The 55,757-nt window shown below is 74.2% G+C and carries 56 protein-coding genes (2 of these 56 only partly in view); 26 read left to right on the top strand and 30 right to left on the bottom strand.

Annotation, left to right across the window (positions count from 1 at the left end; all coding sequences use genetic code 11):
• On the bottom strand, positions 1 to 1,187 hold the 5' portion of the coding sequence (locus IPM45_05745; protein ID MBK9179068.1) for an amidase. 208 nt of this gene lie to the left of the window's left edge; the window shows 1,187 of its 1,395 coding nt (coding positions 1-1,187); it begins with the start codon at positions 1,185 to 1,187; the stop codon falls past the left edge of the window.
• A gap of 39 nt (positions 1,188 to 1,226) precedes the next feature.
• Between IPM45_05745 and IPM45_05740 the strand changes: the two genes are divergently transcribed.
• Positions 1,227 to 2,021 (top strand): thioesterase family protein, encoded by a 795-nt coding sequence (locus IPM45_05740; protein ID MBK9179067.1) that lies wholly within the window; start codon positions 1,227 to 1,229, stop codon positions 2,019 to 2,021.
• 728 nt (positions 2,022 to 2,749) lie between these two features.
• On the opposite strand, the gene IPM45_05735 is transcribed toward IPM45_05740, so the two are convergent.
• Positions 2,750 to 3,259: a pyridoxamine 5'-phosphate oxidase family protein gene (locus IPM45_05735; protein ID MBK9179066.1), complete on the bottom strand. Its 510-nt coding sequence runs from the start codon at positions 3,257 to 3,259 to the stop codon at positions 2,750 to 2,752.
• Positions 3,247 to 3,621, bottom strand: a complete 375-nt coding sequence (locus IPM45_05730) for a DUF3995 domain-containing protein (GenBank protein ID MBK9179065.1) — start codon at positions 3,619 to 3,621, stop codon at positions 3,247 to 3,249. Before IPM45_05730 ends, IPM45_05735 begins: the two co-directional genes overlap by 13 nt.
• 71 nt (positions 3,622 to 3,692) lie before the next feature.
• Between IPM45_05730 and IPM45_05725 the strand changes: the two genes are divergently transcribed.
• The 5 genes from IPM45_05725 (at position 3,693) to IPM45_05705 (ending at position 8,098) form a co-directional block, all read left to right on the top strand.
• A complete protein-coding gene (locus IPM45_05725; GenBank protein MBK9179064.1) occupies positions 3,693 to 3,875 on the top strand; it encodes a hypothetical protein in 183 nt (60 codons plus the stop codon).
• A 369-nt stretch (positions 3,876 to 4,244) separates the two neighbouring features.
• Positions 4,245 to 5,216: an LLM class F420-dependent oxidoreductase gene (locus IPM45_05720; GenBank protein ID MBK9179063.1), complete on the top strand. Its 972-nt coding sequence runs from the start codon at positions 4,245 to 4,247 to the stop codon at positions 5,214 to 5,216.
• A 52-nt stretch (positions 5,217 to 5,268) separates the two neighbouring features.
• Positions 5,269 to 5,724, top strand: a complete 456-nt coding sequence (locus IPM45_05715; GenBank protein MBK9179062.1) for a hypothetical protein — start codon at positions 5,269 to 5,271, stop codon at positions 5,722 to 5,724.
• A 25-nt stretch (positions 5,725 to 5,749) separates the two neighbouring features.
• Positions 5,750 to 6,709, top strand: coding sequence for a GGDEF domain-containing protein (locus tag IPM45_05710; protein ID MBK9179061.1), 960 nt, complete (start codon positions 5,750 to 5,752; stop codon positions 6,707 to 6,709).
• A 114-nt stretch (positions 6,710 to 6,823) separates the two neighbouring features.
• Positions 6,824 to 8,098, top strand: coding sequence for a hypothetical protein (locus tag IPM45_05705; GenBank protein MBK9179060.1), 1,275 nt, complete (start codon positions 6,824 to 6,826; stop codon positions 8,096 to 8,098).
• Between the two features lie 154 nt (positions 8,099 to 8,252).
• Here the strand turns inward: IPM45_05705 and IPM45_05700 are convergent, their stop codons facing one another.
• Together IPM45_05700 and IPM45_05695 are read right to left on the bottom strand one after the other, a co-directional pair.
• Entirely contained in the window at positions 8,253 to 10,553 is a 2,301-nt protein-coding gene (locus IPM45_05700) for an ABC transporter permease (protein ID MBK9179059.1), read from the bottom strand.
• Positions 10,554 to 10,556: 3 nt separating this feature from the next.
• A complete protein-coding gene (locus IPM45_05695; protein MBK9179058.1) occupies positions 10,557 to 11,294 on the bottom strand; it encodes an ABC transporter ATP-binding protein in 738 nt (245 codons plus the stop codon).
• Positions 11,295 to 11,509: 215 nt separating this feature from the next.
• On the opposite strand from IPM45_05695, the gene IPM45_05690 reads away from it, so the two are divergent.
• Both IPM45_05690 and IPM45_05685 read left to right on the top strand, forming a co-directional pair.
• The gene (locus IPM45_05690) at positions 11,510 to 13,162 is read left to right on the top strand and encodes an ABC transporter substrate-binding protein (protein ID MBK9179057.1); all 1,653 of its coding nucleotides are present in this window, start codon (positions 11,510 to 11,512) and stop codon (positions 13,160 to 13,162) included.
• A 40-nt stretch (positions 13,163 to 13,202) separates the two neighbouring features.
• Entirely contained in the window at positions 13,203 to 14,192 is a 990-nt protein-coding gene (locus IPM45_05685) for a phosphatase PAP2 family protein (protein ID MBK9179056.1), read from the top strand.
• Positions 14,193 to 14,201: 9 nt separating this feature from the next.
• On the opposite strand, the gene IPM45_05680 is transcribed toward IPM45_05685, so the two are convergent.
• From IPM45_05680 to IPM45_05660, 5 genes are read right to left on the bottom strand one after another with little or no spacing between them, the layout of a single operon-like run.
• Positions 14,202 to 15,215 (bottom strand): hypothetical protein, encoded by a 1,014-nt coding sequence (locus IPM45_05680; GenBank protein ID MBK9179055.1) that lies wholly within the window; start codon positions 15,213 to 15,215, stop codon positions 14,202 to 14,204.
• A 59-nt stretch (positions 15,216 to 15,274) separates the two neighbouring features.
• Entirely contained in the window at positions 15,275 to 17,077 is a 1,803-nt protein-coding gene (locus IPM45_05675) for a DUF2207 domain-containing protein (GenBank protein ID MBK9179054.1), read from the bottom strand.
• On the bottom strand, positions 17,074 to 17,328 hold the full coding sequence (locus IPM45_05670; GenBank protein MBK9179053.1) for a hypothetical protein: 255 nt from the start codon (positions 17,326 to 17,328) through the stop codon (positions 17,074 to 17,076). The genes IPM45_05675 and IPM45_05670 overlap by 4 nt, the downstream gene beginning before the upstream one ends.
• Complete coding sequence (locus IPM45_05665; GenBank protein MBK9179052.1) at positions 17,325 to 18,134, bottom strand: SDR family oxidoreductase; 810 nt, start codon at positions 18,132 to 18,134, stop codon at positions 17,325 to 17,327. Before IPM45_05665 ends, IPM45_05670 begins: the two co-directional genes overlap by 4 nt.
• A gap of 51 nt (positions 18,135 to 18,185) precedes the next feature.
• Positions 18,186 to 19,181, bottom strand: a complete 996-nt coding sequence (locus tag IPM45_05660; GenBank protein MBK9179051.1) for an LLM class F420-dependent oxidoreductase — start codon at positions 19,179 to 19,181, stop codon at positions 18,186 to 18,188.
• A 157-nt stretch (positions 19,182 to 19,338) separates the two neighbouring features.
• On the opposite strand from IPM45_05660, the gene IPM45_05655 reads away from it, so the two are divergent.
• Positions 19,339 to 19,521: a hypothetical protein gene (locus tag IPM45_05655; GenBank protein ID MBK9179050.1), complete on the top strand. Its 183-nt coding sequence runs from the start codon at positions 19,339 to 19,341 to the stop codon at positions 19,519 to 19,521.
• 34 nt (positions 19,522 to 19,555) lie between these two features.
• Here the strand turns inward: IPM45_05655 and IPM45_05650 are convergent, their stop codons facing one another.
• From IPM45_05650 to IPM45_05630, 5 genes are all read right to left on the bottom strand, one after another.
• Positions 19,556 to 20,941: a DUF1298 domain-containing protein gene (locus tag IPM45_05650; GenBank protein ID MBK9179049.1), complete on the bottom strand. Its 1,386-nt coding sequence runs from the start codon at positions 20,939 to 20,941 to the stop codon at positions 19,556 to 19,558.
• A 61-nt stretch (positions 20,942 to 21,002) separates the two neighbouring features.
• The gene (locus IPM45_05645) at positions 21,003 to 21,605 is read right to left on the bottom strand and encodes a DsbA family protein (protein MBK9179048.1); all 603 of its coding nucleotides are present in this window, start codon (positions 21,603 to 21,605) and stop codon (positions 21,003 to 21,005) included.
• A gap of 53 nt (positions 21,606 to 21,658) precedes the next feature.
• Positions 21,659 to 22,249, bottom strand: coding sequence for a phosphatase PAP2 family protein (locus IPM45_05640; GenBank protein ID MBK9179047.1), 591 nt, complete (start codon positions 22,247 to 22,249; stop codon positions 21,659 to 21,661).
• On the bottom strand, positions 22,242 to 23,048 hold the full coding sequence (locus IPM45_05635; protein ID MBK9179046.1) for a PD-(D/E)XK nuclease family protein: 807 nt from the start codon (positions 23,046 to 23,048) through the stop codon (positions 22,242 to 22,244). The genes IPM45_05640 and IPM45_05635 overlap by 8 nt, the downstream gene beginning before the upstream one ends.
• A gap of 68 nt (positions 23,049 to 23,116) precedes the next feature.
• Positions 23,117 to 23,962 (bottom strand): alpha/beta hydrolase, encoded by an 846-nt coding sequence (locus tag IPM45_05630; protein MBK9179045.1) that lies wholly within the window; start codon positions 23,960 to 23,962, stop codon positions 23,117 to 23,119.
• A gap of 484 nt (positions 23,963 to 24,446) precedes the next feature.
• On the opposite strand from IPM45_05630, the gene IPM45_05625 reads away from it, so the two are divergent.
• Entirely contained in the window at positions 24,447 to 24,845 is a 399-nt protein-coding gene (locus tag IPM45_05625) for a nuclear transport factor 2 family protein (GenBank protein MBK9179044.1), read from the top strand.
• A gap of 13 nt (positions 24,846 to 24,858) precedes the next feature.
• Here the strand turns inward: IPM45_05625 and IPM45_05620 are convergent, their stop codons facing one another.
• Positions 24,859 to 25,041 carry a hypothetical protein gene (locus tag IPM45_05620; protein MBK9179043.1) on the bottom strand — a complete coding sequence of 61 codons (183 nt, stop codon included), beginning with the start codon at positions 25,039 to 25,041 and terminating at the stop codon, positions 24,859 to 24,861.
• 168 nt (positions 25,042 to 25,209) lie between these two features.
• On the opposite strand from IPM45_05620, the gene IPM45_05615 reads away from it, so the two are divergent.
• Positions 25,210 to 26,442, top strand: a complete 1,233-nt coding sequence (locus IPM45_05615; protein ID MBK9179042.1) for a prolyl oligopeptidase family serine peptidase — start codon at positions 25,210 to 25,212, stop codon at positions 26,440 to 26,442.
• A 12-nt stretch (positions 26,443 to 26,454) separates the two neighbouring features.
• Here the strand turns inward: IPM45_05615 and IPM45_05610 are convergent, their stop codons facing one another.
• Complete coding sequence (locus IPM45_05610) at positions 26,455 to 27,570, bottom strand: acyl-CoA dehydrogenase family protein (GenBank protein ID MBK9179041.1); 1,116 nt, start codon at positions 27,568 to 27,570, stop codon at positions 26,455 to 26,457.
• A gap of 158 nt (positions 27,571 to 27,728) precedes the next feature.
• Here IPM45_05610 and IPM45_05605 point away from each other — a divergent pair, with 158 nt between their 5' ends.
• Positions 27,729 to 28,802 (top strand): MBL fold metallo-hydrolase, encoded by a 1,074-nt coding sequence (locus tag IPM45_05605; protein ID MBK9179040.1) that lies wholly within the window; start codon positions 27,729 to 27,731, stop codon positions 28,800 to 28,802.
• A gap of 27 nt (positions 28,803 to 28,829) precedes the next feature.
• On the opposite strand, the gene IPM45_05600 is transcribed toward IPM45_05605, so the two are convergent.
• Together IPM45_05600 and IPM45_05595 are read right to left on the bottom strand one after the other, a co-directional pair.
• Complete coding sequence (locus IPM45_05600) at positions 28,830 to 29,726, bottom strand: SDR family oxidoreductase (GenBank protein MBK9179039.1); 897 nt, start codon at positions 29,724 to 29,726, stop codon at positions 28,830 to 28,832.
• Positions 29,727 to 29,846: 120 nt separating this feature from the next.
• Entirely contained in the window at positions 29,847 to 30,788 is a 942-nt protein-coding gene (locus tag IPM45_05595) for an SDR family oxidoreductase (protein MBK9179038.1), read from the bottom strand.
• 57 nt (positions 30,789 to 30,845) lie between these two features.
• On the opposite strand from IPM45_05595, the gene IPM45_05590 reads away from it, so the two are divergent.
• Together IPM45_05590 and IPM45_05585 are read left to right on the top strand one after the other, a co-directional pair.
• Positions 30,846 to 31,799, top strand: a complete 954-nt coding sequence (locus tag IPM45_05590) for an ATP-binding cassette domain-containing protein (protein MBK9179037.1) — start codon at positions 30,846 to 30,848, stop codon at positions 31,797 to 31,799.
• Positions 31,799 to 32,629 (top strand): ABC transporter permease, encoded by an 831-nt coding sequence (locus IPM45_05585; GenBank protein ID MBK9179036.1) that lies wholly within the window; start codon positions 31,799 to 31,801, stop codon positions 32,627 to 32,629. Before IPM45_05590 ends, IPM45_05585 begins: the two co-directional genes overlap by 1 nt.
• A 67-nt stretch (positions 32,630 to 32,696) precedes the next feature.
• Here IPM45_05585 and IPM45_05580 read toward each other — a convergent pair whose 3' ends face one another.
• Entirely contained in the window at positions 32,697 to 34,319 is a 1,623-nt protein-coding gene (locus IPM45_05580; GenBank protein ID MBK9179035.1) for an acyl-CoA synthetase, read from the bottom strand.
• Between the two features lie 40 nt (positions 34,320 to 34,359).
• Positions 34,360 to 35,982, bottom strand: a complete 1,623-nt coding sequence (locus IPM45_05575; protein ID MBK9179034.1) for an acyl-CoA synthetase — start codon at positions 35,980 to 35,982, stop codon at positions 34,360 to 34,362.
• Between the two features lie 118 nt (positions 35,983 to 36,100).
• Here IPM45_05575 and IPM45_05570 point away from each other — a divergent pair, with 118 nt between their 5' ends.
• From IPM45_05570 to IPM45_05540, 7 genes are all read left to right on the top strand, one after another.
• Positions 36,101 to 37,270: an acyl-CoA dehydrogenase family protein gene (locus tag IPM45_05570; GenBank protein MBK9179033.1), complete on the top strand. Its 1,170-nt coding sequence runs from the start codon at positions 36,101 to 36,103 to the stop codon at positions 37,268 to 37,270.
• 69 nt (positions 37,271 to 37,339) lie between these two features.
• A complete protein-coding gene (locus IPM45_05565) occupies positions 37,340 to 38,482 on the top strand; it encodes an acyl-CoA dehydrogenase family protein (GenBank protein MBK9179032.1) in 1,143 nt (380 codons plus the stop codon).
• A 35-nt stretch (positions 38,483 to 38,517) separates the two neighbouring features.
• Positions 38,518 to 39,288, top strand: a complete 771-nt coding sequence (locus tag IPM45_05560) for an enoyl-CoA hydratase/isomerase family protein (GenBank protein MBK9179031.1) — start codon at positions 38,518 to 38,520, stop codon at positions 39,286 to 39,288.
• Positions 39,289 to 39,333: 45 nt separating this feature from the next.
• Positions 39,334 to 39,996, top strand: a complete 663-nt coding sequence (locus IPM45_05555) for a nitroreductase family protein (protein ID MBK9179030.1) — start codon at positions 39,334 to 39,336, stop codon at positions 39,994 to 39,996.
• A gap of 22 nt (positions 39,997 to 40,018) precedes the next feature.
• Complete coding sequence (locus tag IPM45_05550) at positions 40,019 to 40,726, top strand: hypothetical protein (protein MBK9179029.1); 708 nt, start codon at positions 40,019 to 40,021, stop codon at positions 40,724 to 40,726.
• A 107-nt stretch (positions 40,727 to 40,833) separates the two neighbouring features.
• Complete coding sequence (locus tag IPM45_05545; protein MBK9179028.1) at positions 40,834 to 42,393, top strand: fatty acid--CoA ligase; 1,560 nt, start codon at positions 40,834 to 40,836, stop codon at positions 42,391 to 42,393.
• A 144-nt stretch (positions 42,394 to 42,537) separates the two neighbouring features.
• The gene (locus IPM45_05540; GenBank protein ID MBK9179027.1) at positions 42,538 to 43,338 is read left to right on the top strand and encodes a hypothetical protein; all 801 of its coding nucleotides are present in this window, start codon (positions 42,538 to 42,540) and stop codon (positions 43,336 to 43,338) included.
• Positions 43,339 to 43,359: 21 nt separating this feature from the next.
• Here the strand turns inward: IPM45_05540 and IPM45_05535 are convergent, their stop codons facing one another.
• On the bottom strand, positions 43,360 to 44,025 hold the full coding sequence (locus IPM45_05535; protein ID MBK9179026.1) for a DUF2461 domain-containing protein: 666 nt from the start codon (positions 44,023 to 44,025) through the stop codon (positions 43,360 to 43,362).
• A gap of 106 nt (positions 44,026 to 44,131) precedes the next feature.
• On the opposite strand from IPM45_05535, the gene IPM45_05530 reads away from it, so the two are divergent.
• Positions 44,132 to 45,244 (top strand): acyl-CoA dehydrogenase family protein, encoded by a 1,113-nt coding sequence (locus tag IPM45_05530; GenBank protein MBK9179025.1) that lies wholly within the window; start codon positions 44,132 to 44,134, stop codon positions 45,242 to 45,244.
• A 40-nt stretch (positions 45,245 to 45,284) separates the two neighbouring features.
• Positions 45,285 to 45,596 (top strand): hypothetical protein, encoded by a 312-nt coding sequence (locus tag IPM45_05525; protein MBK9179024.1) that lies wholly within the window; start codon positions 45,285 to 45,287, stop codon positions 45,594 to 45,596.
• Between the two features lie 33 nt (positions 45,597 to 45,629).
• Here IPM45_05525 and IPM45_05520 read toward each other — a convergent pair whose 3' ends face one another.
• The 3 genes from IPM45_05520 to IPM45_05510 form a co-directional block, all read right to left on the bottom strand.
• Positions 45,630 to 46,679, bottom strand: coding sequence for an extracellular solute-binding protein (locus tag IPM45_05520; protein ID MBK9179023.1), 1,050 nt, complete (start codon positions 46,677 to 46,679; stop codon positions 45,630 to 45,632).
• Positions 46,680 to 46,712: 33 nt separating this feature from the next.
• The gene (locus IPM45_05515; GenBank protein ID MBK9179022.1) at positions 46,713 to 47,546 is read right to left on the bottom strand and encodes an enoyl-CoA hydratase/isomerase family protein; all 834 of its coding nucleotides are present in this window, start codon (positions 47,544 to 47,546) and stop codon (positions 46,713 to 46,715) included.
• An 87-nt stretch (positions 47,547 to 47,633) separates the two neighbouring features.
• Positions 47,634 to 48,614, bottom strand: a complete 981-nt coding sequence (locus tag IPM45_05510; GenBank protein MBK9179021.1) for a hypothetical protein — start codon at positions 48,612 to 48,614, stop codon at positions 47,634 to 47,636.
• 89 nt (positions 48,615 to 48,703) lie between these two features.
• Between IPM45_05510 and IPM45_05505 the strand changes: the two genes are divergently transcribed.
• On the top strand, positions 48,704 to 49,744 hold the full coding sequence (locus tag IPM45_05505; GenBank protein MBK9179020.1) for an LLM class F420-dependent oxidoreductase: 1,041 nt from the start codon (positions 48,704 to 48,706) through the stop codon (positions 49,742 to 49,744).
• A 21-nt stretch (positions 49,745 to 49,765) separates the two neighbouring features.
• Here IPM45_05505 and IPM45_05500 read toward each other — a convergent pair whose 3' ends face one another.
• The 5 genes from IPM45_05500 to IPM45_05480 all read right to left on the bottom strand — a co-directional run bounded on the left by IPM45_05500 (position 49,766) and on the right by IPM45_05480 (position 54,032).
• On the bottom strand, positions 49,766 to 50,374 hold the full coding sequence (locus tag IPM45_05500) for a hypothetical protein (GenBank protein ID MBK9179019.1): 609 nt from the start codon (positions 50,372 to 50,374) through the stop codon (positions 49,766 to 49,768).
• A 14-nt stretch (positions 50,375 to 50,388) separates the two neighbouring features.
• Positions 50,389 to 51,360: a nitronate monooxygenase gene (locus IPM45_05495; protein ID MBK9179018.1), complete on the bottom strand. Its 972-nt coding sequence runs from the start codon at positions 51,358 to 51,360 to the stop codon at positions 50,389 to 50,391.
• Positions 51,361 to 51,578: 218 nt separating this feature from the next.
• On the bottom strand, positions 51,579 to 52,793 hold the full coding sequence (locus tag IPM45_05490; GenBank protein MBK9179017.1) for a geranylgeranyl reductase family protein: 1,215 nt from the start codon (positions 52,791 to 52,793) through the stop codon (positions 51,579 to 51,581).
• Positions 52,794 to 52,803: 10 nt separating this feature from the next.
• Positions 52,804 to 53,355: a hypothetical protein gene (locus IPM45_05485; protein MBK9179016.1), complete on the bottom strand. Its 552-nt coding sequence runs from the start codon at positions 53,353 to 53,355 to the stop codon at positions 52,804 to 52,806.
• Complete coding sequence (locus IPM45_05480) at positions 53,352 to 54,032, bottom strand: hypothetical protein (GenBank protein MBK9179015.1); 681 nt, start codon at positions 54,030 to 54,032, stop codon at positions 53,352 to 53,354. The genes IPM45_05485 and IPM45_05480 overlap by 4 nt, the downstream gene beginning before the upstream one ends.
• A 194-nt stretch (positions 54,033 to 54,226) precedes the next feature.
• Between IPM45_05480 and IPM45_05475 the strand changes: the two genes are divergently transcribed.
• The gene (locus IPM45_05475) at positions 54,227 to 55,129 is read left to right on the top strand and encodes an SDR family NAD(P)-dependent oxidoreductase (protein MBK9179014.1); all 903 of its coding nucleotides are present in this window, start codon (positions 54,227 to 54,229) and stop codon (positions 55,127 to 55,129) included.
• A 14-nt stretch (positions 55,130 to 55,143) separates the two neighbouring features.
• Positions 55,144 to 55,757, top strand: the 5' portion of a protein-coding gene (locus IPM45_05470; protein ID MBK9179013.1) for a MaoC family dehydratase N-terminal domain-containing protein. 247 nt of this gene lie beyond the right edge of the window; only the first 614 of its 861 coding nucleotides appear in the window; the start codon lies at positions 55,144 to 55,146; its stop codon lies off the right edge, out of view.

Here is a 55,757-nt window from a genome sequence, read left to right as displayed (position 1 = left end):
GCCTCCACGCCGTCGACCACGCTCGGCAGGGGGCCCTCGGCGGCGAAGGCGACGTCGGGGTTGCTGGCCGCGACGACGAGGTCGACCTCGTCGAACAGGTCGGCCATGGCCTCGTTGAGCGCGGTGCGGCGCCGCTCCACCTTGGCCGCCGCCTCGAGATCGAACCGCTCCTCCGCGAACGACACGCCGAACCGCATCTCGGGCGTGAGGTCGTCGGCGCACGCCGGCCACCGGTCGCCCAGCGACGCGCGCACGCCGACGAGCCCCGACAGCGACCACGCCGCGCCGAGCGACGGGAGGCGCAGCTCCACGTCCACCCGGTCGAGGCCGAACGCCGCCACCAGCGCCTCGGCCCCGTCCTCGACCAGGGCCGCCACGTCGGGGTGCACCACCGCCCCCCCGAGCGCGGGGACGACGGCGATCCGCAGGCCCCGCACGTCGTCGAGGTGGGAGCCCAGACCGGCCTCCCAGCCGTCGACCCGCGGGAGGCTCAGCGGATCGCGGGGGTGGTGACCGTTGCACACGTCGAGCCAGCGGGCGGTGTCGCGGACCGACCGGGAGAGGCACCCGAGCACCGCCGTCAGCGACCCCACCTCCATGAACGGGCCCTTGGGGATGCGACCGTAGGTGCACTTCAGGCCGAGCAGGCCGCAGAAGCCGGCCGGGATGCGGATCGAGCCACCGCCGTCACCGCCGCTGGCCAGGGTGACGAGGCCACCGGCGACGGCCGCGGCGGTGCCACCCGAGGAGCCCCCCGGGGTGCGGGCCAGGTCCCAGGGGTTGCGGGTGATCCCGTTCAGGTGGGTCCGCGTCAGGTTCACGCCGCCGAACTCGCTCGACGTCGTCAGCCCGACGACCACCCCGCCCGCCCTCCGGACCCGGGTGACCAGGGTGGAGTCGACCGGGGACACCTCGCCGCGCAGCACCACCGACGCCTCGGTGTGGGGCCAGCCGGCCACCCGGTCGAGCTCCTTGATGCCGACGGGCACACCGCCGAAGGGGAGCGACACGTCGGCCTCGGCCGCCACCGCGCGGGCGCCGTCGGGGTCGAGGTGGGAGAAGGCGTTGAGGCCCGACCGCTCGATGGCGGCCAGGGTGGCGTCGAGCTCCTCGAGCGGGGAGCGCTCCCCGGAGCGGAAGGCGTCGACCAGCGAGCAGGCGTCGCCCTGCCATGGCGTCTGGGTCATGGGCCGACACCGTACCGGCGCGCGTAACCTGCGCTGCTCGTGGACGCCCGCGCCTGGCTCGGCCTCGAGCCCAGTCACAACCCGTACCGCTGGCAGCTGCCGATCACGCCGGGGATCTCGACGGGCGGCGGCTTCCTGTTCGGTGGCTGCGGGCTGGGCGCCGCCATCGCCGCCCTCGAGGGCACCAGCGGCCGCCCGTGCGTGTGGGCCACGGCGCAGTACCTGTCGTACGCCCGCCCCGGCAGCGTCATGGACATCGACGTCGTCGTCGCCGTGGAAGGGCACCAGATCACCCAGGCCCGGGCGGTCGGGCACGTCGGCAACGCCGAGATCCTCACCGTGAACGCGGCGCTCGGCGTGCGGCCCCTCGCGGCCGAGGGCCAGTGGGAGCAGGCGCCCGAGGTCCCGCCTCCGGACCAGTGCCCGTCGCGTGAGTTCCGCTTCAGCATCGACGACTCCGTGATGCAGCGGCTCGACCTGCGGGCCGCCAGGATGCGCTCGTTCTCGGAGCTCGACGGCACGCCTGGCGACGGCCGCACCCTCATGTGGGCCCGCATGCCGGAGCTGCTCGAGATGTCGCCCGCGGCGTTGGCCATCCTCGGCGACTACATCCCGATGGGGGTCGGGCAGGCGCTCGGTGCCCGCGCCGGCGGCAACAGCCTCGACAACACGCTCCGGATGGCGCGCCTCGTGCCCACCGAGTGGGTGCTGCTCGACATCCGGGTGCACGCCGTGTGGAGCGGCTTCGGCCACGGCCTGGTGCACCTGTGGGCCGAGGACGGCACGCTGCTGGCCACCGCCAGCCAGTCGTGCATCGTCCGGTACTGGAAGTAGCGGACGACCGTTCGGGACGGCGTCGACGAGAGCCTCGACGACCTCCACGTCGAGCGGCTCGAACCCGCGCCGGCGCCGCCTTCGGGAGCCTGATCCCGTCGCACGGCGTCACCGCGGGCACGCGGTCGCGAACCGCGGCCCGGAAGATCGCGGCCCCGTGCTCGTAGGCGGTGCCGACCGTGCTGGCCGCCAGGTCGACGGAGGCGCCGCGGGCGAGGTCGCCGCGCACACGGTCGAGGAAGCGTTCCGCGTCGATCCTGCGCCCGCGGTACGCCGTCGCCACATCCCGGTAGAACGAGTCGCCGTAGGGCCGCGCCTCGGGCAACGTAGCTTTGGGTTAGGCGGCGGCTCGGGCTCGGGCTCCCTCTCGATCGGGCTCTTCGGCTTCCCTGGGTGCTCGACCCGTGAGTCGGGGTCCTGGGCTCGCGTCATGTCGGCCACCCAGTGCTTCGCCTTTGCCCCGAAGGTTGTTGCGTAGTACGACGCGGCGGTCCCCAGGTCGGGACCGTCAAGCAGGTTCTCAGCGCGGTCCGGGCCGAGGTAGGGCACCTTGGCATCGTCCTGCTCCCCGATCGCCAGCGAGTGGGGATCGCGTGGACGATGTCGTCGTCATCGATCCGTAGTGGCAGCACTCGTCGCTCTCGCCGAGCTCGTCTTGTCCACGACGCTGCTCTGGCGCAGATGGGGTTGACCCGCCAGGTGCTCGGCGCGGCTGACGGGAGCGACGCTCATTCGCCGGCGTCGTAACGATCGGGGGTGACGAGGCTCCAGTTGCCGCCGACCCGCTGGATCACCGCAGGGACCAGGCCGTAGGGATCGGGTGTGATGGCGTTCACGAAGTCGATGAGTTCGATGCGAGTCGGTACGAGGTGCACGAGCACGAAGTCGTCGCCCTCGGGGCCTGCGGGGAAGAACGCCCGAAGCTCCTCGTCCCACCGCGCCAGGCGTTCGGGCAGGTCGCTGACCACTGTGGCCTCGCACCGCATCGTCACGGTCGCGAAGGCACGGGGGTCGTCGACTGCGACGGTGGCGAGGCCGGTGTCGCGTACCTCGGCTACCTTGCGGGAACGAGGGCTGGTGCCCACCCACAGGTCGAGGTCGTCGTCGCCGCGAAGTGGTTGCACCTGCCGGGCGTTCACAACGCCCGCGCCTGCTGACGTGCACAAGAAGACGTAGGGCCGAGATCGCAGGATCTCGCACGCGCGAGCGAGCAGCACGTCAGGGGTCATCGGCGGCATCCTGTCGAGAGGAACACCGTGCCGGCAAGCGTGAGGCAAGCGGGTGAGTGCAGCGCACGGTCCCAGCGGCGGAACTCCGGCGTCGCCGATGTGTTGCAGAGCGTGCTTTCGACGAGGTCGCGTGCGCCGCGGACGGCGAGCACGGCGGCCAACATGTCGTGCGCCAGCTTGATGGGACCAGCCGGGCCCATGGGGGATGTGGCGCCAGCAATCACCGTTGCGACTGCGCCGGCGAGCAGGCCGGTCACCGCGATCGTTGCTGGCGTGCTCAGAGAGCGCGGCGAGGCGACCACGAGCCCGGCCAGCGTCTCGCGGTCGCTTGCAGGAAACGACCAACCGGCCGTCGAGACTGCATGCAGCACCGCGGCAGCCCCCAACCGGCCGCCGGCAAGCGAGGTTGCCGGCGCAATGCCTCGAAGACAGGTTCATCGACGTGGAGTGGATTCTCCAGTTCTCCTCGTTCTGGGCCGGCAACGACTACCTCGGCGGCGGCGGCGGGTTCGACCAGATCTGGGGTGGCCCCGGCACCGACTACGTCGAACAGGGCGAGGTCGACTCGGGCGAGGTGAGGGACTTCGCGCGCGGCCCGCCCGACTTCGACGTCGCCGTCCCCTGAGCGTCACGCCGCCGGCCATGAGCCACTCGGGGAGTGGTGTCCAGGTGTGACCCTGCCCAGAGCGGGCACGTCGCCCCACGCGGGCGCACAGGTACCGGAGAAGGTCGCGTAGACCAGCCCGGGTTTCCCCCCGGGTTTCGCGGCCGCGCGCGCAGCCCAACCCCCTGCCGGCTTCCGCCCCCCATGGCCGCGAGGTCGGAACTCCCTAACCCGGCTCGGTCCTCAATCGGTCCTCAGCAGCCCGGGAATCGGGTTGACCGGGCGGGAACGACCGGGAACCATCGGTGCAGGTCACGGGCGGTGTCCGTCTATGGTCGCAGGTCACAGGAGCGCCCGAATCGCTACTGGAAGGACTGACGGGGGAGACCGATGACCGAGACCCGCACTGGCATGACCATCCCGTTCGGCGGCGTGCCCCTGCACGCCCAGCGCGAGTGGATCGAGGAGCTCGTCGACCTCGGCTACACCGACGTCTGGTCGTCCGAGGCCGACGGCGCCGACGCGTTCACGCCCCTCGCGCTGGCCTCGGTGTGGGCGCCCAGCCTGCGTTTGGGCTGCGCCATCGTGCCGGCCTACACCCGTGGCCCCGCGCTGCTGGCCCAGAGCGTCGCCTCGCTGGCCGATGCCGCTCCCGGCCGCTTCGCGTTCGGCATCGGCACGTCGTCCGACGTGATCGTCGGCCGCTGGAACGGGATCCCCTTCGAGAAGCCCTACCAGCGCGTGCGCGACACGGTGCGGTTCCTCAAGGCCGCGCTCGGCGGGGAGAAGGTCACCGAGGACTACGAGACGTTCTCGGTGAAGGGCTTCCGCCTCGGCGTGCGTCCCGAGCAGCCGCCGGCGATCCTGATCGGGGCCCTGCGGCCGGGCATGCTGCGGCTCGCCGGTCGCGAGGGCGACGGCGCCATCATCAACTGGCTCTCGGCCGACGACGTGGCCACGGTCGCGCCGTACGTCCACGAGGGCGGCCCGGGCAAGGAGATCGTGGCCCGCATCTTCGTGTGCCCGTCGGACGACGCCGACACCGTGCGCCAGATGGGCCGGTTCGCGATCGCGGCCTACCTGAACGTGCCCGTCTACGCGGCGTTCCACGACTGGCTGGGGCGCGGCGAGGTGCTGCGGCCGATGTGGGAGGCGTGGCGGGCCGGCGACCGCAAGGCGGCGCTGGCCGCGATCCCCGACGAGGTCGTCGACGAGCTGATCGTGCACGGCTCGCCGGCGGCGTGCCGGGCCCACGTGCAGCGCTACTTCGACAACGGCGTCACCACCGCCGCGCTCGCGGTCATGCCCTTCGGGGTCGACCTGCGCCAGGCGGTGCGCGACCTGGCGCCCGCCGCGGGCTGACGGGCGGCCCCGGAGCCTTCCCCGGCGGGCCGCCGGCGGGCACACTGGGGCGGTGCCGACGATCCTGCGGGGCCGCATCGCCCTGGTGCTCGCGTTCGCAGTGCTGTTGATCCCCGTCTTCCAGTCGTCGCTCCGCGGGCTCACCCACGTGCTCACCTGCTCCGAGCAGGTCGCCCAGCCGTTCACCGTGCAGATCGCGGCCGACGGCTCGGCCACGATCCTGAGCTCCGCCACCATCACCCCCGGCCAGGACGAGGGCGTGTGCGGCGGCCTGGTGCTCACCATGGGGGTCCAGGCCGACGATCCCGGCGCCGTCGAGGTGATCCTGCCGATCACCAACACCACCGACGACACGTGGCGGGGCACCGTGGGGCTCGACATCGGCGCCACGTCCCTGCCGGTGTCCATCGGCGAGATCGGCCCCGGGGAGACCAGGGAGGACCGCATCCGCGTCCGCTTCGACGAGGGCACCCACGAGCTGCAGGGCTCGGTGCTCATCGGCCCGTGACGGGCCGGCGCCTACGCTGACCCCCGTGCCCGACGGCCCGCCCGACCGCAAGCCCCTGAGCTACGAGGCCACCCGCCGGCTCCTGCTGGCCGCGGGCCTGCTCGTGCTGGGCGTGGTCGTGCTCGTCACGTGGGCCCGCCGGGTGGAGCCGGCCGAGGTGCTGGCGGTCGTGCTGTTCGTCCCGATCTTCATCGCGTTCGTGTTCGGCGGCCTGACCGGTGGGCTCGTCTCCGCCGCGATCGCCAGCGTCGTCTACCTCCTGGCTCGTCGGAGCGCCATCGATGCCGTCGGCTTCGCCACCTTCGCCTCGTTGATCCTCTCCCGCACCGCTGCCTTCTTCACGTTCGGCGCCGTCGGGGGCTGGGCTGTGAGCACCCTCCGGCACTCGATCGTCAAGCTCGACCTCTACGACGACGTCGACGACGTCACCGGCCTGGGCAACGCCCGCTTCCTCGTGGAGGAGCTCGACCTGGAGGCGGCCAGGGCCCAGCGCTACGAGTCGGTGTTCTCGGTGGCGGTCGTCACCGTGCCCGGCGCGGCACTGGCGTCGCTCTCCCGGCGGCACCGGCGGAGCGTGCTCGGCGAGACGGGGGCGCTCATCCGGGCCAACGTCCGCGCCGTCGATCGGCCCGTCCACGGGGTCGACGGCGACGACCACCTGTTCGCGGTCGTCCTCCCCGAGACGGCCGCCGACGGTGCGCGGGTCTTCACGAGCCGGTTCGCGCAGGCCCTCGGCGACGTGCTGGCCGAGCGCGGGGTGCATCTCGCGGTGGCCGACCTGGCGGCCCGCTTCGTCACCGTCCCCGGCAACGAGGGCGGGTTGTCGGCGCTCCGCGAGGCCTTCGCGGCCATCGACGCGCGGGAGCACCCCGAGGCGCCGCCGACCACGGCGCAGCCGCTCCGGGCGCGCGCCGAGGGCTCTCCCCCGGCGGCGCCCGGAACCGGAACCGGAACCGGAACCGGTCCCGGAACCGACGCCACGTAGCGGACGATCCCGACAGTCGCGCTGCTACGGTGCCGGCTTCGGCCGCGTGGCGGGCGACGGGGGAGGCGTCGAGCCAGTGGCGAGCCCGACCCACCCAGCAACCGGGGAGGCAGCATGCTCAACCGACGCAGCGTCTTGGTGCGGACGACTGTCCTGGGGTTGGCCGCTGGCCCGGTGGTGCTGATCGGGCTGCCGGCCGTGGCGACCGCGACCTCCGGCCCCACCGCGGTGGCCAGGGCGGAGGCACCTGCACCGCCCTCAGGGGCCAGCGCGGTGCTCCTGGGCTCGGACGTGCTCGTGCGCTGGGACCCGAGCCCGTCCGACGACGTGGTCGCCTACGACGTGTTCCGCGACGGCGTGCTCATCGCCACCGTCCAGGGCACCAGCTACCTCGACGTGGATCCACCCGAGGGCCTGAAGCACGTCTACGAGATCGTCGCCGTCACTGGCGACGGCCAGCGATCGGCGCCCGTCGTGGCCGTGGTCTCGGGGCCCTTCGGCGGTGACGGCGGACCGGCCCTGCTCGGGCCGACGTCCCTGCCGCCCTTCGTGAACGACGTGCCGCCCACGCCGCCGCCCTACCCACCGCCTCCCGTGGCCCTCGTGCCGCCCACGCCGCCGGCGCCCGGGGGCGGGTGCAGCCTCGTGATCTTCGGGTCGGGCACCGTCAACGGGCAGAACTGCGGTCAGGCCATCACCGGTGGCCTCTTCAGCAGCGACACGATCTTCGGCCAGGGCGGGAACGACGTGATCCTGGGGCTCGGGGGCAACGACACGATCCTCGGGCAGGACGGGAACGACACCATCCTCGGCGGGGTCGGCAACGACAAGGTCTTCGGCGGCCCCGACAACGACGACCTCGAGGGCGATCTGCTGGTGGGTGTGTTCATCCCCGGCGACGACTACCTCGACGGCGGTGACGGCAACGACGACCTGAACGGCCAGGGCGGCAACGACGTCCTGCTCGGCGGGCCTGGCGACGACGTGATCGACGGTGCCGCCGGCAACGACCAGGCCACCGGCGGTGACGGCAACGACACCCTCAACGGCGGGTCGGGCAGCGACAACCTCTACGGCGATGCCGGCAACGACACGCTGAACGGCGGGTCGGGCAACGACAACCTCGTCGGCGGCGACGGCGACGACGCCATGAACGGCGGCACCGGCAACGACACCGGCTGGGGCGGTGAGGGCAACGACACGATGGTCGGCGGCGGGGCCACCGCCGGCGACACCTTCTACGGCGAGAACGGCGATGACACCTTCGTCGGGAACGTCGGCATCCCGGACGTGTTCTGGGGCGGTGGCGGCTACGACACGTTCGTGAACTGGGAGTCCACCCTGGACATGACCGACGGGTTCGTGGAGAACTTCATCCCGGCCCCCTGAGACCAGGAATGCGGTCCCGGGCCCCGGTCGCCGTCGTGACCGGGCCCCGGTCGCGTCCTGGCCGGGCTCGGTGCGCAGATGGTCGCTGGGCGACCACGGGCGCACCAGGCTCCCCGGCCGGGCCGGGATCCCCGCGGTGCCGGCGCCTGATCGCTCACTCCGAGCGCAGCACCTCGGCCACGTCGACGCTCACGCTCCGACGGGCGGCCAGCACGCCGAGCACGGCGCTGACGCCGATCAGGCCCACCGCCACCGCCAGCAGCGAGAGCGGGCTGGGTCCCGGCGCGAAGCCCGGTCCCTGGCCCACGTCCTCGCTCACGGTGTCGAGCAGCGAGCCGGACAGCGCCGTGCCGACCGGGATGCCCACCAGCGCAGCGAGGAGGGCGAGCAGGCCTGCCCCGACGGCCACGCCCACGAGCAGCTGGCCCGGGGTGAACCCCACCGTCTTGAGCACGCCCAGCTCCCGGGTGCGCTCCCGGAGGCCGAGCAGGGTGACGGACACCAGGTTCACCAGACCGACGGCGCCCACCAGCAGGCTGAGGAGCGCGACCGTCGCCCGGAAGGCGTCGAGGTCGCCCAGGTCGGTCTCCTGCACCTCGACGCGGACCCGATCGCCGAACCGGTCGGTGAGGGCGTCAGCCACCGTCACCGGGTCAACGCCGTCCTCGACCCGGACGAGCACCCCGCCGGGGGCGGCGCCCGGCTCGGCCAGCCGCAGCGCGTCGAGGGTGATCTGGGCGATCTCGCCGCTGTCCTCGGTCTCGGCGTACCAGCCGACCACGGTCAGATCGAGGGTGGTGCCACCGACCTCGAGGGGCAGGGGATCGCCCACCTCGAGGCCGAGCCGCTCGAGCAGGCCGTAGCCCACGATCGCCTCGTCGGGAGCGGCGATCATCCGGCCGTCGCCGATCACGAAGCCGGAACCGGCCAGATCACCGGCGAGGGCGCGGGCCTGGAAGGTCTGGTCACCCAGCGAGCTCCGGCGTGAGGTCGCGGTGAACCAGGTGGCCACGCCCGGCACGTCGTCGAGCGCGGCGGAGACCTCCTCGGCCGTGACCTGCTCGGGCGCCACCTCGATGTCGACGGGGTCGCCCAGCAGCGCCGGGTCGGCCGCGAAGGCGTCGGCGGTGCGCTCGAGGCCGACGGTGAACACGAGCGAGATCACCGTGACGGCGAGGGCGGCCACGGTGAGCGTGGTGCGCAGCGGGCGAGCCAGCGTGTCCTTCACCCCCATCGCCACCGACGGGCCGAGCCGGAGGCGGCCGGCGAGGGCGGCGAGGCGAGACGCCCCCGCCCGCCGGGGGGCGGTGCCCCGCACGATGGCCTGGGCTGCGGGGATCCGCCCGGCCCGGATCGCCGGGACGAGCGTGGCCGCGACCACCAGAGCGAGCACCAGGACCAGGGTCGTCACCAGCGTGTCGAGGGGGAACGAGGGATCGCCCCCGCCGAGCACGGTGGCGATCCGGAGCTGCAACCGGGGGGCGAGCAGCCCACCGGCCGTGAAGCCGAGGAGCACGCCGACGAGCGCCATGGCCAGGTGCTCGCCCAGCACTAGGCCGGCGAGCGCGCGGGGTGTGAACCCGACCGCCTTCAGCATGCCCAGCTCGCGGGTGCGGGCCAGCACGCGGCTGCTCACCGACGTGGCCACCACCAGGCCGGCGGCGATCAGGAGGAAGGTGCCGGCGACGGCGAGGAACGCGGCGAAGAACGCGTTGGTGGTGAGGGCGTCGTCGCGGGTGTCGAAGCGGTCGAGCACGTTCAGCACGTCGTCGCCGAGCCTGGCCTGGGTGGCGGCCTCGTAGGCGCCCACCTGGGACGGGTCGACGAGCCGGAGGTTCAGCAGCGTGGCGGTCCGCTCACCGCCGGGGTCCAACGTCGCCAGATCGGCAGGCGCGACCCACATCGTCGACGAACCGCACTGGGGGTAGAAGCAGTCGAGCAGGTCGACGGCGGTGCCCACCACCGTGAGGTCGAGGCTCCCGCCGGCGGGTCCGTCGACCAGGACGACGTCGCCGTCGCCGATCCCCAGGTCGAGCGCGGTGGCCCGGTCGAGCACCGCTTCGTCGGTGGCGCCGCCGGCGAGCCAGCGACCCGAGGCGAGCAGTGGCGTCGCGACCTCCGGCGGCTCGCCGCCGGCGGCGCGAACGTCGAGCTCGAGGGGGTCGGAGCCGGGGATCACGAGCAGGCCGGTGGTGATCGCGATCGGCTCGCCGGCCTCGGCCACGGCCGGGTCGGCGGCCACGTCGTCGAGCGGCGCCCCGGCCCGCAGGAACCACGAGACGTCGGCGCCGTTGGCCCGGGCGACGGCGCCGTCCCACTGGGCCTCGGCACCGCGCTGCTGACCCAGGCCGGCCACCACGGCGGTGGCGGCCACGGCCACCACCAGCACGAACAGCACGCTGGCGAGGGGACGGCCGGCCACGTCGCGCCGGGCCAGGCGCCACAGGGACCGCACCGCTCAACCTCCCGGTGGGGCCGGGGTGAGCAGCCCGGCCAGCGCCCGCCCCAGGTCGTCGCCGGCCGCCGGCCGCAGCTCGCGCTCGATGCGGCCGTCCTCCATGGCGAGCACCCGGTCGGCGGCGGCCGCCACCCGCTCGTCGTGGGTCACCAGCACGATCGTCTGGCCGCCGGCGTGCTCGTCGCGGAGCAGGGCCAGCACGTCGCGGGCCGAGGCGGTGTCGAGGTTGCCGGTGGGCTCGTCGGCGAGGAGCAGGGGAGGGTGGTTGGCGAGGGCACGGGCCAGGGCGACCCGCTGCTGCTGGCCGCCGGAGAGCTGGCTCGGCACCTTGCGGTGCTGATCGCCCAGGCCGAGGCGCTCGAGCAGGGCGGCGCGCCGTTCCCGCGCCTCGGCCGGCGCTGCGCCCACCAGCAGCATCGGCAGCTCGATGTTGTCGGCGACCGTCAGGTTCGCGACCAGGTTGAAGAACTGGAACACGTAGCCCACCGAGCGGCGCCGCAGCACCGCCCGCCTGGCCTCGGAGAGGCGGTCCATGCGCTGGCCGGTCACCTCCACCTCGCCTGCCGTCGGGGTGTCGAGGCCGCCGATCAGGTGGAGCAGGGTCGACTTGCCGCACCCGCTCGGGCCCATGATCGCGACCAGCTCTCCGGGCGCCACCGTCAGGTCGACCCCGGCCAGGGCGAGGGTGCCGTCCTCGGCGCCCTCGTAGCGCTTGGTCACACCCCGGCAGACGACCATCGCCTCGGGCGGCCCGCTCATGGCTCGACCGTACGCCCGTGATCCTCGATGGTCACGGGCCGAAGGACCCGCCGGCGGGCCCGGCCGACGCAGCGCCGCGCCGCCCGCGGCGCTAGCGTGCGCGCAGGCCGGGGGGTGCCGCCGGCGCCCGCGACGGGGGTCACGGGCGACGTGCCGCCAGGCGGCGGCACCGGGCCCCGGGCGAGGGGGAGAGCATGCGCGATCACCGGCGGGGGCGTCACTGGGCGCGGCGCGTGGTACCGGTCCTGCTCGCGCTCGGCCTGGTGGCCGCGGCGTGCGGTGGCGACGACGACGATGCCGCTCCCCCCACCACCGCGGGGGGCGAGGAGACCACCGTCACCGAGCTCGAACCCCGGCAGGGGGGCAGCATCGTGGTGGGGATCGAGGCCGACACGGCCACGCCCTGGACGCCCGCCGAGTCGACGTGCGCGGTGTCGTGCACCGTGGTGATGCGAGCCGTCTACGACCCCCTCCTGGCGCTGGGCGAGGACGGGAAGATGCACCCGATGCTCGCCGAGTCGGCGACGCCGAACGACGACTTCACGGTCTGGACGATCACGGTGCGCGAGGGCGTGCAGTTCCACGACGGCACGCCCCTCGACGGGGCCGCGGTGGTCGAGAACCTCCAGCGCTACCGGAACAGCTTCCTCACCGGCAAGGGTCTGCTCGACGTGCAGGACGTGGCCGTGTCGTCCGACGACCCCATGACGGTGGTCGTCACCCTGAAGCGCCCGTGGGTCACCTTCGACTACTACCTGGGTGGCTACGTGGCCTCGCCCACCTGGCTGGCCGCGACCGACGCCGACCCCACCCTCGAGACGAAGCCGGTCGGCACGGGGCCCTTCGTGTACGAGGACTACCGCGTCGGCCAGTACTTCCGTGCCACGCGCAACCCGGGCTACTGGCGGGAGGGCCTGCCCTACCTCGACGCCATCGAGTACCGGATCATCCCCGATGCCCTCACCCGTGCCCGCGCCCTGGCCGGCGGCGACATCGACATGTTCCACACCACGAACGGCGAGACCATCGCCGATCTCCGCGAGTCCGGCGACACGCCCTTCGTGGAGCAGACGAGGTACGCCGAGACGAGCTACCTGCTGCTGAACGTCACCCAGCCGCCCCTCGACGACGCGAGCGTGCGCTGCGCCCTCGGTGCCGCCATCGACAACGCCTCGATCCGGGAGTCGATCGGGGCAGGCGTCGGCGAGCTGGCCAACGGGCCGTTCTCCCCCGATCAGCTCGGCTACCTGGAGGACTCCGGCTACCCCGCCTTCGACCCAGAGGCGGCCCGGGCGGCGATCGAGGCCTACGAGGCCGCGAACGGCCCGGTCGTCGTCGATTACACCACGACCAACGACGCCACGAACCTGCTCATCGCCCAAGCGGTGCAGCAGATGTGGGCCGACATCGGCGTCGACACCACCATCGCCCAGCTGGAGCAGGGGCAGTTCATCGTGGCCGCCCTCAACGGCAACTTCCAGGTGTTCTCGTGGCGCAGCCACGGGGGCCCCGATCCCGACCAGCAACGGGTGTGGTGGAACTCGGAGACCGCCCTGCCGGTCGGCCAGCTGGCCCTGAACTTCGGTCGCATCACCGACCCGGTCATCGACGAGAACCTGGACATCCTCCGGGAGGACCCGGATCCCGAGGCCCGCCAGGCCGCCGCCGAGGCCGTCAACCGGCAGTTCGGCGAGCAGTGCTACGACCTCTGGGGCTCGTGGACCGTGTGGGCGATCCCGCACGGCGAGCAGGTGCAGGGCATCGAGACCTACGAGCTGCCCGACGGCTCGCTGGCCCAGCCGGGCAGCGGGTCGTTCTGGCCGGCCGGCATCTGGCTGTCGTCGTAGCGGCGCAGACGCACCTGAACCGCCGGTAGGGTCCGCCGTGGTGAGCGGCAGGCCGGTGGTCGACCCGTGGCGCCCCGTGCGTTGGGCGCTGCTCGGCGGGCTCGGGGTCGTCTTCGTGTGGTCGTTCTGGCGCAACGGCCTGCCTGTCGCCCGCCTGGCCGTGCTCGGGTGGGTGGCGGCGGCCTTCGTGGTCGGCAACGTCGGGCGGCCGCTCCGGCGCCAGCTGGTGATGGCCGGCGACCTGGCGCTGTACGCGGCCATGTGGCTGGCCTACGACCTGAGCCGGGGGATGGCCGATGTGGCCGGCTTCCCCCTGCAGGTCGAGGCGCCCCGCAACATCGACCGCGCCCTGCTGCTCGGCATCGACCCCAACGTGTGGTTGCAGGAGCGCTTCTACGACGCCGCGCACGTCCGCTGGTACGACGTCGTCGGCTCGCTCGTGTACATGAGCCACTTCTTCCTGCCCGTGGCCGCGTCGGTCTACCTGTGGATCCGCTACCGGGCGGAGTGGGTGCGGTTCATGCGCCGGTTCGCGACGGTGCTCGCCCTGGGCGTGGCGCTGTACGTGATCGTGCCGACCGCGCCGCCGTGGATGGCGTCGAGCCCCCGCTACCCCTACCGCATCCTCGAGCCCCTGGCCCGTCCCACCGGGCGGGGCTGGGGCGAGCTCGGCCTGTCCACGGTGAGCCGGTCGCTGCTGCACGGCCAGCAGTGGGCGAACCCCACCGCGGCCATGCCGTCCCTCCACGCCGCCCTCGCGCTGTTCGTCGTGGTCTTCTTCTGGCCCAAGGTGCACTCTCGGTGGCTCCACGCCCTGATGGCGGCGTTCCCCGTGGCCATGGCGCTCACGCTGGTGTACTTCGCCGAGCACTACGTGATCGACATCCTCGTCGGCTGGCTGTGCGTGGCGCTGTCGTTCTGGGGATGGGGGTGGTGGGAGCGGCGTCGAGCGCTCCGGGCGGTCGCTCGGGCCGACGAGGCGGCCGGGCCGGGCGAGCGGGATGCCGTCGCCGAGCCCTCCACCGCCTGAGCGTCGGGGCTACTCGGCCAGGCCCACCGGCTCGCCGTCGAGGATCTGGTCGAGGTACTCCGAGAGGCCGTAGCCCACCCGCTCGTCGTCGATGGTCCAACGGGTCATGCCCTCGCTGATCCGGGTGACGAGCTGGTTGCCCTCGGGGTCCTGGCGGCGGTTGCGGAGCGGGATGAGGTTGAGCACGTCGCCGGTGAAGCGCCACTCCTTGCCCGAACGCGACGACCGCAGCACGCCGACGATGCTCTGGTGGTACTTGTCGTCGCCCTCGTAGGTGGTGCGGACCTCGACGTCGTCGCACAGGTGGAGCCGGCCGTCCTCCCACACGAACCCGCCTCGCGTCCCGGGTCCGTCGCGGCGGGCGACCCGGCTGGCCATGAACCCGAAGTCGGGCCCGGCGTTCGCGGTGAGCCACCGGTAGTACCAGGGGGCCTGCCAGTACCGCGGGCCCCAGGAGTGGTCGCGCAGCCCGAAGCCGTCGACCTGCCACTCCTCGTCACCCACGCGGATGACGCCAATCCCGGCCACGAGCTGCTCGTAGTGGCCACGGGCGAACTCCTCGCCGGGGGCCTCGTGGCGCTCCTCGGGCTCGCCGCCGAACATGGAGTCGCGGCCCTGGCCCGTGAAGGTGAGCCGCACCTCGCACTCGGCATAGGGGTTCTCGGTGAACGCCCGCTTGGGATCGGCCATGGCCTTGGGGTCGTCGAGCACGACCACCTTGCCCTGGTAGGAGACGGTGAGCTCCTCGAAGGGCCGCACGACCTCCCAGCGCATGCCGCCGGCGTCGAGGGCGTCGTTGCTGGTGATGGCGGGCCGCTTGAACATGAAGCCGACACGACCGTCGGGGAGGTAGAGGCACACCGTCATCTCCGCCGTGCCCTCGTTGGCCCGGTTGCCCATCCGGAACCAGCCGCCGAGCTGGGCGGCGGGGTCGAAGAGGTTGATGTACATGCTCTCGTTGAAGTTGGGCTCGGGGCCCAGCTCGTGCATGTACTCGTCGTGTGGTTCGAGGCGGACACCCATGGGGCGGACTGTACTGTCGGCCGCCGACCGACGCTCCGGCGACGGCGGCGCGATCCGGATCAGCGGGCGCCGATGCCCCCGCCGCCGCCGCCCCCGCCGCCACCTCCGGAGAAGCCCCCGCCTCCGAAGCCGCTGCCGCTCGACTTCGGCGTGGACGCGACGGCGACGGCGTGGCCGAACGACTGGGCGAACGAGCCGACCTCCCCGATCGACGAGAGGCGGTCGAACCCGCCGGCCGACGAGACGACGTACCAGGTGGCGAACGTCGACGCCCCCGACGCCACCTCGGGCACCCGCAGGGCGAGGCCGCGCATCAGGTCGTCCGACACGCCCAGGGCCACCGCGTAGACCAGGTACCGCTCGTACAGCACGAGGTCGCCCGCCGGCGACTCGTCGAGCCGCGAGAAGTCCTTGACGAACCGGCGGAACGCGCCCCACTGCGCGGCGCGGCGGGCGCCCGCGGGGGTGCGCTGGCGGAGCAGGGGAGAGCACAGCAGCAGGAGCACGCCTACGGCGATGGCCACCCACCCCAGCGCCGCGCCCGACGCGACGGCCCAGACCCCCAGGGCCCCCACCGCGAAGGCGCCGAGGGCGGCCAGGGCTACGAGGCCGCCGCGGCTGCGGACGTAGCCGCGGGCCTTGTAGTCGCGCGTCACCGCGCCCTTCCAGGCGGTCCAGAGGCGCTGCGCGGTCGAGACCTCCTCGCGGGCCCAGGTGGTGAGCGCGTCCTGGCTGGTCTCGGCCGATCCCCGGAAGACCAGGTCGAGGGTCTGGCGCTCGAAGTCGAGCAGCCCGGAGGTGTCGGCCTTCCCGGTTCGGCGGAAGTGCCAGTCGACCTTGTCCGGCCCGAGGCGCTCGTCGCGCTGCTCCTCGATGGTGAGGTGGCCCCGCTGGGCCAGGTCGACCACCGTGGCGCCGAACGCGGTGGCGGGGACCTGCCCCCACTCGCGCAGGGCGACCACCACCGCGGGCGGGTCGTCGAGCGGCTCCCGCCAGTACTCGCCGATGTCGTCGCCCGGCTCCGGCTCCTTGCCGTAGCGGAGCCACAGCAGCCCGAAGCCGGCGAGGGCGAGCAGGGCGACCACGGGCGCGGCCACGTTCAGCCGGTCGCGGCGGCGTGCCTCGGCCTCGGCCTGGCGCAGGGCCTCGTCGCGGAGGCGGTTGGCCTCCTCGGCGTAGGCGCCCTCCTCGGCGAGGATGTCGGGCAGGAGCGCCCCGCTGGTGGGCGGGGCCGTGAACGCGCTCGAGGGCACCGCCACCCGGCCCTCGACGAAGACCCCCGGCGGCACGTTCCGGTCGCGCCAGGTGACGACCGGGCCGTCGATGGCCACCACGCCCGTGAGCGACCCGTGCCCCCAGGCCCGCACCCCCTCGCCGGTGCCCGGGACCGTGATGGTCACGTCCACCTCGCCGATCGTCGGGTGGGTCTCGCCGACCCACTTCCAGTAGAGCTCGGCGACGTCGGTGCCGATGGGAGCGCCCAGCACCGTGTAGGTGATGTCGTAGGTGTGGGTGCCGTCGTCGACGGGGCCGAGGGCCCACTCGAACGAGCCCGGATCGGGGTCGAGCACCTCGAGCGGCTCGCCGTTGGGGAGGCTCGCCGCCATGTCGACCACCCGGTAGGGCGGCTGCGAGGGGATGGGGCGGGTGCCGACCGAGAAGGAGCCGTCGAAGTCGTAGGTGATGCGCTCGCGGACGTCGAGCGAACCGTCCGGGTTCCAGGTGGCGGTGATCTCGACCCGGTCGATGGAGAAGCTCTTGGCCCACGCCGGCCCGGCCAGCAGCAGCAGCGAGCCGATGGCGACGAGGAGCGCGACGACACCACGGGAAGCCGGCCGCGGTCGGCGGGAGCGGGCCGTCACCACAGCGTCAGCTGCTCCTCGCGGCCCGCTCGCCGCACGAGGGGCTCCCACCGCGGGGCCCCGCGGCGGCCGCGGGTGCGCACCTCGAGGCGCTCCGGGGGCAGCGACCGGGCGGCCCCGTCGAGGTCGTGCACGGTGACGCTGCCGTCCTTCTCGAGGCCGGCGACGACGCCCTCGTGCCAGTGGCCGCCGGCGCGCCGGCGGAACCGCACCACCTCGCCCGGCCGCAGCCCCAGGTCGAGCGCGGTCACGCCTCGCCCGCCTCGGCCCGCACCCGGGCCTGCAGCCGGCGCATCCCGCTCAGCCAGCGGTCGTAGTCGCCGGTCTTGCGCTGGAGGTAGGTCAGCACCTCGGGGTGGGGGAGGATCAGGAAGCGCTCCTCGGCCAGGCCGGCGACCACGACGTCGGCCACGTCGTCGGGCTCGAGCACCTGGCCGGCACCGATCACGGTGGCGCTGGCGGCCGAGCCGATGTCGCCCACGAGCATCTGGGTGCGGACCCCCTGCGGGCACAGGCACGACACCCGCAACCCTTGGTCGCCGTAGGTGATGGCCAGCCACTCGGCGAAGGCGACGGTGGCGTGCTTGGTGACGGCATAGGGCGCCGACCCGATCTGGGTCAGCAGGCCGGCGGCCGACGCCGTCGCCAGGAAGTAGCCCTCGCCCCGGGCGAGCCAGCCCGGGAGCAGGACGCGGGCGGCCCGCACGTGGGCCATCACGTTCACCTCCCAGATCCGCTGCCAGTCGTCGTCGGGGGTCTCGGGCCCTGCGCCCAGCCCGATGCCGGCGTTGGCGCAGAACAGGTCGATGGGCCCGAAGGCCGTCTCGGTGCGCTCGACCGCGCCGACGAGCTCGGCCTCGACGGCCACGTTGGCGGCCAGGGCGAGGGCCCGGCCGCCGGCCGCCGTGATGTCGGACGCCGTGGCCTCGGCGCCGACCGCGTCGCGATCGACGACGGCGACGCCGCGTGCCCCCTCGGCGGCGATGCGGCGGGCGAGGGCCCGCCCGATGCCGTTGCCCCCACCGGTGACGACCACGACCTTGTCGGCGAGCTCCATGGCCCGGATGGTAGGGCGGTGCGGCCCGTCCCGACGTGACGGCCGCCGGGCTCAGCCCTCGTCGATGGCAGCGCGGAGGGTGGCCTCGGTGACGGCGAGGCGGTCGGGCCCCCAGGGCAGGGGCATGAGGATCGGGTGCTCCACACCCGCCTCCACGTACGACCGGACGGTGGCGCGCACGTGGGCGGCGTCGCCCATCACGTCGATGGCGTCGACCATGCGGTCGGACACCGCGGCGACCGCAGCCTCCCGGTCGCCCGCACGGTGGCGCTCGCGGATCTCGGCGACCTCGTCGCCGAACCCGGCCTGCTCGAAGCTCCTGGCGTAGGCGTCGACCACCGCGTACGAGAAGAGGTCGCGGCGCGCCGCCTCGATGCCGTCGGCCCGGTCGGCCACCACGCCGGCGTGGACGTAGGCGTAGATCGTGGCCGGGCCGCCCTCGCGCACCCGCTCCACGCACCACGGCACGTGCGACGCCGGGAGGTAGTTGAGCACGACGCCGTCGGCCACCTCGCCGGCCAGGCGCAGCATGCGCTCGTTGAGGGCGCCAACCACCACCTTGGGCCGTCGCTCGCCCAGGCGGACCCCGAGCCGGAACCGGCTGACCTCGTAGAAGTCGCCCGAGAACGACACCGACTCGCCGGACAGGCACTGCTTGAGGAGGGTGACGTACTCCCGCACCCGGGCGAGGGGACGGCTTCCGTAGGGCGCGCCGTGCCACCTGCCGGTGACGACCGGCGACGAGATCCCGACGCCCAGCAGGATGTCCCGATCGGGGTGGAGGGCCTGCAGGGTGGCCCCGGCCATGGCCACGAGGGGCGGCGTGCGCAGCTGCAGGGCGATGACGCCGGTTCCGAGGTCGAGGGCCGGTGCGGCCCCGCCGACGGCGGCGAGCAGCGAGAAGGCCTCGGCGCCGACGGTCTCGGCGGTCCAGAACGAGCGGTAGCCGAGCGCCTCGGCCCGTCGAGCGAGGTCGACGGCGGCGGGCACGCCCAGCGCGCCGAGGCTGGCGACGGTCAGACCGAGGGGGGCGGTGGTGGCGTCCATGGGGCGGTCACCCTAGGGCCCCGGGGCCGGCCGGCGTCGGGCCGGAGGTCAGATCGTCGACAGCGTGCCGATGCGTCGTTGACACAGGGCGGGGGTACCGTGGTCGTTGCGGGATCCTCCCGCAGCGGCCATGCCGCCTCCGGCGCTGGGAGTGTCGATGACCGAGTCGCGTGAGCTCCAGATGATCACCGAGGCCCTCGCGGTGATCGACCGCGGGCTGGGCGAGCTGGTCCATCGCGAGCTGGTGTCGACCGACGAGGTCGCCGATCTCCTCCTCGACGTCCGGATGGTGCTCGCCGCGGCCGATCGCGAGCCCGAGGTCTCGGCCACCGCCAGCTGATCCCCCGGCGGTCCCCACCGGCCCCACCGGCCGGTCAGCCGGCGGCCGCGATCAGCTCGGCGAAGGCCCCCTCCAGGAGGTCGCGGAGCAGCTCGGGCTCGGCGACCGCCGCCGTGTCGATGTTCACCCCCAGGTCGAGTTGGCCCGCGTACGACATGAGGGTGACGTTGAAGGCGGTCCCGCCCGTGGGCCCGATCGCGTAGTTGGCCAGGATCCGGGCTCCGGCGATGTAGAGGTCGAACGGTGCGGCCCGCACGTTGGACGTGGCGAAGTCGACGGTGGAGACCTGCTGGCGAGCCAGCCCCACCAGCACCGGTGTGGGCAGCAGGTTGACCACCGCGGCCAGCGTGTCCACCGCTCCGAGCTGGCGGGACGCCCGCACCGACCCCATCCGATCGCGGATCACGTCGAAGGTGGCCCGGGGCTCCGGCAGGTCGGTGGGGACGAGCAGGCGGCCGAGGGAGAAGGCGTTGCCGCCCACCGACCTGGTCGTCCGGGTGCTCAGGGCCACCGACGCCCGGAGGTCGCGCACCGGGGCGTCGAGCCGCTGGTGGTACGCACCGGCGGCACGGGCCGCAGCCGCCACGAACAGGTCGTTGAGGGTGCCGCCCATGGCCTTCGCCGCGGCCCGGGCGTCGTCGAAGGGAACCTGGAGCACCTCGACCCGCCGCCGGAGCGAGCGGTCGGTCCACAGGGGGGAGTGGGCTCGCTCGGTCACCGCCAGCTGGCGCAGCAGGCTCTGGGCGTTGGCGACCGCGTCGATGCCCGCGGCGGGGAGGTCGCCCGGCCTGCGGAGGGCGCCCAGCGCACCGCGTGCCATGGCCAGCGGGAGCTTGACCGTGCCCGCCACGACCTCGGCCAGACCACCGAGCCGGGCGGGGGCGGGGGCGAGGTCAGGGCCGGCCTCCAGCGGCGGGGGGTCCGGGGCCTCACGGTCGAGGTCGAGGAACTCGGCCGAGATGCGGATGCCGCCTTCGCCGTCGGTGACGGTGTGGTGCATCTTCTGCACGAGGGCCGCCTGCCCGCCGACGAGCCCCTCGACCACGACGAACTCCCAGAGCGGGCGGGTGCGGTCGATCGGGTCGGCGAGCACCAGCGCGGCGTGGTCGAGCACCTCGCGGGGGCCCGCCGGGGGCGGCAGCGACACCCGGCGCACGTGGAAGTCGAGGTCGAAGTCGGGATCGTCCTCCCAGGCGGGGGGGATGAACCGCCCGAAGGCGGGGGCGACCCGCTGGCGGAGGCGGGGCACCACCGCCACCGCCCGGGCCATCCGCCGCTTGAACCGCTCGAGGTCGGGCGCGGCGTCGAGGAACGTGACGCTGGCGAACGAGGAGGACAGGAACGGGTCCTTCTCCAGGTGCCACATCAGGGCCTCGGCCTCGGTCATCCGACGCTCGAACTCGTAGGGCCGGTCCCGCACGGGCGCACCTTAGGCCGTCCCCTGCCGGTCGGCCCACGGCGCCCTCAGCGCGGCAGCGCCGTCACCGCTGCAGGGAGGTGTGCTTGAACTCGTTGAGCTCGACCCAGCCGTCGAGGAGGTCGAGCACGTGCTCGACGGACCGGCGCGCCCGCTGGGCGTCACCGGCGGGCCGGTCCATGAGCCGGACGAAGGCGGCCCGGTCACCCGACAGGAACGTCGGCACCCCCCAAACGTCGTGGCTGGCGACGACCTCCTCGTGCTCCTTGCGGATCGTCTCGAGCGGCGCGCCGGTGGCGACCTCGGCGAGGACCGCGTCGGCGTCCACCCCGCTGGCCTCGAGCACGTCACGCACCACGGCCTGGTCGCGGAGGTGGCGACCCTGGTCGTGGCGGGCCGCGAACAGCGCGGCGTGCACCGCCGGGAACCGGCCAGGGTGCTGGTCGCGGACCACCACGCCGGCCTGCAGGGCGAGCAGGCCCGTGTCGGTCTCCGGCCGCTCCCACACCGCGGGCTCCCCCTCGGCCACATGGACCTGGCCCAGCGAGAAGGGCACGAAGCGGACCTCCCACTCGGCCCCGTCGGCGAGGGCCGCGAGCACGTGCTCGTGGGCGTTGCGGGCGAACGGGCAGCGGTAGTCCCACGTCACGGCGAAGCGGAGGCTCATGACCCGCTGGAACCTCGTGCGGGCGCCGGAGATTCCCCGGCTGCGACCGGGGGCTACGGCGGGCCGTTCGTGACCCAACGGCGGGCCAGGGCGCCGAGCACCAGGCCGACGGCCGCGCCGCCCACGACGTCGGAGGCGTGGTGGATGCGGACGTACGCCCGGCTCGTGCCCACCAGCCCGGCCAGCCCGAACAGGGCCGGGGCGGTCCGGGGGCGGCCGGCGCTGAGGATCGTGGCCGCGAAGAAAGCGGCGCTGGCGTGCCCGCTGGGGAAGCTGCTGGTGCTGGGTCGGCGGAGGTGGTGGGGCCGATGGCCGTCGTGCCGGGGCCGGCCCCGCTCGAAGAGCCGCTTGACGCCCTGGTTGACCAGGAGGGACTCCGCGCCGAGGGCGATCGCGAACCGCACCGAGCGGCGGGCCGCCGGCGCCGAGCGCAACCCCTCGGCCGCGCCGATGAGGTGCCACAGGAGGCTGAAGTCGGCCAGCTCCGAGGCCGCGTACAGCACCCGGTCGGCGACCGGGTGCCCCCGCAGCGGGTCGAGGGCGGTGTCGGCCTGCCGGTCGAAGGCTGCGACCCGGGCCCGGAGGCCGCTCGCCAGCTCGAGCGAGGTGGGGCCGGCCGGGGCATCCACCAGCGGATCAGCCACCGACGACGGCGAGGTGACGAGCGGCGGCCGGATCGCCGCCCTGGGCCGGGCAGTAGGCGCGGAAGGCGCAGTAGTCGCACAGCGGCCCGGGCTTCGGGCGGAAGTCGTCGGCCGCGCAGGCCCGCTCGACCGCGGTCCACACCGCACCGACCCGCTTCACCAGGCCCGTGGTGGACTGCTCGGTGGGGGTGGCCGAGATGGTGACGCCGTCGCCGAGGTAGAGCAGCTGCACCCGCGCCGGACGCCGCCCGAGCACCCGTTCGCACAGCACGGCGTAGAACTGGACGCCGCCCAGGCGCCCCCGCTCGTGTTGCACCGACGGTGACCGCCCCGTCTTGTAGTCGGTGACGACCAGCTCGCCGGCTCCGTCGAGCTCGAGCCGGTCGATGATCCCGCGGAGGCGCACGCCCCCCACCTCGGTCTCGAGCATCAGCTCCAGCCCGATCGCCTGCACGGCCCGGGGGTCCTCGAGCGCGAAGTACCGGCGGACGAGGTCCGCGCACTCGGCCCGCAGGGCGTCCTCCCCGGCGGCGTCGAGCCCGAGGCCGGCCCACTCGTCGGTCGCGGCCACCTCCTCGACGGCGCGGTCGAGGTGGGCCAGGGCCGCGTCGACCGTGCGCGCCTCGGGCGGGCCGGCGTGGAGCAGCTCGAGGGCGCGGTGCACGAGGGTGCCGCGCACCGCGAACGGCGAGGGGGGCTCGGGCAGCCGGTCGATCACCGAGTACCGGAAGGCCAGCGCGCAGCTGGTGAACGACTCGACCTTCGACGGCGACAGCGTGCTCGGGAGGGGCAACCCCATGGACCCGACCCTACGCCCGGGGTGTGTCACCGACGGGGAGCAGCCCACCGCGGGCGATCCGGCGGCGCTCATGCCCCCGCCGCCCGCGCGAAGAAGCCGGCCACCTCGGCCGCGATGGCGGCCGGGTCCTCCAGCGGGCCGAAGTGCCCGAGGTCGTCGTGGCGGGCGAGGCGGGCGCCGGGGATCCGCTCGGCGAGCAGCGGCGCGAACGCCGCGGGGCCACCGGCGGCGTCGCTCCCCGTCGCGATCGTGACGGGGCAGCCGATCTCGGGCAATCGCGCGTAGGCGCCGTGGGCGGAACCCATCGTGTAGACGCGCGCCTCGTGCTCGCCTCGGCACTTGAGTCGGACGGTGCCGTCGGGCTGCTCGGCGAAGCCGTGGTCGACGTAGGCGCGCAGGGCGGCCGGGTGGAGCGCCGAGAGCGGCGGCTTCGAGGCGTAGTTCTCGTAGGCCGCGTCGGCGGAGGGGAACACCTCGCGGCGCCGGCGGGCACCCTGGGCGAGGGGGTTCTCGGTCATCGGCCCGGGCGGCGCGTCGCCCGGGAACACGATCGGCTCGTAGCAGTAGATCGCGCGGAACAGGCCGGGGCGATCCTCCTCGGCGAGCAGCAGGGCGGCGCCGCCCTTCGAGTGGCCGACCGCCAGCGGTCGGTCGAGGCCGAGGCCGTCGATCACGGCCAGCACGTCGTCGGCGAAGCCGTGCCAGTCGAACAGGTGATCGTCCGGGGCGACGGAGTCGCCGTGCCCCCGGAAGTCGAGCGACCAGCAGCGGTACCGGTCGGTCAGGTGCCCGGCCAGTGGCGCCCAGACCAGCCCATGGAAGCCAGTCGCATGGGCGAAGACGACGGGCGGTCCGTCGCCCCCGAGGTCGTGGACGGCGACCTCGACGCCGTCGGTGGAGGGGAGTCGTCGCACTCCGTCATCCTGGCATCGGCGGCGTCGGCCAGCGCACCGGCGATCCGGGTCAGCGCGGGGCCGTCGAGGATGACGGGGCCGCCGAGCACCACCCGGTGCACCATGGCGGGCGTGACGGCCAGGGCCCGGCCGGCTGGTCCGCCCTGACGGCCGACGAGGATCACGTCGACGAAGGGGACCGTGCCCGTGCGGTCGGCCAGCCGGGCCCGCAGGCGAGCAGCGAGCCGGCGCAGGCGGTCGGCCTCGGGCTCGGGGGCCGCGTCGGTCTCGGCCAGGAGGAACAGCCCGGTGGGCCCGGCCACGACGTGGGCGCCATCGACGGGCACGGTGACGTACTCCTCGGGCAGCGACCCGATGAGACGGGCGAGATCGGGCGTGCGGCGGCCGGCCACGGGGGTTCAGGTCGGCCGGGTCGCCACCGAGTTGAGCGTGGGCGGGCACGGCTAGCCTGCCGCCACCCGGCTCTCGCCCCACGGAGGAGTCCATGGCCACCGTCGACGAGAATGCCGTGCTCGCCGCCAACCGGGCCTTCTACGAGGCCTTCGAGGCCGCCGACCTCGACGCCATGAGCGACGTGTGGGAGCACAGCGATCGGGTCACCTGTACCCATCCGGGCTGGGCGACGCTGCGGGGGTGGGGGAGCGTCGCGGCCTCGTGGTACGCCATCTTCCAGGGTCCCGAGCGGCTCCAGTTCATCCTCACCGGCGAGCGGTGCGAGGTGGTGGGCGACGTGGCCTGGGTGACGGCCGACGAGAACCTGCTGGGCGGCCGGGTGGGCGGCACCGTCGCCGCCCTGAACCTGTTCGAGCGGGACGCCGGCCGGTGGCGCCTGGTGGTGCACCACGGGAGCCCGGTGTCGCCGCCCCCGGCCCGGGGCGGGTAGCGACCCGTTACGGTCAGCGCCGGCGGCGCCGAGCCAGCCCGAGGCCGGAGGCGCCGAGCACGCCGCCGATCACGATCGGCACCATGCACCCCGGCCCGTTGAGGCGGAACTCGCGGTTGCGTCCGCCCGCGGGCGGCTTCGCCTTCGGCGTGTCGGGATCCGGTGTCGCCGGGGCGGGCTGGTCGTCCTTGGCCATGGGCCATGCTCGCGCGACCCCCGGGGTCGTGCCGGGGTCTCGCCGGGGTCGTGCGGGGGTCGTGCGGGCTCGGTCCGGGTCGTGCCGGGTCGTGCCGGGTCGTGCCCGCTCGGTCCGGGTCGGTCCGGGTCGTGCGGGGTCTCGCCGGGTCGACGGTACGCTCCGGTGGTGATCCGCCGAGTGCTCCCCCTCGTCCTCGCCGTCGTCCTGCTCGCCGCCGCCTGCTCCGAGGGAGGGGCCGACGAGGACGGCACCGACGTCTCCCCCGACACCGCGGCCGAGGCGGCCACCTCCACCACCGTCGCGGCCACACCCGACGGCCTCGAGGCCCCCACCGGGGCGGCCTTCTACCAGCCGCCCGACCCGCTCCCCCCGGGCGAGCCCGGCGAGGTCATCTGGGCCCAGCCCCTGCCTGCCCCCGTCGAGGGCTCCTCGGCGTGGAAGGTCCTCTACCACTCGCGGTCGATCGACGGCGACGACATCGCCGTGTCCGGCGTGGTCGTCGCCCCCGGCGGCAACCCCCCCACCGGGGGCTGGCCGGTCGTCACCTGGGCGCACGGCACCACGGGCGTGGCCGACGCCTGCGCCCCGTCGCTGGACGGCACGGCCGAGGTCCCGTCCGTGGAGCGGCTGCTCGAGGCCGGCTACGTGGTGGCCGCCACCGACTACGAGGGGCTCGGCACGCCCGGGACCCATCCCTACCTGGTGGGCGTGAGCGAGGGGCGGGGCGTCCTCGACGCCGCCCGAGCGGCCGCGGAGCTGTCCACCGGTGCAGGCACCAGCACGCTGATCTGGGGCTACTCGCAGGGCGGCCACGCCGCCATGTGGGCCGCGCAGCTCGCGCCCGACTACGCCCCCGAGCTCGACGTGCTGGGCGTGGTCGGCGGCGCACCGCCCTCCGACTTCACCGGGTTCGGCCCCCTCATGAGCATCCCGTCGGTGGCCGGCTTCGGCGCCATGATCGGGTACGCGTGGGACGCCACCTACCCGGGCACCGACCTCGAGGCGCTGCTCACGCCGGAGGCCGACGCACTCCTCCCGGCGATGGAGGAGCAGTGTGTGGCCGAGATCATCGACACGTTCGCCGGCTTGCCCCAGACCTGGGCCGGCGACCCCTTCGTCACCGATCCCTGGCCGTCGCTGCTCGCCGAGAACAGCCTCGGCGCCTCGCCGGTCGAGGTCCCTGTCCTCGTGACGCAGGGCGATCAGGACGCCATCGTGCCGTTCGCCTTCACCGAGGCCTACGTCCAGGAGCTGTGCACGCAGGGGGCCGACGTGCAGCTCAACGTGTACCCGGGCGCCGACCACGGGCAGGCCTTCGTCGACTCGTTGGACGACGTGCTGGTGTGGCTCGACGCGCGTGCCGCGGGCGAGCCCACGGCGCCCACCTGCGGGGGTTGAGGGCAGCCGCGCTCAGCCCTTGGGCTCCCTGGGCAGGCCCAGCAGGCGCTCCCCGATGATGTTGCGCTGCACCTGGCTGCTGCCGCCCGCGATGCGCGCGCCGGGCGCGGCCAGCAGGCCGAGGGCGTCGGGCCCGTCGAGCTGTGCAGCCGCGCCGGCCAGGTCGGCCTGAAGCAGGGCGCTGTCGAAGACGAGCTCGGTGATGCCGAGCTTCATGAGCGATCCGGCCGTCGACGCCACCGGCCCCTGACGCCGGCCCAGCGCCTCGAGGGAGTGGCCGCGGGTCAACAGGGCGGCCAGGCGCTGGCGGGACACGGGGTCGAGGGGCTCGCCGCCCTCCCGTCGACCCATGGCCGCCATCGATTCCAGGCGCCGTTCGAGCCCGATCACCGAGGCACCGATGTGCCCGCGCTCGTTGGTGAGGGTGGCCATGCCCACCAGCCACCCGTCGTTCTCCGGGCCGATCAGGGCGTCGGCGGGCAGCCGCACGTCGGTGAGGAACACCTCGTCGAACTCGGCCTCGCCCGTCATCTGGCGCAGCGGGCGCACATCCACGCCGGGGAGGTGCATGTCGAGGAGGAAGAACGAGATGCCCTTGTGCTTGGGGAGCGATGGGTCGGTGCGGGCCAGCAGGATGCCCCAGTCGCTGTAGCGGCCACCGCTGCACCACACCTTCTGTCCGTCGACCACCCAGGTGTCGCCGTCGCGCTCGGCCCGGGTGGAGAGCGAGGCCAGGTCGCTGCCCGCGCCGGGCTCGCTGAACAGCTGGCACCACACCTGCTCGGCGGCGAGGGTCGCCCGGAGGTGGCGGCGCCGGTGCTCGTCGGTCCCGAAGGCGAGGATCACCCCGCCGGCCAGCACGATGCCCACCATGTTGATGAACGGGGGCACGCCGGCCAGCGCGCACTCCTCGATCCAGGCCGCGGTGTGCGCCGGGGTCAGCGCGCGGCCGCCGTGCTCCACCGGCCAGTGGGTGCCCGCCCAGCCCTCGGCGAACAGCAGCCGCTGCCACGCCACGCCCTGCGCGAACAGGTCGGGCGGCAGGATGGCGCCGTAGTCGCGCGGCGCCCCGGCCCGGTTGGCCGCGAGCCAGCCGCGTGCCGCCTGCCGGAAGGTCTCGACATCCATGGCGTGCTCCTCCGTGATCGGCCGGCGGCCGGGTGGCCACGTCGTCGGCCCGCCATCCTGCTCGGCGCGCACCCGCCATCGGTGCACGGTGGCGCGTCGGCCGCCGCGGGCTCACACTGACCGGTGGCAGCCGAAGGCAGCGGGGAGAGGAGGGACCCATGTGTGAAGAGCACGGTCACGGTCACGGTGATGCCGTGGCGCGGGTGACGCCCGTCGCCCTCGACGACTGGACGAGCCCCGCGGAGATCCTGGCGCTCGAGCCCGTCGACGACCTGCACGTCACGATCCTCCTCGACAACGTCTCCGACGCGCTCCTGGTCGACGCCGGGCCGGCGGTGCGCTGGGGCCTGGCGCCCCGCGACGGCGGCCAGCCCCCGACGGTGCCCTGCGCCACCCTGGAGGGCGGCCGCGCCCTCGACGGCCTGCTGGCCCAGCACGGGTTCTCCGCCCTGGTCGAGGTCACGAAGCAGGGACGCACGCACCGCTTCCTGTTCGACGCCGGCATGACGCCCACCGGCATGGTCGACAACATGCGCCGGCTCGGCCTCGACCCCGGCGACGTCGAGGTGCTGGTGATGAGCCACGGCCACTTCGACCACACGACCGGGCTGGACGGGTACGTCCAGGCCGTGGGCAGGGCCAACGTGCCCGTGCTGCTCCATCCGGAGTTCTGGACGCGCCGGCGGGTGGCCGTGCCGGGCCGTGAGCCCTTCGAGCTCCCGTCGACCTCGAGGCGGGCCCTCGCCGACGCCGGCTTCGACGTGATCGAGGAGCAGCGGCCCTCGTTCCTGTTCGAGCGCTCCGTCCTCATCACGGGCGAGGTGCCCCGGACCACCGGCTTCGAGGCCGGCTTCCCCTTCCACGAGGCCCGGCGGGGCGACGCGTGGGAGCCCGATCCGCTGATCCTCGACGACCAGGCCATGGTGGTCCACGTGCGCGACCGGGGGCTCGTGGTGCTCACCGGCTGCGGCCACGCCGGGGTGGTGAACATCTGCCGCTACGCACGGCGTCTCACCGGGGTCGACCGGCTCCACGCGGTTATCGGCGGGTTCCACCTGAACGGGCTGCTGTTCGAGCCGGTGATCCCGGCCACCGTCGACGCCCTGGAGGCGCTGGCGCCCACCTGGATCGTGCCCACGCACTGCACGGGCTGGCGGGCGATCCACTCCATCGCCGCTCACCTGCCCGACGCGTTCCTGCAGAGCAGCGTGGGCACCCGCTTCGAGCTCTGAGAGCCGCCCGCGGGTGCCCCGCCGCCGTCAGTCCTTGAGGTAGGGCAGGAACAGGGCGGTCTCCTCGCCGAGGTTGGCGGGCACCGAGTAGCCGGTCTCGTCGCGGATCTCGTCCCAGTGGTCGCGGACGTCCTCGACGCTGAGGCCCTTGTTGAAGTAGCCCCTGGTCTCGGCGATGAACACGCGGGCGACCCGGCCGCCGCCCACCGCGTACACCTCCCCGGTGCTGGGGCAGTCCTCGTGGGCGAGCCAGGCCACGAGCGGTGTCACCAGGCCCGGGTCGAGCTTGTCGGCCAGCGGGCCGAGCAGGTCCTCGGTCATGCGGGTGAGCGCGAGGGGGGCGATGGCGTTGGCCTTGATGTTGAAGCGGGCGCCCTCGACGGCGAGGACGTTGGTGAACCCCACCAGGCCCATCTTGGCGGCCCCGTAGTTGGTCTGGCCGAAGTTGCCGAAGATGCCGGCCGCCGACGACGTGCACACGATGCGGCCGTAGCCCTGCTCGCGCATCTTCACCCAGGCCGGCCGGGTGACGTAGAAGGCGCCCTTGAGGTGCACGTCGAGCACCGGGTTCAGCAGGTCGGGCTCCATGTTGTGGAAGGCCTTGTCGCGCAGGATGCCGGCGTTGTTGATCACGATGTCGACGCGGCCGAAGGCCTCGAGGGCGGTGTTGACCAGCGCCTCGCCCCCCTCGGGCGTGGCGACGCTGTTGGTGTCGGGGACGGCGACCCCGCCGAGGTCCTCGATCTCCTTCACCACGGTGGCGGCCGGACCGGTCGAGCCGCCCTCGCCCGACACCGAGCCGCCGAGGTCGTTCACCACGACCTGGGCGCCCCGGGCGGCCAGCGCCAGCGCATGCTGGCGGCCGAGGCCGCCGCCGGCACCCGTGATGATCGCGACCTTGCCGTCGTACCCGAGATCAGCCATGTCCCGTCCTCCGTTGGGGGGCGCCCGCTCCGTTGCGGGCCGCCTCGGACCAGCGGTCGAGCGTACGGCAGGGGCCCTGCTGTCCGGAAACCGGCGGGCGCGCCGCGCCCCGGCGCGGGCTCAGGACGACGCGTCGAGGGCGTCGTAGCGGACGCCGGTGAGCTCCTCCGACACGTGCCAGAGGCGGCGGGCGACGGCCTCGTCCTTCGAGCGGGCGCTCGATGACACCTGCTCGGGCCAGCCCCTCATCTCGAGCAGCCCGTCGGGCCCGTAGTAGTCGCCGCTCCGCACGTCGGGCATGGTCGCTGCGTACAGCTGGGGGAGCGCGCCCCGGGCGGCGTCCTGGGCCAGGAGCCGGTTGCCGATGGCGGCGAGGCGCTCCGTGAGCCCTGCCCCCGACATGCGGGGTCCGACGGCCTGCAGGTTGGTGGCGGAGTAGCCGGGGTGGGCGGCCGCCGACACCAGGGGGAGGCCGGCGGCGCCGACCCGCCGGGCGAGCTCGTAGGCGAACAGCAGGTTGGCGAGCTTGCTCTGGCCGTAGGCGGGCCACGTGCGGTAGCGGCGCTCGCCCTGGAGGTCGTCGAAGTCGATGCGGCCCATCTGGTGCGCACCGCTGCTCACCGTCACCACCCGAGGCGCCGGCGCGGCGAGCAGCGACGGCAGGAGCAGACCCGTGAGGGCGAAGTGGCCGAGGTGGTTGGTGCCGAGCTGCAGCTCGAAGCCGTCGGCCGTTCGGCGGTACGGCGTGGCCATCACGCCGGCGTTGTTCACCAGCACGTCGAGGCGGTCGTGGGCGTCGGCGAAGCGCTGGGCGAACGCTCGCACCGAGGCCAGGTCGGCGAGGTCGAGCGGGAGCACGTCGAGGTCGGCGCCGGGCGTGTCGACGCGGATCAGCGCCATGGCGTCGGCCGCCTTGTCGGCCGACCGGCTGGCCAGCACCACGTGGGCGCCGCGGGCAGCCAGGACGCGGGCCGTGTGGAACCCGAGGCCGCTGTTGGCGCCGGTGACGACGACGATCCGTCCGTCCTGGGGGGGTACGTCCTGCTCGGTCCAGCGGGGCATGGCGGGCTCCTCGGCGACGTCGGTGGCACCCTGGGCAACCGCCGATAGCGTCGCCGCATGCCCGACGCTTCGATCGTGGCCGAGGGGCTCGAGCGGCGCTTCGGCGACAAGGTGGCCGTGGACGGCATCGATCTCGAGGTGCCTCCGGGCGAGATCTACGGCTTCCTCGGACCCAACGGTGCCGGCAAGAGCACCACGGTGAAGATGCTGTGCACCCTGCTGCTCCCGTCCGGGGGCCGGGCCCGGGTGGCCGGCTTCGACGTCGCCACCCGCCCCGACGACGTGCGCCTGCGCATCGGCGTGGCCCTCCAGGAGGCGTCGCTCGACCCGAAGCAGACCGGCATCGAGCAGCTGCGCCTCCAGGGGCGGCTCTACGGCCTGTCGCGGCGCGACGTCGACCGTCGCCTGGTCGACCTGGCCGAGCTGACCGACCTGGGCGATGCCCTCGACCAGCAGGTCAGCACCTACTCGGGGGGCATGCGCCGCCGGCTCGACCTGGCGGCCGCGCTCGTGCACGACCCCGAGGTGCTGTTCCTCGACGAGCCGACCACCGGTCTCGACCCGATGAGCCGGCTGCGGGTGTGGGACGAGGTCAGGCGGCTGAACGAGGACCAGGGCATGACCATCTTCCTGACGACCCAGTACCTCGAGGAGGCCGACGCGCTCGCCCATCGGGTCGGGATCATCAGCGACGGCCGCATCGCGGCCGAGGGCGCGCCCGACGACCTCAAGCGCAGCATCGGGTCCGACCTGATCGTGGTCGAGGTCGACGGCGACGCGGCCGCCGTGTGCACGTCGGTGGGCGGACTGGACGGGGTCGAGCGGGTCGAGGCCCACGGCAGCGAGGTGAGCATCTCGGTGACGGACGGCGACGCCTCGCTCAGCCCGGTGGTCGTGGCCCTCCACCAGTGCGGGGTGGCGGTGCGCAACGTGTCGCTCCGCCGGCCCACCCTCGACGACGTCTTCCTCGAGCTCACCGGTGATCACCTCCGCGAGCAGGAGGTGGTGTGATGGCCGAGGCGTCGGCGACGGCCGCTGCTGCCGCCCCGGCCGGACGAGCGGCCGTGCGAGCCCGCAAGGCCGGGTTCGTGTCCGATCTGCTGGCGGTGGCCGGTCGGGCGCTGCGGGCGATCCCCCGCGAGCCCGAGTCGGTGATCCCCGCGCTGGTGGTGCCGCTGTTCTTCTTCGTGGTGAACGTCGGCTCCCTGCAGAGCATCACCGAGTCGGTCGACCCCGGCTTCGACTACAAGGCTTTCCAGCTGCCGGTGGCGATCATCTTCGCGGTCACCGGCGTGTCCCGGGCCTCGGCGCTGGTCACCGACATCCAGACCGGCTACTTCGACCGCCTGCTCATGACGCCGATCCACCGCCTCACGCTGCTGCTCGGGCTGATGGTCGCCGACTTCGCGCTGGTGGTCGCCCTGTCGATCCCGGTGGTGATCCTCGGGCTGCTGCTGGGCGTGTCGTTCGCCGCCGGCCCGCTCGGGATCCTCGTGTTCGTCCTGATCGCCGGGCTGTGGGGCGTGGTGTTCACCGGCTTCCCGTACGCCATCGCCCTGAAGACCGGCAACCCGGCGGCGGTGAACGCCAGCTTCATCCTGTTCTTCCCGTTCGCCTTCCTGACCACCACCTTCGTGCCCAAGGAGGCGCTCACCGGCTGGCTCGCGGCCATCGCCACCGTCAACCCGGTGACGTACCTGCTCGGGGGGCTGCGGTCGCTGATCTTCGACGGCTGGGTGGCGGCAGACCTGCTGGCCGGTGGCCTGGCCGTGCTGGTGGTGGGGCTGGTGAGCATCCCGCTGGCCCTCGTCGCCCTGCGGGGCCGGGTGAAGCGGGGCTGACAGAGGCCCGTCGTGCCGCCACGCAGGGAGGCGGCGGTTCGATCCCCCGGTGCCGGGCCCGAGCGGGTCAGGCGGTGGTGCCCACCTGGTCGCTGGCGTAGGCCCGCATGCGCTTGTAGTCGACCTTGCCGTTGGGGCCCCGTCCGATGGTGGTGATGGTGAACACCCGCTTGGGCGCCTTGAAGTGGGCCAGGTGCCCCTTCACGTGGTCGATCAGGTCGCCCTCGTCGAACGCCGCGCCGTCGCGCAGCTCGACGACGGCGTTCACCGTCTCGCCCCAGCGCTCGTCGGGCATGCCGACCGCCACCGCGTCGAGCACCGCGGGATGGTGCTTCAGGACCTCCTCCACCTCCTCGGGGAAGACCTTCTCGCCGCCGGTGTTGATGCACACCGATCCCCGGCCGAGGAGGGTGATCGTGCCGTCGGCCTCGACCGTGGCCCAGTCGCCGGGCAGGGAGTAGCGGACCCCGTCGATGACGGGGAACGTGGCGGCCGACTTGTCGGGGTCCTTGTAGTACCCGACGGGCGTGAGGCCCCGGATGCCCACCCGGCCGAGCTCGCCCGAGCCGGGCTGGACGAGCCGGCCGTCGTCGGTGATCACCACCGCGCTGTCGCCGAGGCTGAACCTGGCGGTGGCGGCCGCGTTGTCGCCGGCGGAGATGTTGGTGCCCATCCCGACCGCCTCCGACGAGCCGAGGGCGTCGATGAGCAGCATGCCGGGGTGGTGCTTCAGCAGGCCCTGCTTGACCGGCTCGCTCCACATCACGCCGGAGGACGCCACGGCGAAGAGGCTCGAGAGGTCCCGGGTGCCGGGTGAGCGGTCGAGCTCCGCGAGGATCGGCCGGGCGAACACGTCACCGACGATGATGAGCATGTTCACCTTCTCCTGCTCGATCCGGTCGAGCAGCTCGGCGGCGTCGAGGTGGCGGCTCTCGGTGAGCACGATCCGCCCGCCCCCGTTGAGCGCGCTCAACGACACGAGGCACCCGGTGCCGTGCATCAGCGGTGCGGCCGGCAGGGCGGCCATCCCGGCGCCGTTGGCCTCGAGCCGGGCTCGCAGCTCGGCCAGGTCGGCGGGCGGCGGGGCCACCAGCTTGCCGGCGTCGAACAGGATGCGGGCCAGCGTGTCCTGCTCCCACATCACGCCCTTGGGCATGCCCGTGGTGCCGCCGGTGTAGATGAAGAACAGGTCGGTGCCGGAGCGGCCCCACGGGCCCTGCACCCGTCCGGGGTTCGGCGTGGCCACGGCCTCCTCGTAGGGGGTCGCCCACTCGGGGCAGGGCCCCGAGCCGTCGTCGACCCAGAACCAGTGGCGCACCGTGGGGACGCGGGGGCGGATGCGCTCGATGGTCGGGGCGAAGGTGCCGTGGAAGACGACGCCGATGGCGTCGGCGTTGTCCCACAGGTAGGCCAGCTCGTCGTCGGTGTAGCGGTAGTTCGTGTTCACCGGGACGAGCCCGGCCTTGAACAGGGCGAAGACGCTCTCGAGGTACTCCGGGCAGTTGTACAGGTACTGGGCCACCTTGTCCTGGTGCCGGGCGCCGCCGTCGAGGAGCAGCTGGGCCAGGCCGTCGGCGCGGCGGTCGAACGCCGCCCACGTGGTGCGCCGGTCGCCCTGCACCTGGGCCTCGGCGTCGGGAAGGACGTCGGTGACCGTCTCCCACACGTCGGCGAAGTTCCATCCGGCCATCAGTGCCCCCCTCGATTCCTGAATCGAAACTCGCGCGATGCTACCGGCTCGGACGTGCGACCTGCTCGGCCGCGTAGGCCTTCAGGCGCTTGTAGTCGACCTTGCCGTTGGCGGCCCGCCCGATGGCGTCCACGGGGAGCAGGCGCCGGGGGGCCTTGTAGTGGGCCAGGTGGGCCTTCACGTGGGCGATCACCTCGGCCTCGTCGAGGTCGGCACCGGGCTCCAGCTCGACCACGGCGTTGACGGTCTCGCCGAAGCGCTCGTCGGGGACGCCGACGGCCACCGCGTCGTGGATCGCGGGGTGCTGCTTGAGCGCCTCCTCCACCTCCTCCGGATAGACCTTCTCGCCGCCGGTGTTGATGCAGACCGAGCCCCGGCCCAGCAGCCTGAGGGTGCCGTCGGCCTCGACCATGGCGAAGTCGCCGGGGATCGACCAGCGCTGGCCGTCGATCACCTGGAACGTGGCCGCGGACTTCTCGGGGTCCTTGTAGTACCCGATGGGCGTCCGCCCCCGGAGGGCAACCCGCCCGAGCTCGCCCGAGCCGGGCGCCACCTCCCGCCCGTCCTCGGTGATCACCTTGGTGTTCGGGCCCAGGCGGAACTGGGCGGTGGCGCTGGCGCCGGCGTCGGCCGACGACACCGACGACGCCATGCCGATGGCCTCCGACGAGCCGAGGGCGTCGACGAGCAGGAGGCGCGGGTTGTGCCGCAGGAGCCCCTGCTTGGCCTGCTCGCTCCACATCACCCCCGACGAGAACACCACCCGGAGGCTCGAGACGTCCCAGCGGGCGGGTTCGGTGTCGAGGGCCCGGACGATGGGCTTGGCGAAGGCGTCGCCGACGATGATCAGGCCTTTCACCCGCTCCCGCTCGACCGTGTCGAGCAGCTCGACGATGTCGAGGTGGCGCTCGGTGAGCGTGACGACCGAGCCGCCCTGGAGCAGCATCGTGAAGCTGTTGAACAGGCCCGTGCCGTGCATGAGGGGGCACGCGGGGAGGCCGACCGGCCCGGGCTTCACCGTTCTCGCCGCCACCGCGGCCAGGTCGGGCTCGGCCGGCAGCGGGTTGCGGGTGTCGCCGTCGAGCACGACGGCCATGTCGTCCTGGCGCCACATGACGCCCTTCGGCATCCCGGTGGTGCCGCCCGTGTACAGGAGCATGAGGTCGTCGCCGTCGCGCCCCCACGGCCCCCGCACCGGGCCGTCGGTCGCCGTGGTGGCGGCCTCCTCGTAGGAGGTGGCCCAGTCGGGGCAGGGGCCGGAGCCGTCGTCGACCCACAGCCAGGAGCGCACCCGGGGCACCCGGCCGCGCACGCGCTCGATCGTGCCGGCGAAGGCGCCGTGGAACACCACGGCGACGGTGTCGGCGTTGTCCCACAGGTAGGCGAGCTCGTCGTCCATGTAGCGGTAGTTGGTGTTCACGGGGACGAGCCCGGCCTTGAAGCACCCGAACATCGACTCGATGTACTCGGGCCCGTTGTACAGGTACTGGGCCACCTTGTCCTGGTGCTGCGCGCCGGCGGCGAGGAGGGCGGCGGCGATGCCGTCGGCCCGGCGGTCGAGCTCGGCCCAGGTGAAGCGGCGCGGGCCCTGCACCTGGGCGGTGGCATCGGGCAGGCGGTCGGCGATGGTCTCCCAGACGTCGGCGAGGTTCCATCCGGGCATGGCGGCGCTCCAGGGTCGCGGGGGCAGGCGGTGATCGTAGGCGGCGCCGGCTCGTCCACCGCCGTGCGCATCGGGTCCGCGTGCTGCGTCGGGTGCCGGGGCGTGGTGGACTACCGCCGTGGACTTCGACCTACCCGGCGACGACGATCCGCGCCGACAGGCCGTGCGCGCCTGGCTGGCGGAGCATCCCCGACCGACCGGCCGCCAATTGGCCGAGGCCGGCTACGTGGTCCCGCACTGGCCCCGGCCCTACGGCCTCGCCGCCGATCCGGTCCACCAGCTGCTGATCGACCAGGAGCTCGCGCGCGCTGGTGTGTCGCGACCGCAGAACCAGATCGGGATCGGGTGGGCCGGCCCCACGATCCTGCACGCCGGCACCGAGGCCCAGAAGCAGCGGTACCTGCTCCCCCTCCTCGCGGGCGAGGAGATCTGGTGCCAGCTGTTCTCCGAGCCGGGCTCGGGATCCGACCTGGCCAGCCTGGGCACCCGGGCAGTGCGAGACGGCGACGTGTACGTGGTGAACGGCCAGAAGATCTGGACCTCGGGCGCGATGCAGTCACAGTTCGGGATCCTGATCGCCCGCACCGATCCCGACGCTCCGAAGCACCGTGGCGTCTCCTACTTCGTCTGCCCGATGGACCTGCCCGGGATCGAGATCCGGCCCATCCGGGAGATGACCGGCGCCGCGCTGTTCAACGAGGTGTTCTTCACCGATGTGCGGCTGCCCGCCGAGCACCTGGTGGGCGATGAGCACGACGGCTGGCGGCTGGCCAAGGTGACCCTCGGGAACGAGCGGGTGTCGCTGTCGTCGGGCGGCGCGCTCTGGGGCCTGGGCCCCTCGGCCGGCGATCTGCTCGACGTGGTGCGCGCCGCCGGCGGGGTGCGCGACCCGGCGATGCGCCAGCGCCTGGCCGCCCTGCACATCGAGGCGCGGGTGCTCGACCTCATCCGCCTGCGCACGCTGTCCGCCCAGATCGCGGGCCGCCCGCCCGGACCCGAGGCGTCGATCCGCAAGGTGCTCGCCGACGAGCACGGCCAGCGCATCATGGAGCTGGCCAAGGACCTCGCGGGGACCAGCGCCCTGCTCACCGATGTCGGCCCGTTCGGGCGCGACGTCGGCCCCTGGCACCACGGGTACCTCTTCGCCCGGGCGCTCACCATCGGCGGGGGCACCGGCGAGGTGCAGCGCAACATCCTCGGGGAGCGGGTGCTGGGCCTGCCGCACGACGTCGATGTCGAGGCCGGGAGGTCCTGGGCAGAGACGCGCCGGGCATCTGCGTCCGCCTGACCACCGCAGGGGTGGTCGCGCTGGCGCGGAACGGGCGAGGGCCCGGGCGCCGGGGGTAGCGTACGGCCGGTGCACGACGGCTTGCTCGACGCGGCTCGCGGCCTGGGGGCCCTCGTCGAGGAGCGGGCCGAGGCGGGCGAGACCCTCCGCCGGCTCCCCCCCGACGTGGTGGAGGCGGTCGCCGCCGCCGGGCTGTTCCGCATGTGCGTCCCCGCGGCGCTGGGTGGCCCGCAGGCCGACCCCCGCACGATCGTCGACGTGATCGAGGAGGTCGCCCGCCACGACGGCGCGGCCGGCTGGTGCGTGATGATCGCGTCCACCACCAGCGTGCTCTCGGCCTACCTGCCCGAGCCGTTCGCGACCGAGATCTACGGCAGCGATCCCCTCACGGTCACCGGCGGCACCTTCGCCCCCAACGGCAGGGCCGTGGCCAGCGGCGACGGTCACGTGGTCTCGGGTCGATGGCAGTGGGGGAGCGGGAGCCAGCACTGCGCCTGGCTGTGCGTGGGCTGCATCGCCGACCCCCTCGTCGAGGGCGGGAGCCCCGAGTTCCGCTTGATGTTCCTGCCCCGGGCCGAGGTGGAGATCGTCGACACCTGGTACACGGCGGGCCTGCGGGGGACGGGCAGCAACGACCTCCAGGTGCACGAGCGCGTGGTGCCCGGGGGCCGGTCGGTGCCCGTGCTGGGCGGGCGACCGCTCCACCAGGGGGCGCTGTACGCCTTCCCGCTCTACGGGCTGCTCGCCCTGGGGGTGGCGTCGGTGATGCTCGGCATCGCCCGGCGGGCGATCGACGAGGTGGTGGCGCTGGCCGGGGCCAAGAAGCCGATGATGTCGGCCAAGACGCTGGCGGAGCGCTCCATGGCCCAGGTCGACGTGGCCCGGGCCGAGGCCGCCCTGGGCGGAGGTCGGGCGTTCCTGCGCGACGAGCTCGACCGGGCGTGGGCCGCGGCCTGCGAGGGCGGCGACATCCCGCTCGGGCAGCGGGCCCGCCTCCGACTGGCCTGCGCCCACGCGGCCTCCGAGGCCACCCGCGCCGTCGACCTGGCGTACACCACGGGCGGGGGCTCGTCGGTCTACGAGACGAGCCCGCTGCAGCGGTGCCTGCGCGACGTCCACACCGCGACCCAGCACGTGATGGTGGCACCGCAGATGTACGAGACGGTCGGCCGGCTGCTTCTGGGGGTCCAGGCCGACACCACGCTGCTGTGAGCGGGCTCGGCGCCGGCTCCGAGGGCTACACGTGCCTGGCCCTGGAGCGCGACGGAGCGGTGCTCCGGGTGGTGATCGATCACCCGGCGAGCGAGCTCAACGCCGTCGACGACACCCTCCACGCCGAGCTGGCGCGCCTGTTCCGTGAGCTGCGCCGCGAGCGCGAGGCGCGTGCGGTGCTGCTCACCGGGCGCGGCCGGGCCTTCTCGGCCGGCGGCGACTTCGCCTGGTTCCCGCAGCTCCGCTCGGTGGAGCGCCTCGACCACCTCCGCCTGGACGCGAAGCAGCTGATCTGGGACCTCCTCGACGTCGAGCTCCCGATCGTGTGCGCGGTCAACGGCCCGGCGGTGGGCCTGGGTGCCTCCATCGCCCTGCTCTGCGACCTGATCGTCATGGCCGACACCGCCACGATCGCCGACCCCCACGTGCGGGTGGGGATCGTCGCCGGCGACGGTGGCGCGGCCATCTGGCCGCTGGCCGTCGGCCCGGCCCGGGCCAAGCAGTACCTGCTCACCGGCGATCCGCTGACGGCGGTCGAGGCCGAGCGGATCGGGCTGGTCAACGAGGTGGTGCCGGCCGCGGAGCTGGACGACCGGGCGACGGGGTGGGCCCGCCGGCTGGCGGCCGGCGCGCCGCTCGCCGTGCGCTACACCAAGGTGGCGGTCAACCAGCAGGTCAAGGAGGCGCTGGCCCGCAGCTTCGACCTGTCGACGGCGCTCGAGCTCACGACGTTGCTGTCCGACGACCACGCCGAGGCGCTGGCCGCCCTCGGCGAGAGGCGGCCGCCCCGATTCGAGGGCCGGTAGGGAGCGCTCGTACCCGGCCCTCGGCCGGTGGGCCAGACTGCGGGCATGGATCTCGACGAGGCGCTCCTCACCACCCGTGCCATCCGGCGCTACACCGGCGACCCGGTCACCGACGAGGAGATCCTCCACTGCCTGGAGGCGGCCCAGCAGGCGCCGAGCGGCGGCAACGTGCAGCCCTGGCAGTACCTGGTGCTCACCGACGAGGAGCCGAAGGCTCGGGTCGCCGAGCTGTACCGGCGGGCCTACGACCGCTACGAGCGCACGCTGCTCGCCACCCCGCCGCGGTTCCGCACGCCCGAGGACGAGGCCAGCTGGGAGAGGACGGCGGCCGCGTCCCGCCACCTCGCCGAGCACCTCGCCGACGCGCCGGCCATCGTGCTGGTGCTCATGCCCGTGATCGACTGGACGCCGAGCGACGACGAGGGACCGATGGACATCGGACCGCTCTACGCCTCGGTGTACCCGGCGGTGCAGAACCTGATGCTGGCGGCCCGCGGGCTCGGCATCGGCACGGCCCTCACCACCGTGATCCGCATCCATCAGGCCGAGGCCCTGGAGGGACTGGGCGTGCCGCCCGGGCTCGAGATAGCGGCCCTCGTGCCGATGGGGCGCCCCTCCGGGCGGTTCGGGCGGGCCCGCCGCAAGCCGGCCGAGGCGGTCACGCACTGGAACCGGTGGGGTGACAAGCGGGTGGTCGGGACGCCCTGAGGGGGCCTCCTACACTCGCGCCATGACCTCGTTCTGGCCCACCCCCGACCACTGGTCGGTCGAGATCCCCCTCGAGACCCCCCACCCGCGGCTGGCCGTGCTCGCCGAGACGGGCTTCGTGCAGCTCGCCGACGCCCCCTTCGAGGTGCCCGAGGACGAGTACCTGGGGCTCGAGTACATGGACTGGAAGAGCGGCGGCGACACCAACTTCGCCCCGATCGCCACCGCCGACGGCGAGCTCGACTGCCGTGGCTTCTGGAGCAAGGACAACGAGCAGCCCGACAAGGACGCGGTGTTCACGGTGAACGCCGACAAGTGCCCCACCATCCGCGACTACGTCGCCGGTGTGGGCGCCAACTTCGGCCGGGTGCGCATCATCAAGCTCGAGCCGCAGGATCACGAGACCGCGCTCAGGAGCTTCCACCGTGACGACAACAACCGCTTCAACCCCGAGGACGAGGGCTGGGTGGTGCGGGTGTGGCTGGAGCTCACCGACAGCCCCGACAGCTACATGTTGCTCATGGACCCCGGCCCCGACGGCCTGCCCGACCCCGCCACCGAGCGCCGGGTGCCGCTCCCGAGGGGCGCCCGGTTCGTGGTCGACACGCAGCGGCTGTGGCACGTGGTGGTGCACAACGGCACCGAGCCCCGCTACGCGCTGATCTGCAGCTTCGAGAGCGGCCCCGAGCTCCAGCGCTGGGTCGAGTCGCAGCTGCCTGCGGCCGGCTGAGCCCGCCCCGTCGGGAGCGGCCCCGAGCCTCGGCGCGGGACGGCGACGGGCGGGCGGAGACGGGGTAGGTTCCCCCCGTCAACTGGCCAGGTGCAGGGGGGACCGCGATGTCGATAGGGACCGTCGCCGAGCTGATCCGAACCCACGGCCGTGACCGTGCCGGCCAGCCCGCGCTGCTCGTTGGCGAGCGCACCATCACCTACGGGCAGCTCGACGAGCGCTCGAGCCGGGTCGCGCAGGCCCTCCAGACCGAAGGGGTCGGGCCCCACGATCGCGTCGCCATCCTCGACAAGAACGTCCCCGAGTACTTCGACCTGCTGTTCGGCGGGGCCAAGCTCAACGCGGTGCTGGTCGCCGTCAACTGGCGTCTGGCCCCGCCCGAGGTCGCCTACATCGTCAACGACGCCCAGGCGGCGGTGCTGGTTGTGGGCGAGGAGCTCGTGCCGGTCCTCGAGGCCATCGAGGGCGAGCTCACGACGGTGAGGAAGATCGTGGTGATCGGCAGCCACGACCGCCACGAGAGCTACGACGACTGGGCCGGCCGCTTCGACCCGGCCGACCCCGGGGTGGTGCCCCAGGGCGGCGACGTGGCGTTCCAGCTGTACTCCTCGGGCACCACGGGGCGCCCCAAGGGCGTCATGCTCACCAACGACAACCTCTTCGCGCTGCTGCCCCTCGCTTCCCAGATCTGGGGCTTCGGGCCCGACTCGGTGAACCTGGTGGCCATGCCGCTGTTCCACATCGGCGGCAGCGGGTGGGCCGCCGTCGGCCTGTACTACGGGTGCGCGTCGGTGCTGGTGCGCGAGGTCAACCCGGTGGAGCTGGTCACGCTCGTGCCCGCGCAGGGCATCACCCACGCGTTCCTGGTGCCGGCGGTGCTGCAGTTCATGCTCGGCGTGCCCGGCGTGCACGACGCCGACTGGTCGAGGCTGCGCACCATCGTCTACGGGGCGTCGCCGATCTCCACGCAGGTGCTGGCCGACGCGGTTCGCACGTTCGGCTGCGACTTCGTGCAGGCGTACGGCCTCACGGAGACCACGGGCGCCATCGTGAACCTGCCGGCCGCCGACCACGATCCCGACGGCGCCAACGCCCACCGGCTGCGCGCGGCCGGGCTGCCCGGCCCGGGGGTGGAGCTCCGCGTGGTCGATCCGGCCACCGGCGACGACGTGGCCACCGGCACGGTCGGCGAGATCTGGGTGCGGGGCCCCCAGAACATGAAGGGCTACTGGAACCTCCCCGACGAGACGGCCAAGGCCTTCGTCGACGGTTGGTTCCGCACCGGCGACGCCGGCTACCTCGACGACGACGGCTACGTCTACATCCACGATCGTGTCAAGGACATGATCGTGTCGGGCGGCGAGAACGTGTACCCGGCCGAGGTCGAGAACGTGCTCATGGCGCACCCGGCCGTGGCCGACGTGGCCGTGATCGGCGTGCCCGACGAGCGCTGGGGGGAGACGCCCAAGGCGGTGGTGGTGGCGGCCCCGGGCGCGACCGTCGGCGGGGCCGAGCTGATCGCCTACTGCCGGGAGCACCTCGCCCACTACAAGTGCCCCACGTCGGTCGACGTGGTCGAGGTCATCCCGCGCAACCCGTCCGGGAAGATCCTGAAGCGCGAGCTCCGCGAGCCGTACTGGGCCGGTCGGGAGCGACGGGTCAACTAGGGCTCGAGGGCGGCGGCGGCGAGGGGGGCGACCCCCAGCACGGCGACGAACCCGGCGGCGGCCACGGGGCGGGGGTGCGCCATCCCCCTGGGCCAGTGGCCCGGTCGGGGCCGGGCAAGTGGGGCGCGGCTACCGTGCTCCGCGGTGACGACGTTCCTCGTCGAGCGCCCGGCCTGGTTGCTGGTGACGCTGGCCCTCGCGCTGTTCGCGGGGTCGGCCGTCGTCGCCCGGGCGGCGATGGTGCGGGCCATCACCGGAGCGGCCCGGGAGCAGGCGGCCACGGTGGCCGGGCCGCTGATGCCGGCGCTGGGCGCCGCCTTCGGGGTGCTGGTCGCCTTCACGATCGGTTCGGAGTGGGTGGTGCTGCGGGCCGCGCAGGACGACGTGGCTGCCGAGGCCGCAGCCGCGTCGCGCCTGGCGTGGGCGTCGACGTCGCCCGGCGTGGAGACGGGGGCGGTCGTCGACGCCCTGGTCGTCTACCTGGGCGTCTCGGCAGACACCGAGTTCAGCGGCGACGCCACGCAGACGGGCAGTGCCGAGGCGTTCGCCGAGCTGGGTGAGCTGGAGCGCACGGTCCGGGCCCAGGTCTCCCGGCCCGGTGTCCCCGCGGCCGCGTCGTCGGAGCTCCTCGCCTCGCTCGACGCGCTCACCACGGCCCGCCGGGACCGCTTCGCCGCCGCCGGGCGGCGGTTCCTCGGCCTGGTGCTCGCCCTCCTGGTGGTGTCCGGCCTCGCGCTCGTCGCCGACTCCGTCGCCCTCACCCTCCGCTTCGGGCGGCGGGTCGCCCTGCTCGTGGCCGGGCTGGTCGCGGTGGTGGCGATGAGCATCGCCACCATCCTCGCCATCAGCGCCCCCTTCCGCGGGTCCTTTTCGGTGCGGCCCGAGCCGATCAGGCAGGTGATCGCCGGTCTGGACGCCGGCCTGATCGCCGGCCCTCGCGCCTGACCGACGCGGGGCGGTCGTCGCTCAGCGGCGGTCGTCGGGCGGGATGGTGCTCGGGCCCACGTGGGCGTCGAGCCAGGCGTTCGTGGCCGCGCCGTCCCGCCACACGCGCACGATCCGGTCGCGGGCGCGGGCGGTGTGCAGCCAGGGCGCCGGCGCGAACGTGCGTCCGATCGTGAGCCCCTTGTGGCGCAGGAACCGGACGCGGGGATGGTCCTTCGGCCAACCCCGCGGGGCGGTCTTCAGCGCCTCGCCGCCCACCGAGCAGCCCCGGCGCTCGACGGCCTCGACCGCGCCCACCAGCTCGGGCCCCGTGGTGTCGTCGGCGACCGCCCGGCGGAAGCGCTGCAGCTGGTCGCTCGCCATCTGGTGGTAGCCGGTGCCGACGAACAGCCCCTCGGCCGAGATCGCCACGTAGTAGATCGAGCCCCCCTCGCCCTCGGTCACCGCCCCCTGCTGGGTCTTGTACGGCGACGTGTCGGTGCTGAAGCGGACGTCGCGGTTGGGCCTGAACAGGTGCAGGGGCCCGAACTCCTCCGCCACCGACTCCGCCAGGGCGAGCATCGGCTCGCGGACCGACTCGTGGTACACGGCTCTGTGGGCCGTGAAGTACGCCTTCGAGTTGTCGGCCTCGAGGCCGGCGTAGAACGCGAGCGCCTCGGCCGGCCAGCCGGTGAACCGTGCCCCCATGGCGCCATGATGGCGCGCCCGCGGTCGGGCCGCTCGGGAGGCCGGCCCGGGGCCGACGCCGGGCCGACGGTCGCCTGCGACCCCGCCCGGCCCGTACGCTCCGCTGGTGGACTTCGAGCTGCCGCGGGACGACGATGCCCGCCGCCTGGCCGTGCGAGCGTGGCTGGCCGACCACCCGTCGCCGACCGGCCGGGAGCTGGCCGAGGCCGGCTACGTCGTGCCGCACTGGCCGCGCCCGTGGGGCATCGACGCCGATCCGGTGCACCAGCTGCTCGTCGACGAGGAGCTCGACCGCGCCGGCATCGCCCGGCCCGACAACCCCATCGGGATCGGGTGGGCCGGCCCCACGATCCTGCATGCCGGGTCCGAGGAGCAGAAGCGCCGGTGGCTGCCGGGGCTGCTCGCGGCCGACACCTACTGGTGTCAGCTGTTCAGCGAGCCGGAGGCGGGGAGCGACCTCGCCAACCTGCGCACCCGTGCGGTCCGCGACGGCGGCGAGTGGGTGATCAACGGATCCAAGCTGTGGTCGAGCTACGCCGACCACAGCGACTTCGGGATCCTGTTGGCCCGCACCGATCCGGCGGCGCCGAAGCACCGGGGGATCTCCTACTTCGTGCTGCCGATGGATCGCCCCGGGATCGACATCCGCCCCGTGATCGAGATGACCGGCGGCCGGCACTTCAACGAGTGCTTCTTCACCGACGTGCGGATCCCCGCCGACCACCTGGTGGGCGAGGAGCACGACGGATGGCGCCTGGCCAAGGTCACGCTGGCGAACGAGCGGGTCTCGCTCTCGACCGGCGGTGCGCTCTGGGGCCTGGGCCCCACGTCGGGGGACTTCCTCGACCTGGTGCGGGCCGCCGGCGGGGTGGCCGACCCGCTGCTGCGGCGCCGGGTCGCGCAGGTGCACGTCGAGGCCACGATCCTGCGCCTGCTCGGGTACCGCGTCCTCACGGCCATGGTGCACGGCGAGACGCCGGGCCCCGAGGCGTCCGTGAAGAAGCTCCTCGCCGACGAGCACGGGCAGCGGCTGATGGAACTGGCCAAGGATCTCGCCGGCGCGGGTGGCATGCTCACCGACGCCGGGCCACTCGGCACCGAGGTCGCGGAGTGGCACTGGGGCTACCTGTTCAGCCGAGCCCTCACCATCGGTGGTGGCACCGGCGAGGTGCAGCGCAACATCATCGGCGAGCGCATCCTCGGCCTCCCCCGCGGGTAGTCGTCGCCCCCTCGTCTCGACGAGCCACCGGGAGGTGGCGATGGTGCAGGGATCCTCGGTTCGCGCGACCGCGCTCGGCGCAGTGCTGGGCGGGGCGGTGGGCGCGGTGGTGGGCGCGGTGGTGGTCGGCGTGGGGGTCTCGGTCGTGCTGGCGGCCGCGGGGTTCCTCGCCGGGGGCGACGAGGGCTTCGGCCAGGCCGACGCGCGCCGAGCCGACGTGCTGCTGCTCGTGGCCACCCTGGTGGGAGCGGTCGTCTCCAGCGCGGTCGGTGCGGTGCTGATGGGCTCGGCCCGGCGCCGCCGGCTCGGCCCGGGCGTGGGCGCGGGCGGGCCGGGCGCGCCGCCGCCGTGACCCGGGCGGGCCGGCGGCGGTCGGGGGCGTCGCTCAGCCGGCCGCCTTCCGAGCGGCGCGGTCGGCGGCGGCCAGCGCGGCGGGGGCGTCGAGCCGGCCGGCGACGGCCTCGTGCAGCGGGGGCCACGCCGCTGCCTCCACCGCGCCCAGGCGGGCCAGCGGGAGCGCCGGCACCACGTAGTGCGCTGCGGTCTCGAGCACGATCGCGATGCGCCGGGCGTCGCTGGCGTCGGCCGGCACCTCGGCCGCGGCCGCGCCGACGTGTGCGGCCGGCAGCCCCTCGGCCAGGTCGTGCCGGGCGGCCTCGGCCCCGGCCAGGACGTCCAGGGCGCTGACCGCGGCATCCACGTCGCGAGCGCCGCGGGGGACCACCCAGGCCAGGCCCCGGGCCCAGGACCGCCGGCCGGCCGGGCCGGCCGGCACCAGGTGCGGGTCGAGGTGCTCGTAGGCGGGGCCGGCGCGGAGCACGGGCGTGGCGCCGGCCCAGACGCCGGCCAGGGCCAGGCGGCCCTCGGCCAGCTCCACGGCGACGGTCTCGTCGTCCCACCCGGCCAGGGCCGGGCCCGCCGGCGCCGCGATGCGCAGCAGCAGGTCGAGGGCCTGCTCGCCCTCCGGTGTGGCCAGCGTCGGCCGGAGCTCGTCGTCGACCAGACGGCCCCCGTGGCTGGTGACCAGCTTGGCGAACACCTGGAACAGGGCGGGACCGGTCCCCGGCACGCCCGCGACCAGCCCGGACAGGGCCAGCTCGGCCCAGCTCTCCGGTGGATGGGGTGCCTGGTCGCGACGAGCCCACCACAGGCGGACGTCGAACGTGCGAGGCAGCGCCAGCAGCCGCCCGCCCACCTGGCATCGGCGCACCGCCGCGGGCGCCAGGCCGCCCACGACGAGGGGATCGACGAGGCCGTCGAGCGACCGCGGCGCGACCGGGCCGCCCCGCACGGCGTCGAGGGACACGCAGGCCAGGTCGGCCGGTGTCCCCTCGGGGAGGATGGTGGCGGCGATGCCCACCTCGCCGAGCACGCGGGCCACGCCGCGCCGGGCGGTGCCCGACGGCAGGGCGACGCGGAGGGGCGGCGTGCTCATGGCCGGACCGGGCCGCAGGGTGCCGGTGCCACGTCAGCCCTCCCCGCCGAGGTGGGCGAGCAGCTCCTGGATTCGCAGCTCTCCGTCTCGCGTCTGGGCGCCCAGCTCCAGGGCCCGCCTCATGAGCTGGCGGGCCTCGTCGGTCACGACCAGCTCGCCGAACAGCCGCGCCTCCTCGGCCAGGCCGTCATCCCACGCCGGGCCGGCGGCGTCGACGGATCGCTTCGCCGCGGCCACCGCCCCGGCGGGGAACGAGGCGATGCGGCGGCACAGCCGGTCGACGAACCGGTCCAGCCCGTCCGCCGGGAGCGTCCGGTTCACCCATCCCCAGCGCTCGGCCAGCCCGGCGTCGACGTCGTCGCAGCCCACCACCACCTCGAGGGCCCTCGCCCGCCCCAACAGCCGGGTGAGGCGCTGGGTGCCGCTGCCGCCGGGCAGGATGCCCAGGGCGACCTCGGGCTGGCTGAACACGGCCGTGTCGGCCGCGATCCGCAGATCGCAGGACAGGGCCAGCTCGCTGCCGCCGCCGCCCACGCGACCCTCGATGACCGCGATCGTGATCGCCGGCATGGTGCGGAACAGCTCGACCAGCCCGTGGAAGCCGCGCACGATCTCGGCCGCCCGCCCCGCGTCGCGGGGGAACCCGAGCAGCGTCTCGAGGTCGGCGTGGGCGATGAAGAACTCGGCCAGCGCGCTCCGGAGCACGACGACGCGGACGTCGGGGTCGGCGCCGGCCGCGGTGGCCAGCCGGAACAGGTCGCCGATCAGGGCGTCGTCGAGCAGGTTGACGGGAGGATGGTCGATGACCGCGGTGACCACGCCGGCCTCGCGGTGCACCTGCAGCGCTTCGTACTCGTCGTGCTCCACGTGGCGCTCCTCGCCCGATCGGCGACGAACGCTACCTCCGCCCGGCCCACCTGGTCGGCACCGTGCCGCGGGCACTCGTTGGGCCGGTCAGGCCTGGGGCGGCGGCTCGGGCGAGGTCGGTCCGGCCGTCGTCGGCTCGGCGGGGGCGGCTGCTGCCGCCAGCGGAGCGGCCGGGGCGGCGGCGGGTCCCCCGGCGCGGACGCGCCAGATCGCCACGGCCGCCATGCCGAGCCCGTAGACGGCTGCGCCCGCTCCCACCAGGCCACCGAACAGGGGGAGCAGCTCCACCGCACGCAGGATGGCCCATCCGACGAGGAAGGCGAGGAACGGCGACGTGGCGGGCTTCAGGATGACCTGCCCGACGAAGTACGCGCCGATCACGTAGCCGAGGGCGTACACCAGGCCGAGGGCCAGCAGCACGCCGATGCCGAGGGGCAGCCCCACGACGGTGACGAGCAGCAGCACCCCGGCCACCGGCAGCCCCACGGCCACGGCCAGGCCCAGCCCGATGGAGGCGCCCACCGACGTGCGGCCGGCGTCGGCCAGCGCAGCGGCTCCGCGCCGGCTCAGCGCGACCAGCAGGAGCAGCCCGAGGAGCAACGTCGAGACCGTGACGGCGATCCAGAGCAGGATGAGGCTGATCCAGCCGAACGCGCTCGACCACTTCGTCACGTCGACGCGGTTGACCGACCCGCCCACGGTGGCGCCGTCGGCGATGACGGCCCGCCGCGACGAGGTGATGTCGCCGCCCACCGACGCGCCCTCCTCGAGCCGCACCCGGCCTCGCAGGCTGATCACGCTCTCCTCGACGGTGCCGCGGACGACCACGTCGCCGCGCACCACGAACACGCTGCCGCGCACCGTGCCCTCGACCGAGACGTCGCCCCTGATCACCACGATCGAGTCGACGTCGGCGTCGGCGCCCAGATCGACGTCGCCGCTGATGACCACGATCGAGTCGTCGTCCGAGGAGCTCGGGGCCCCGACCTGGGCCCAGGCCGGGCCGCCGACGGCCGTCACCGCCCCGACCACGACGAGGGCTGCCAGGGCTCGGGCGACGATCCTCATGCACCGATCATCCGCCAGTCGGGGGGCCCAGGCAACGCTCGCGGCGAGGGTTAACCTGACGTCCATCGCCCGAATCGCAGGGGGGACGGATGCGGCTCAGCATGCAGCTCAGCTACGCCGGCGGCTTCGGGGAGGCGGCCGACCAGGTCGCCGCCCTGGAGAAGGCCGGTCTCGACATGGTCTGGGTGGCCGAGGCCTACGGCTTCGACGCCCCCAGCCTGATGGGCTACCTGGCGGCCCGCACCGACACGGTCGAGATCGCGAGCGGCATCCTGCCGGTCTACACCCGCACGCCGACCCTGCTCGCCATGACGGCGGCCGGCATCGACGCGCTCTCCGGGGGGCGCTGCGTGCTGGGTCTGGGAGCATCGGGCCCACAGGTCATCGAGGGCTTCCACGGCGTGCCCTACGACGCCCCGATCGGGCGGACCAGGGAGATCATCGAGATCTGCCGGTCGGTCTGGCGCCGCGATCGGGTCACCTACGACGGTCGCTACTACACCCTGCCGCTCCCCGCCGACCGCGGGACCGGGTTGGGCAAGCCGCTGAAGATGATCACCCACCCCGTTCGCGACCGGATCCCCATCTACGTGGCCTCGCTGGGTCCGAAGAACGTGGAGGCCACGGCCGAGCTGGCCGACGGATGGCTGCCCCTGCTCTTCGAGCCGGAGCGGGCCGGGGACGTGTGGGGCGACGATCTGGCCGCCGGCCGGGCCAAGCGGCCCGCTGACCTGGGGCCGCTCGAGGTCGTGGCCGGTGGGATGGTGGCGGTGGTGGACGACCCCGACGAGGCCGGCCGGCTGCGCGACCTGGGCCGTCCCATGGCCGCGCTGTACGTGGGCGGCATGGGTGCCCGCGGCCGCAACTTCTACAACTCGCTGTTCCGGCGCTACGGCTACGAGGCCGAGGCCGAGCTCATCCAGGACCTGTACCTGTCGGGCAAGAAGGCCGAGGCGGCCGCGGCGGTGCCGGCCGGCTTCCTGGAGGCCTCCTCGCTGATCGGCCCGGAGGGCTTCGTGCGCGAGCGCATCGAGGCCTACCGGGAGGCCGGCGTGACGGTGCTCAACATCGCCCCCGTCGGCCCGGATCCGGTGAAGCTGGTCGAGCAGGTGAGGGCCTGGGCGGCGTGAGCCGCACGTGGAGGCGGCCGCTCAGGGGAGGGCCGCTGCCAGCCGCTCGCTGATCCGGCGGCACACCGGGTCGGCGGCGAAGGCCGGGCCCAGCGGGTCGGGGCCGTCGCCGCCCACCAAGGGGAGCGTCAGTTGGGCGCGCACGTCCGCGACCGTGCCCGGCACGGCGGCGCCGACGGCCGCCTCGACCTCGGTGGCGGCCGCCCGGAGCGACGCGGCGCGCTCGGTGAGCTGGTCCCGCACGCCGAGCACGGCGTCGCCGTCGGTGTCCGCCGGGACGCCGGCCCGGGCCAGGTCGTCGGCCAACCGTTCGGCGGACTCGGCCGACCGGCGCAGGGCCGTGGCCGTCGGCGCCGGCTCGGACCCGGCGCCGGGCGCCTCCCACGCCGCTGCCATGGCCGACCCGGCGGTGTCCCACGAGGTGCACACCCGTTCGGCGTACGCGGCCGGGTCGAGCGCCTTGGAGCTGTGGTCGTGGATGAACAGGTACCAGAGGGCGAACCCGATCGCCCCGGCGAGCACGGCCCACACCGCACGCAGGCCCCAGCTCCCGGCCGCGGTGCCGGACGGGGAGGCAGGGTCGGGTGCGCCGGCCGGCGTCGGCTGGGTCGCGGGCCCTTGCTCGGCCACGGCGGGGGCGCCCCCTACCGGGCCGAGCGCAGGGAGCCGATGCGGTCGATGACCGCGTCGGCCTCGGCGACGAAGCGCCGCACCAGCTCGCCGGCCGGGACCAGGGTCTCGATCGCACCGACCCCCTGACCGCACGGCATGAACTCGCGGCTCGGGTCGACGGCCTCGCGGTCGCCGGCGCCCAGATGGTTGACGCCGTCCTCGATCGACCTGCGGGCCTGCTGCGGGAAGGGCTGCAGCTGGTCGGGGTGGTCGTCGAAGTGCTGGGTGTAGCTGGTGCGCACGACCCGGCACGTCTTGCCGGTGTACGCCCGGCTCACGGTGGTGCCGTCCTCGGCCAGGGCGAGGAGGGTCTCCTTGTAGCCACGCACGGCCCGCGCCTCGGGGGTGGCGATGAAGCGGGTGCCGACCCAGACCCCGTCGGCGCCGAGGGCGAGGGCGGCCGCCAGGCCCCGCCCGTCGAACAGCCCGCCGGCGGCGACGACCGGGACCCGGTCGCCGACGGCGTCGACCACCTGGGGGACGAGCGCCATGGTCGCCACCTGGCCGGTGTGGCCGCCGGCCTCGGTTCCCTGGGCCACGACCAGGTCGCACCCGGCGGCAACGGCGTTGACGGCGTGGCGGACCTTGCCGCACATGCTCGCCACCAGCACGTTGTGGCCGTGGCACAGGTCGACGACGTCGCGCGGGACCCCGAGCCCGGCCACGAACACCCTGGCCCCGCCGTCGATGACCTTCTGCACCTGGGCCACCAGATCGCCGGGCATGGCCGTGAGCAGGTCGACCCCGAAGGGCTTGTCGGTGAGGCTGCGGACGGCAGCCATCTCCGTCACCATCAGGTCGCCGCCCATGGTGGAGGCGCCGAGGCAGCCGAAGCCGCCCGCCTCGGACACCGCGGCCACCAGCTGGTGGTAGCTCACGCCCCCCATCCCCGCCAGCATCACGGGATGCTCCACCTCGAGCACGTCGGTGAGCCGGGTGCGCATGGTCCCCCCACAGGTCGGTCGACGGGTGCGCGCGCATGCTAGCGAGGCGGCTGCGCACCCCCGCCCGGTTCCCGGGGGGAGAGGGACCGGGCGGGGGTGCGCCCCTGCCGGCGGCCGGACGTCCCACACGTCGAGCCGACCGACGGCTGCAGCGTACGGTCCGGACGTTTCGGGTCGATGTCGTCGGCGTGAACGTCGCAGAACCGGTGGGCAGCCGGTCAGCGCCGGTAGGCGCCGGGTCCTCGGAGAACGTGGCGGTGCCAGCGCGACGGGGTGACCGCGAGGGCGCGCGGCTCGTCTTCGAACAGCCAGCGAGCGAAGCGGCGTCGCGTCCACGGCGTGAGCGCGGCGAGCCGGATCGCGCCCTCGGCTCCGCGCCGATGGGCCAGCAGGCGCACCACCACGGTCGACAGGCGGTGGTCGGCGGCGAGCGCGCCCCGGACTCGCCCCTCGTAGGTGGCGGCCGCCCGCGCCGGGCGCAGGGCCCCGGCCTCCGCGATGGCCCGGGCGGCCAGCGCGCCGGTGAGGAGAGCCTGGCCGATGCCCTCGCCGGTGAGCGGGTCGGTGGCGGCGGCGGCGTCGCCGACGAACAGCGCCCTCCCCCCGGCGGCGGTGAGGGGGACGCCCTCGACGCGGGCCGGGATGGGCCACGCCTTGTGCGTGCCGTCGAGGACGGCGTCGGCTCCGAGCACCGCCCGCACGTGGGCGCGGCCCAACAGATCGGGCCAGAGGGCGGCCATGTCGCGGGTGCGCCAGCGCCCGCCCCGCTGGATGCCGAAGCCCACGTTGGCCCGCCCGTCGGGGAGCGGGAACGACCACGCGAAGCCGGGCAGGAGGTCGGGCTCGTACCAGACCCAGAGGCGGCGAGCCTCGGGGCCGGTGTTCGTGACGTACTGCCGGAAGGCGTGCCACTCGCCGCGGTAGCCCTCGACGCCGGCGCCGAGCGCACGCCGCAGCGGCGACCAGATGCCGTCGGCGCCGACTGCGTAGCGCGCCCCGACCGCACCGAGCCCCGCGACCTCGAGCACGATCCGGTCGGGCTCGACCCGGGCGGCAGTGAGGGCGTGGCCGTCGGCGACCTTGACGCCCTCGCCCCGGGCCAGGTCGAGCAGGGCCGCGTCCAGCTCGATCCGGGGGGCCACGGCCGCGAACAGGCCGAGGTCGCGGGGGAGCGGGAAGGCCGCGATCCGCCCGGACGGCGCCCGGATGCAGGCCTCGGCGATCGGCGTCCACGACGGGATCATCCCGGGGTCGAGCCCCAGCTGTTCGAGCAGGCGCAGGGCGGCCACCGTGAGGCCGTCGCCACAGCACTTGTCGCGGGGGAACCGGGCCCGGTCCACCAGCACGACGTGGCGCCCGGCGCGGGCGAGCGTGATGGCGGCGGCGGCCCCGGCGGGGCCACCGCCGACGACGGCCACGTCGGCGGTCAGCACGCCGTCGAGGCTAGGAGCGAGGGGAGGGGTCCTCCAAGGCGCGCCGGTCGCGCGCGCTGGGCCCGGACGCGGCCGGGGTCGGATCGTCGGAGCCCGGGAGGCGGAGCACCTCGGGGCGGTGCGCGCTGGGGTGGCGCCCGGCGCTGGGGTGGCGGCCGACGCTGGGCCCGGCCACGACCCCGCGCCGGACGAGCTCGGCTCCGAGCGTGCCCGGAGGAGGGGCGCGCCGCCCGGCCCACGGGTCGGCGGCGCGTGCCGCGGCCGCGGCCAGTGCGAACCAGTCGGCGCCGGGGACGACGCTGCACAGGGAGCTGGGCGCGAGCGCCGGGTGGGTCCGGCCGTCCTCGAGCCCGTCGACGAGCCCGACCCCGCAGCCGAGGAGGGCAGCCAGCCCGGCGCGATCCACCCGGAGCCGCCCCCTGCTCGCGACCAGGGTGGCGGCGAAGGCCGGCCAGTCGTGCCCGGAGGCGGACAGGCGTGCGGTGAGGACGCGCACCGCGGTGTCGCCCCCGCTCGCCGCCCGAGCCGCCTGGGCCGGCGCCACCGCCCTCAGGGCGCTCATGCCGCCCGCACCCCGGCGGCCGGGCCGAGCAGCGGGAGGTCGGCCAGATCGGCGAACCGGTGGTCGGAGCGGCTGAGCGCGACGAGGCGGGCCCGCACCCGGGACACCGCCTTGCGCACGGCCGGGGGCCGCATGCCGAGCTCGCGAGCCACGGTGTGCGAGGGCGACGGATCGCCCTGGCGCTCCTGCATGCGGTAGCGGAGCACCAGCTCGGCGTCGCGCCGGCTGGCCACCAGGCGCAGGGCCTCGGCGAGGAGCCCCACCGCCCGGCCACCGCCGGCGGCCAGGCGCTGGAGCTGCTCGAGGGCGTCGCCGTCGCGGTCGCGCCAGGCCGCGGGCTCGGCTGCGTCGGGGAGCCGATCGACGTCGAGCTCGACGCCGTAGGTGCCCACCTCGCGGGCGACGAGCGCCCCGACCAGCCGGCCGGCCCAGACCCAGGGGAGCGCACCGCCCGGATCCCACGACGGGGCCCGGGGGACCAGGTCGAGGCAGAGCTCGAGGGCCAGGGCGTCGACCTCGTCGGCGGCCAGGCGGGCCCCCTGGCGGGTGGCGGCCCGCCGCACCGCGGCCCGGATGGCGGTGCCGAACTGCTCGTGCAGGGCCACGGCCGCGGCCTGGTCGCCCGTCGCCATCCACGCCATGATGCCCGCCAGCGTGGTGCGGGTCTCGTCGTCCACGGGCCCCTCCTCTCTCACGGCCCGTCGGCATCCCCGGGGCCTGCCCGGGGTCTGCCGCCGACCTCCGACCGTCACTCTGACGAGGGGGTGTGTCACCTTCCCGGGCCGGGAGCGGGCGCCGGCCGGGGCCGCGGTCCGGTGCCATGATGAGCGGCGGTTCCGGCCCACGGGGGGCCGGCGGGGGGGAGCAGCCGATGAACGGCATCTGCGAGGGCCGGGTCGCGATCGTCACCGGGGCCGGTCGGGGGATCGGGCGGGAGCACGCCCTCTCCCTGGCCCGGCAGGGCGCCAAGGTCGTGGTGAACGACCTCGGCGGCGAGATGGACGGGTCCGGCCGGTCGAGCGGGCCCGCCCAGGACGTCGTCGACGAGATCGTCGCCATGGGCGGCGCGGCGGTGGTGAACGGCGACGACGTCTCCGACTGGGAGGGCGCCCAGCGGCTGATCAACCAGGCCGTCGAGACCTTCGGGGGCCTCGACGTGGTGGTGAACAACGCCGGCATCCTCCGCGACCGGATGCTGACCAACATGACCGAGGACGAGTGGGACGCGGTGATGAAGGTGCACCTCAAGGGCACCTTCGGCCCCTCGCGCTGGGCCGCCGCGTACTGGCGTGAGCGGGCCAAGGCCGGCGAGGCCAACGACGGCCGCATCATCAACACCACGTCGGTCTCGGGCATCTACGGCAACCCCGGCCAGACCAACTACGGGGCGGCCAAGGCCGGCATCGCGGCCTTCACGGTCATCGCCGCCCGCGAGCTGAAGCGCTACGGCGTCACGGTGAACGCGGTCGCCCCCGCCGCCCTCACCCGCATGACCGAGGGGCTCGGGATGGGCCAGGGCGGCGACGAACAGCGCGAGCAGATGTCGCCCCGTTGGATCGCCCCCATCGTGACCTGGCTGGCCAGCTCCGAGTCGGCCTCGGTCACCGGCCGGGTGTTCGAGGCGTCCGGCGTGGTGCTCGCGGTCGCCGAGGGCTGGCACCGCGGCCCCACCACCGAGCCCGTCGACGACCCCACCGTGCTTGGGCCCATCGTCGAGCGGCTGCTGGCGTCCGCCCGCAAGAACGCCGGCATGGACGGCAACGACCTCGACTGAAGGAGGAGCTCCCCTTGCCCATCAACCCTGAAGCGGTCGGCGCCCGGTCCGACCCCGTCGAGTACACCTGGACCTCGAAGGACGCCCTCCTCTACGCCGTCGGCGTCGGTGCCGGCACCGGGGAGCTGGCCTTCACCACCGAGAACACCACCGACACGCCGCAGCGGGTGCTGCCCACCATGGCCGTGGTGCTCGGCTTCGGCACCGGCGGCGTGTTCGCCAAGGTCGGCTCGTTCAACCCGGCCATGCTGGTCCACGGGCAGCAGGCCATCACCCTGCACCGGGAGATCCCGGTCGACGGCACGGTGCGCAACGTGGCCGAGATCGTCGGGGTCCACGACAAGGGCAAGGGGGCCCTCGTCGTGTCGGAGACGACGTCGACGCTCGTGTCCACCGGCGAGCCGCTGTTCACCAGCCGGTCGTCGGCCTTCATCCGCGGCGAGGGCGGCTGGGGCGGCGACCGTGGCCCGTCCGGCCCGGTCAACGAGCCCCCCGACCGGGAGCCCGACGACGTCGTCGGCTACCAGACCAGCCCCGATCAGGCCCTCATCTACCGGCTGTCCGGCGATCGCAACCCGCTGCACTCCGACCCGGCCTTCTCCGCCCTGGGCGGCTTCGACCGCCCGAT

It is taken from the genome of Acidimicrobiales bacterium (assembly GCA_016716005.1).
GTDB lineage: Bacteria > Actinomycetota > Acidimicrobiia > Acidimicrobiales > JADJXE01 > JADJXE01.
The sequence above is the reverse complement of the archived record's forward strand: the minus strand, read 5'-3'. Positions and strand labels throughout refer to the sequence as shown.

Excerpts from the sequence above, each read along its gene's own strand:
- IPM45_05735 (MBK9179066.1), bottom strand. The coding sequence starts at position 3,259 with ATGCCGCCGATGACCCCTGACGTGCTGCTCGCTCGCGCGTGCGAGATC.
- IPM45_05720 (MBK9179063.1), top strand. The coding sequence starts at position 4,245 with ATGACCGAGACCCGCACTGGCATGACCATCCCGTTCGGCGGCGTGCCC.
- IPM45_05705 (MBK9179060.1), top strand. The coding sequence starts at position 6,824 with ATGCTCAACCGACGCAGCGTCTTGGTGCGGACGACTGTCCTGGGGTTG.
- IPM45_05695 (MBK9179058.1), bottom strand. The coding sequence starts at position 11,294 with ATGGTCGTCTGCCGGGGTGTGACCAAGCGCTACGAGGGCGCCGAGGAC.
- IPM45_05690 (MBK9179057.1), top strand. The coding sequence starts at position 11,510 with ATGCGCGATCACCGGCGGGGGCGTCACTGGGCGCGGCGCGTGGTACCG.
- IPM45_05680 (MBK9179055.1), bottom strand. The coding sequence starts at position 15,215 with ATGGGTGTCCGCCTCGAACCACACGACGAGTACATGCACGAGCTGGGC.
- IPM45_05665 (MBK9179052.1), bottom strand. The coding sequence starts at position 18,134 with ATGGAGCTCGCCGACAAGGTCGTGGTCGTCACCGGTGGGGGCAACGGC.
- IPM45_05660 (MBK9179051.1), bottom strand. The coding sequence starts at position 19,181 with ATGGACGCCACCACCGCCCCCCTCGGTCTGACCGTCGCCAGCCTCGGC.
- IPM45_05655 (MBK9179050.1), top strand. The coding sequence starts at position 19,339 with ATGACCGAGTCGCGTGAGCTCCAGATGATCACCGAGGCCCTCGCGGTG.
- IPM45_05645 (MBK9179048.1), bottom strand. The coding sequence starts at position 21,605 with ATGAGCCTCCGCTTCGCCGTGACGTGGGACTACCGCTGCCCGTTCGCC.
- IPM45_05635 (MBK9179046.1), bottom strand. The coding sequence starts at position 23,048 with ATGGGGTTGCCCCTCCCGAGCACGCTGTCGCCGTCGAAGGTCGAGTCG.
- IPM45_05625 (MBK9179044.1), top strand. The coding sequence starts at position 24,447 with ATGGCCACCGTCGACGAGAATGCCGTGCTCGCCGCCAACCGGGCCTTC.
- IPM45_05620 (MBK9179043.1), bottom strand. The coding sequence starts at position 25,041 with ATGGCCAAGGACGACCAGCCCGCCCCGGCGACACCGGATCCCGACACG.
- IPM45_05610 (MBK9179041.1), bottom strand. The coding sequence starts at position 27,570 with ATGGATGTCGAGACCTTCCGGCAGGCGGCACGCGGCTGGCTCGCGGCC.
- IPM45_05605 (MBK9179040.1), top strand. The coding sequence starts at position 27,729 with ATGTGTGAAGAGCACGGTCACGGTCACGGTGATGCCGTGGCGCGGGTG.
- IPM45_05600 (MBK9179039.1), bottom strand. The coding sequence starts at position 29,726 with ATGGCTGATCTCGGGTACGACGGCAAGGTCGCGATCATCACGGGTGCC.
- IPM45_05595 (MBK9179038.1), bottom strand. The coding sequence starts at position 30,788 with ATGCCCCGCTGGACCGAGCAGGACGTACCCCCCCAGGACGGACGGATC.
- IPM45_05590 (MBK9179037.1), top strand. The coding sequence starts at position 30,846 with ATGCCCGACGCTTCGATCGTGGCCGAGGGGCTCGAGCGGCGCTTCGGC.
- IPM45_05585 (MBK9179036.1), top strand. The coding sequence starts at position 31,799 with ATGGCCGAGGCGTCGGCGACGGCCGCTGCTGCCGCCCCGGCCGGACGA.
- IPM45_05580 (MBK9179035.1), bottom strand. The coding sequence starts at position 34,319 with ATGGCCGGATGGAACTTCGCCGACGTGTGGGAGACGGTCACCGACGTC.
- IPM45_05575 (MBK9179034.1), bottom strand. The coding sequence starts at position 35,982 with ATGCCCGGATGGAACCTCGCCGACGTCTGGGAGACCATCGCCGACCGC.
- IPM45_05555 (MBK9179030.1), top strand. The coding sequence starts at position 39,334 with ATGGATCTCGACGAGGCGCTCCTCACCACCCGTGCCATCCGGCGCTAC.
- IPM45_05550 (MBK9179029.1), top strand. The coding sequence starts at position 40,019 with ATGACCTCGTTCTGGCCCACCCCCGACCACTGGTCGGTCGAGATCCCC.
- IPM45_05545 (MBK9179028.1), top strand. The coding sequence starts at position 40,834 with ATGTCGATAGGGACCGTCGCCGAGCTGATCCGAACCCACGGCCGTGAC.
- IPM45_05535 (MBK9179026.1), bottom strand. The coding sequence starts at position 44,025 with ATGGGGGCACGGTTCACCGGCTGGCCGGCCGAGGCGCTCGCGTTCTAC.
- IPM45_05525 (MBK9179024.1), top strand. The coding sequence starts at position 45,285 with ATGGTGCAGGGATCCTCGGTTCGCGCGACCGCGCTCGGCGCAGTGCTG.
- IPM45_05520 (MBK9179023.1), bottom strand. The coding sequence starts at position 46,679 with ATGAGCACGCCGCCCCTCCGCGTCGCCCTGCCGTCGGGCACCGCCCGG.
- IPM45_05510 (MBK9179021.1), bottom strand. The coding sequence starts at position 48,614 with ATGAGGATCGTCGCCCGAGCCCTGGCAGCCCTCGTCGTGGTCGGGGCG.
- IPM45_05505 (MBK9179020.1), top strand. The coding sequence starts at position 48,704 with ATGCGGCTCAGCATGCAGCTCAGCTACGCCGGCGGCTTCGGGGAGGCG.
- IPM45_05495 (MBK9179018.1), bottom strand. The coding sequence starts at position 51,360 with ATGCGCACCCGGCTCACCGACGTGCTCGAGGTGGAGCATCCCGTGATG.
- IPM45_05485 (MBK9179016.1), bottom strand. The coding sequence starts at position 53,355 with ATGAGCGCCCTGAGGGCGGTGGCGCCGGCCCAGGCGGCTCGGGCGGCG.
- IPM45_05475 (MBK9179014.1), top strand. The coding sequence starts at position 54,227 with ATGAACGGCATCTGCGAGGGCCGGGTCGCGATCGTCACCGGGGCCGGT.